Origin of the sequence: Hoeflea sp. (genome assembly GCF_039975035.1) — a bacterium.
Taxonomy (GTDB): Bacteria; Pseudomonadota; Alphaproteobacteria; order Rhizobiales; family Rhizobiaceae; genus Hoeflea.
The window spans coordinates 1-41,929 of sequence record NZ_JBDWHW010000080.1 but is presented as its reverse complement, the minus strand read 5'-3'; the positions used below and the strand labels follow the sequence as shown (position 1 = coordinate 41,929).

The following is a 41,929-nucleotide window of genomic DNA, read 5'->3' as shown; positions in this document are numbered from 1 at the left end:
GATCATATCGGCCAGAACATCGTCGCCCGGCATCCCAGCCGCCGAGTCTGTGCGGCCACCAGTGAATTCCGCCTGGATCACCTGACCCAACTCGCTCTGCGCTGGCTCCGGCGCCGCTGGCCCCGCATAGGCTTCCGACTCGGGCTCGACATCAAGCTCGGATGACGCCCACAAGTCCTGAAATTCGTTTTCTTCAATAAAATCCGCCTCGCCGGAATCAAGGGCGAGATCGTCTTCCTCTGCCAACCGCAAGGCTTCCGCAGGAAGGGTATCGGCCGGATGCTGGTCCACTGCGTCGCCGTCGATGGCCTGCGACCAGGGGTCTTCCGAATCGGTGGCAGCGGCATCGTCAAACCCAACGGGCTCCTGATCCGCGTTCGCATCCGCAGCCGCACCGCCGACAGCCTCATCGGCTTCGAGCAGGTCAAACGGATCGATGTCCGGGATTTGCGGCACATCGAGTTCGCGCATCAACTCGGCCTCAAGATCGAGTTCACCCGATTGCGATCCGTCATCGACAGTTACGTCGCGCTCGGCAGGACGCTCGTAACCGATGATCCGGGCAAGTTCGGCCAAAGGATCATCGATTTCGGCATCCGGATTCGGGGACCGGGTGTTGCTATCAAGTTGATCAGCCATACATCACTCACATACTCTCGCACATTCTACTGCCAGAGCATTGTGGGTAAAAGGTGACGTCTAGCGCATTTCTTCCGGTGCGTCAGTTCCCGTAATCATGAGACCTGACTTCAAAACAGATGCGACGGCGTACACCAAACCCAACCTGGCGATAGTTGATTGTCTGTTTTTATCGTTAACAAACCGCAAACCCGATTCATCGCGCCCTTTGTTCCAGTGTGCGTGCAATAGACTTGCGAGGTCATAGAGATAAAACGCGACCCGGTGCGGCTCCTGTCCCAACGCCGCAGCCTCGATCATCCGGGGATACTCGCCAAGCTTTGCGATCAGCGCCAGTTCGCTCTCGTGCGAAAGTTCGGAGAGGTCTGCCGATGCCAGCGCTTCCGGCGACAAATCAAGATCGGGGAATGCTTCCAGCGCCTGGCGCATCACCGAAGCGCACCGGGCATGGGCGTACTGGACGTAGAACACCGGATTGTCCTTGGAGTGTTCTGTCACCTTGGCAAAGTCAAAATCAAGCGATTCCGAACTCTTGCGGTAAAGCATCATGAACCGCACCGAATCAACGCCAACTTCATCCACGACGTCCCGCAGCGTGACGAAATCGCCCGACCGCTTCGACATACGCACAGGCTCGCCGTTGCGATAGATCTTGACCAGCTGGCACAACAGCACGGTCAGCTTCGCTTCACCCGCCGATACGGCCTTGGCAACAGCTTCCAGCCGCTTGATATAACCGCCGTGATCCGCTCCCAGAACATAGATCATCTCGGCAAAGCCGCGTTCAAACTTGTCGCGAAAATAGGCCACGTCAGCGGCGAAATACGTGTAGCTGCCATCCGACTTGATCAACGGACGGTCCATGTCATCGCCAACTTCGGTCGACCGGAACAGGGTTTGGTCGCGGTCCTCCCAATCCTCTGCTGCCTGCCCCTTCGGCGGCGGAAGCTTGCCCTTGTAGACATGGCCCTTGAAGGTCAGGTCGTTGATGGCGTTGCGGATCGCCCGTTCGCCATCTGCATGCAGACTGCGCTCGGAAAAGAACACGTCATGCTCCACGTTAAGCGCTTTCAGGTCAGCCCGGATCATCTCCATCATCGCATCGATGGTGCGGTCCTTGATAAGCGCCATCCGCTCATCTTCAGGCATTTGCCTGAGCGATGTGCCGTATTCGTTGGCAAGGTCCTTGCCCACGGGAACCAGATAATCGCCCGGATAAAGCCCGGCCGGAATCTCGCCGATGTCTTCACCCAATGCTTCCCGGTAACGCAGATAAACCGATTTTGACAGCACATCGATCTGCGAGCCGGCATCGTTGATGTAATATTCCTTGGTTACCTCATAGCCGGCAAACCCCATCAAATTTGCCAGGGCATCACCCACCACTGCACCGCGGCAATGGCCGACATGCATCGGCCCGGTTGGATTTGCCGACACATACTCGACATTGACCTTGCGTCCGCCGCCGACTGTCGAGCGGCCATAGTCCACGCCATCGCGTACAACGACTGCGACAAGTCGTTGCCAGAAGGGAGCGGTCAGCCGGAAATTGAGAAAGCCCGGCCCTGCAACACTGGTTTCAGCGACATCGGGATCATTATCGAACTGGGAAGCGATCAACTCGGCGAGAGCCCGCGGGTTCATCCCCAGCGGCTTGGCCAGAACCATCGCGGCATTGGTTGAAATATCGCCGTGCGCGGGATCGCGCGGCGGCTCGACGGCCAGTCGTTCGAAACCAACCGCGCCGCCTTTTTCTTGAACAATGTCAAGCGCTTCAATGGCTAGCTTGATTCTGGTCTCGAAGTCCTTGAACACATTCATGGTATAAGTCCGGATAGGCGGAGAAAAGGGGCGCTAAACAGGCGTTCGCGCGGGTTGACCGCTGCCTATCGCAATTCAGGTGTATGGTCAAACAAGCGTCGATGAGCCGCGATGGCGTAGGTGTCGGTCATTCCTGCGAGATAATCCCTCACTTTCCGAGCCCGCAGTTCCACCGGCAATTGCTCGATTCCGGCATGGGTGTGCTTGTCTCCCATCTCCGAAGGATCCGTCATGAAGGCCGAATAAAGATCCCGTACGATTTTCGTGGCGTTCGCCCGCACCCGCATCACATCCGGATGCCGGTAGAGATGGCGGTACAGGAACGTCTTGATATGCTGATCCGCAGTGGCAAATTCATCGGAAAAATGCGCCATCGTCCGCCCGGCATGACGGACATCGTCGGCGGATTGCGGTTTGATGTCCGTTATTTCTTCCTGGGCAACCCCGATGACATCCTCGACCATTTCAGTGATCTGCCGACGCATGACCTCATGGATCAGTCGCGGCTCCTCGAGCTTCGGATAGCGATGCCGCACGGACGAGAGCAACCGCGCGATCAGCGGCAATTCCTCGAGCATCTCCAGCGTGATCAGCCCGGAGCGCAGGCCATCGTCGATGTCATGGGTATTGTAGGCGATGTCATCGGCGATCGCGGCAACCTGCGCCTCAAGGCCGGAATGGGTTGCAAGCCACAGATCGTGACGCTTGTTGTAGTCAAGAATCGGCTCGGGCACCGGCCCGGCGGCACCACCGATCAGCGGCCCATTGTGCTTGACCAGTCCCTCGAGCGTTTCCCAGGACAGGTTGAGCCCGTCGAAATCGGCGTAGCGCTGCTCCAGCTTGGTCACGATCCGCAGAGACTGGGCATTGTGATCAAAACCGCCGGCATGCGCCAGCAGTTCCGCCAGCGCTTCTTCCCCGGTATGGCCAAACGGCGTGTGGCCGAAATCATGCACCAGAGCCACGCCTTCGGCCAGATCCTCGTCAAGCTTCAGCGCGCGCGCCAGCGCCCGGGCAATCTGCGCAACCTCGATGGTGTGCGTCAGCCGGGTTCGGTAATGATCGCCTTCATGGGCGACGAAAACCTGCGTCTTGTGCTTGAGTCGCCGGAACGCGGTGGTGTGAATGATCCGGTCGCGGTCGCGCTGAAACTCGGATCGGGTCGGACTGACGGGCTCGGCAAACAGCCGTCCGCGGCTCGCCCACGGGTTTGCCGCCCAAGGCGCGCGTTCGCCGGTCCCGAAACCAAGCTGTGTGATGTCGAATTCCATGCCTATCCCGTCCACAGGCGCTCAATCAGGTCCGACTCAGCGTGTCCAAGCATTGACGTCGGGCCAGCGCCTTCATACCTATAGTACGAATGATTTGAAACATGTCTCTGCCGGACCTTGACCCCGGCAAGGAGGTTGCATGACTGAAACAACACAGGTGACGCTGTCGGACTCCGCCGCGCGCCGGATCCGCGAGATCGTTTCGGCAGAGGCCGGAAAATCGGCGCTGCGGGTATCGGTTGAAGGCGGCGGCTGCTCGGGATTTTCCTACAAGTTCGATCTGGTCGATCAGCCGCAGGACGATGACATCGTGCTTGAGAAAGACGATGCCCGCGTCCTCATCGATCAGGTTTCGCTGGTTTACATGGCCGGTTCGGAAATAGACTTTGTCGACAATCTGATGGGCCAGGCCTTCCAGATCAGGAACCCCAATGCGGTCGCCTCCTGCGGTTGCGGGACCAGTTTCTCGGTCTGATCGCGCACTGCACGACCGCCTTATGAAGGATGCACGCCTTGAAAATCGCCACCTGGAACATCAACGGCGTCAAGGCGCGGATCGACAATCTGCAGACCTGGCTGAAGGAAAGCGAGCCGGACATCGCCTGCCTTCAGGAGATCAAGTCTGTTGACGAAGGGTTTCCCCGGCTGGAGCTGGAAGCGCTGGGCTATCATGTCGAAACCCATGGCCAAAAGGGTTTCAATGGCGTGGCAATCCTGTCCAGGCAGAGCCCCGACGAAGTCAATCGCGGCCTGCCCGGCGATGACGATGACGAGCAAGCCCGCTTCATCGAGGCGGTTTTTTCGGTTGATGGCGGGATCGTGCGGGTAGCCTCGCTCTACCTGCCCAACGGAAATCCGGTCGACACGCCGAAATTTCCCTACAAACTGTCCTGGATGGACCGGCTTGAAGCTTTCGCTGCTGATCGCCTTGCTCTGGAAGAACCTCTGGTTCTGGCCGGAGATTACAATGTCATTCCCGAACCGGTCGATTGTCATGACCCCAGGGTTTGGGAGGGCGACGCCCTGTTCCGTCCCGAAAGCCGCGCCGCATTCCGAATGCTGGAAAACCTCGGCTTCACGGATGCATTGCGGGCCGTCAACGATCAGCCCGAAACCTACACGTTCTGGGATTATCAGGCGGGCGCGTGGCCGAAGAACAATGGCATCCGCATCGATCACCTGATGCTCTCGCCCGAAGCCGCCAACAGACTGCAATCAGCCAGTGTCGAAAAGCATGTCCGCGGCTGGGAGCGTCCTTCAGATCACGTTCCCGTGGCCATTTCGCTTGCCGTTTAATGCAAGTCGCGTTCAAATGGATTCAGGTGACGCGCGCCAGCTCTTTGTTTCTGCATGTCGTTATCGCAAAACCGCAGGACACTTTTGCGCGACATGCATTAGGCTGCCGGAAAATACCTGTGTGTAAGACCGGCGCCGCCACAAGACTTGCCAAGTAACAACGACAAGCGCATCATTAGCCATGAAACATGCACGGTCATGGCTGTTGGCCATGAGCATCGGATTTTATGCGATGCCGGGCCTTTCCCTGTCACCAGCCTTTGCTGGACAGGAATGCGAATGCCTTGGCAATGGCAAGCGGATCAAGGAAGGCGGCGTTGTCTGCCTGCAGATTGGTTCGTCCCAGCGCTACCTCGCGCGTTGTGAACGCAATCTCAACAATACCTCCTGGAAGAAAATCTCCGACGGTTGTCCCACTGCGCAATTGTCGCCGTGGGCAACAAGGAGCTCAGCTCGGATCCCTGGCTGAGGGCTCTGTCCAGTGGGCAGTTCATCCAGCGCGGCAGTCACAGTGACGCTGCGGCTTCGCGCAACCACGGTTTCTTGCACGCACTTCTGAATTGTTCAGTTGAGGCCCTTTGCCAGCATATCCTGCGCCAGCGCGATGGCTGTGCGTCGGTCCGCTTCTCCGGCCAGGGAAAAGGCCCGTTCCTGCAATGCCTGGATCCAGGGCCTGTCCGACGAGGGAGACCGTTCCAGCGCAGTGGTCATGAAGGCGAGCCCGCGGACCACCTGCCCCTCCTCGAACACCACATTGCCAAGCACTGCGGACGCCGCCGGATGGCCGCTGGCGCGCGCCCGGTTGAGCCACTTCTTGGCTTGCTGGATATCATTGGCGCCGCCCTCGCCTTCCAGAATCATGCGTCCAAGCCGGTACTGGGCTTCAGGAACGCCAAATGCGGAAGCGGCCTGGAAGTAGAGTTGCCTGGCTGCCCCAAGATTGGCTTTCACAGGGCTGCCCGGAATTCCCTTCTGATAATAGGTCGCCAGCGACAACAGGGCGTTGACGAAATACCCGGTGTCCTGTGATCCGGGCTCCACACCCTGCCGGGCGATGTCATCATAGATCTTGAACGCCTCGTAGTCGTTTTCCACAACACCGTCGCCATAGGCATACATGTTGGCAAGCGCCCAGCGTGCTCCGGGATGACCTTTTTCGGCGGCATATTTGTAGGCTTCGACAGCCTCGTCCTTGCGGCCCTTCTTGTAGGCCGAAAACCCGAACTTGAAGAGATCGAACGGACCTGATTCGCGCGTCACGCCGGCATTGGGATCAAGCGCCCGCGCAGGCCCGCCAAATCCGATGGCAGCAGCTAGAACTGCGCAAAAAAGTCCGGTCCGGGTACGACTAGATGTCTGCATAACAGTGCTTTTCTTTCATTCCGCCCGGATGAGTGACAGCGCCATACCGCGCCGAACCCACCGTCTGGGCGTATTTCCATAGCGCGCCCGATGCATAATCGGTTTCCCGCGCCGTCCAGTTTTCCCTGCGCGCAGCCAGATCCTCATCGGACAGGCGCACATTCAATATGCCGTCGACAGCATCAATCTCGATGATGTCGCCATCCTGCAGCAGACCTATCGGCCCGCCTTCCGCTGCTTCCGGACCGACATGGCCGACACAAAAGCCGCGTGTTGCGCCGGAAAACCGGCCGTCGGTGATCAGCGCAACCTTGTCACCCATGCCCTGGCCATAAATCGCGGCGGTGGTCGACAGCATCTCGCGCATGCCAGGCCCCCCCTTGGGGCCTTCATAGCGGATCACCAGAACCTCGCCTTCATTATAATTCCCGTTTGTGACCGCATTGAAGCAGTCTTCTTCCGAATCGAAACACCGTGCCGGACCGGTGAATTTGAGTTTGGACATGCCCGCGACCTTCACGATCGCACCATCGGTGGCCAGGTTGCCTTTCAAACCGACAACGCCGCCGGTCACGGTGATTGGCTTGTTGGCCGGGTGCACCACATCCTGCTGATCATTCCAGCGGACATGCTCCATGTTCTCGGCCAGAGTACGACCAGTCACCGTCATGCAATCGCCATGCAGATACCCGTGCTCCAGCAGGGTCTTCATCAGAACGGGAATTCCGCCAGCCTCGAACATGTCCTTGGCAACATATTTGCCGCCCGGTTTCAGATTGGCGATGTAGGGAGTGCGTTCAAAAATCCTGGCGACATCAAACAGGTCGAATTCGATACCGCATTCATGCGCGATCGCCGGCAGGTGCAGAGCCGCATTGGTCGAACCGCCAGTGGCCGAAACCACCGCGGCCGCGTTTTCAAGCGCTTTGAGGGTGACGATGTCGCGCGGACGGATCTGCTTGGCAATCAGTTCCATGACCTTCTCGCCGGCCGCGTAGCAGAACTTGTCACGCATCTCATAGGGTGCGGGGGCACCGCAGGAATAAGGCAGCGCCAACCCGATGGCCTCTGCCACCGTCGCCATGGTGTTGGCGGTAAACTGAGCTCCGCAGGAGCCTGCAGACGGGCAAGCCGCCTGTTCGATCTCATAGAGATCCTCATCCGACATGTTTCCGACGGAATGCTGTCCAACGGCCTCGAACACATCCTGAACCGTGATCTGACGGCCGCGAAAACTGCCCGGAAGGATGGAGCCGCCATAGATGAAGATTGAGGGCACGTTGAGCCGGACCATCGACATCATCATGCCCGGCAGGGATTTGTCGCAACCGGCCAACCCGACGATGGCGTCGTAGCAGTGCCCGCGCATGGTCAGTTCCACCGAATCGGCGATGAGATCACGGCTGGCCAGCGAGGCTTTCATGCCCTGGTGACCCATGGCGATGCCGTCGGTCACAGTGATGGTGCAAAACTCACGCGGCGTGCCCTTGGCGGCTGCCACACCCTTCTTGACCACCTGCGCCTGCCGCATCAGCGAAATGTTGCAGGGCGCGGCTTCGTTCCAGCATGACGCCACGCCGACCAGCGGCTGGGCAATTTCCTCGCTCGAAAGCCCCATCGCATACAAAAACGCCCGGTGCGGCGCGCGCGCCGGCCCAACCGTGGTGTACCGGCTTGGAAGCTTGGATTTGTCGAACAAACTGGCGGTCATGTAATCCTCAGACGCGTCCTGATCCAAAATGGTCGAGTCGCCGGGCTGAATTGAAGACTTGCCCTGCGCCCCGTTTGTGGCGGGAAATGGGCACATTATGCCCCCCGATTTTCATAGCAGATGCTTTTGAAAAAAGTGTTGCGGAATCGTCACATTCCGTGATCACGATCTCCAGTCACTCCAAAAAGACCGGGTTTTCCAAAAAATTCATGAAGGACGGTTCTTGCCTCCCAAACAAAAACCCCGCCACGAGGGCGGGGTGAAAGTTCGACAAGTGTCTGCAATAAAGGCGCCAGCGGCTTTAGAATTTTACCTTAAGCGCACCGGACAAGGCGTAAACCACGTCATTGCCAAAACTATATGTCACATTGTTTGCTGCATCGCCGCCAGGGGCAGGCACCGAACTACCCGAAGTGAGCAAGCCAATCGCTCCACCAAGACGCAGCTCGACATTTTCATTGACCTCGTGAGCCAAACCGCCGGACACAGTCCAAGTATCAGTCTGGGTTCCGGTCGTCGTGGCTGTTCCGCGATCCCAAGTCAAGGCAAGAGACCCCGAAAGAGCATCGTTGAACTTGCGGCCAACGCCACCCGTGATTGTCCAACCGTCCCGATAGACTGGATCAAAAGACAAGGATGTCGGTGTGCCGGAGACCGGACTCACGCCGCCGTTTACGGGGATAATACCTAACCGGCTCCATTGCTGCCATTTAACACTGGCGAAAGCCAGTGTGCCGGGAGCGATACCTGATTGAATCTTGAACTCCACCGATTGCGGAATTTCAGTACTCATGGTGATCGGAACACGTTGTGTGCCTGGAATTATGGCACCAAAACCGGTGTTGTCTTGGGTGCCTGTGAGATCATAATCATATTTGGAATTGTACATGAGCGACGCGCGAAGCGCGATGTCCGGGATTTCAAACGCAACGCCCAATCGGTAGCCCACAGCATCGCCGCCCACTGTAAATGAACCAATGCCGGACGTGTTGGTCACACCAGTGCCGGGTATGGCAGTCTGACCCAATTTTGCAAAATCCAAAAACCGTTGACGCGACTGAAACCCGTCAAGCTCCTGATACGAAACGCCGCCGATGAAGCGGAAATAGGACTGGCCGACGCCAAGCTGCATTCCGGCGAAACGGTAGGAGCATGTCAGGCCGATGTCGCGGGTGTCGATGGAAAACGCCACAGTGGAAGCGGAATACGCATTTCCAGTTCCATAGTCGGCGGAAGCGCCAAATGGTTCGGTATATGTGCCGAGGCACGAAATATCGTCTGTAACGCCAACTTTCAAGCCAACCCGCGGAACGACATAATCGCTGTCCACATCAATGGACCCGGAAGTATCAGGACTGGGATTTCCACCCCCACCAATGATTCCGCCAACCACTGCTGTCTGAACGGCCTGAACCGTAGCGCCATTCACTGCGGGGTTAAGCGCTATATAGGCCTGAACTTCAGCCGCTGTCGCGATAGGACCGGCTGCCCCAACGACCGGAGCAAGCGCCTGTCCGACAGCCGCCTCAGTAGCCTCATTGGCCCCGCGAGTCACATTGTTGATAGTGCGCTGAGGAGATACGTAGGTTACGGAAAACTCAGTATCGACGCGTTTATCGCTGAACAACAAATCAACATTGACGCCGCCCCGGTCAAAGCCACCCGCCTGCGCTGCCGAAACAACTGCGACACTCGCGGCCAAGCCTGCAACGATTGATTTCAAATTTACGCGAATCATGAATCCCCTCCAGGACGTAAAAGCTTACGATTGACATGATTAGGTAATGAATTTGCGGAGTTTGTAAACAGAGTCAGGAATGAGGACGAATGATCAGCGGGCAGGATTTAACCGCAAAAGCATCAAAAATCCTCAATCCGGAAGCAAATGCGGTCGCTTTATGCACCCGCCCGGCGCTCTTGCCGTCAAAACCGGATCAAATCGGTAGCTCACCACGGTTTTGTTGCATTTCGGCCACATTTGCCCTGATTTTGTGCGAATTGCACAACGAAGACAGCAGCACACCCCCGCGAGTACAAACACAGCGCCCCGAACGTGTCAGCCTGCCTGGCTGACACGTTCGAGGGCCTGCTCAAGCTTGTCATTCTGACCCTGCAGTTCGACCAGCTTTTCCCGTTCGGCGGCGACAACCTCCGGCTTGGCGTTGGCGACGAACTTTTCGTTCGCCAGCTTGCCCTCGATTTTGCCGAGATCGGCTGCAACCTTCGACAGCGCCTTTTCCAGACGGAGTTTTTCCGCGGACAAATCGATCAGGTCACCCAGCGGCAGGCAGGCGGTCGCCTCGCCAACAACGATTTGAGCGGAACCGCCTGGTGCTGCGGTTTCGAGCACGATATCTGTCACTCGGGCCAGCCGTTTGATCGCCGGCTCGTGACGGACCAGCCGCTCACCGGTGGCAGGGCTGGATCCGACCATCACCAGAGGCGCCTTGGCCGAGGGCGGTACGTTCATTTCGGCGCGAACGGACCGCAATCCGGAAACCAGATCAATCAGCCAGTTGATCTCGTCGGCCGAGGCCTCATCCGCAAAAGACGGCTCCGGCCACGCTGCATGGCAGGCTAGCCCGGCGTCTGATCCGGCAAGGTGCTCCCACAATTCCTCGGTCATGAACGGCATGAACGGATGCAGCAGCTTGACCGATTCCGCCAGCACATAAGCCGCGCACGCCCGAGACTCGGCCTTGCCGGCTTCGTCTTCTCCCATGAAGACCGGCTTGAGCAATTCCAGGTACCAGTCGCAAACCTGATTCCAGACAAACCGGTAGAGCGCGCTTGAAGCCTCGTTGAATTTGTAGGCTTCGATCGCTGCCTTCACTTCAGTGGCAGTGCGGGTCAGTTCGGTGAGAATCCAGCGGTTGATGGTCAGTTTGACGCTGTCCGGATCGAATCCGGGATCCAGCACCGCACCATTCATGTCTGCAAACCGGGTGGCGTTCCACAGTTTGGTGCCGAAATTGCGGTAGCCTGCAATGCGCGAAGGATCGAGCTTCACGTCCCGCCCCTGCGCCGCCAGGATCGCCAGCGTGAAACGCAGCGCATCCGCGCCATATTCGTCAATCAACTCCAGCGGATCGATGACGTTGCCCTTGGATTTGGACATTTTGGCGCCATGCATGTCGCGAACCAGCGCATGCACATAGACCGTGTGAAACGGCTCTTCCTTCATGAAATGCAGGCCCATCATCATCATCCGGGCAACCCAGAAAAAGATGATGTCAAAACCGGTGACCAGCACATCGGTCTGATAGTAACGCGCCAGCTCCGGCGTCTTGTCGGGCCAGCCCAGCGTTGAGAACGGCCACAGTGCCGAGGAGAACCATGTGTCGAGCACATCCTCGTCCCGGGTCAGGATTTCGCCCGGCTTGAAGTTCTCGAGCTTTTCCTCCACCCAGGCCTTCCAGGGGCCTTCATGGGCGATGTAGTGCTGGATCGCCGCCTCGAGTGCTGCTTCCTCGTCCTTTTCAACGAATACCTGCCCGTCCGGTCCATACCAGGCCGGGATCTGGTGGCCCCACCACAACTGCCGCGAGATGCACCATGGCTGGATGTTTTCCATCCAGTCGAAATAGGTCTTTTCCCAGTTCTTCGGCACGAAATTGGTGCGGCCTTCACGCACGCTTTCGATCGCCGGCTTGGCCATTTCAGCCGCGTTGACATACCATTGGTCAGTCAGGAACGGTTCGATCGGCACGCCGCCCCGGTCGCCATGCGGCACCATATGTGTATGCGGCTCGATATGGTCGAGGAGCCCGATCTCCTCCATCTTGGTGACGATTTCCTTGCGGGCGGCGAAACGATCCATGCCGTCGAGTTCTTCGATCACCTCGATCAGCTTGCCCGCGACCGTGAGCCCTTCGAGAAAGTCCTCATTGTCCTTGAGCGTCATCCTGGCGTCGGTGGTCAGAATGTTGATGGCCTTGAGATGATGGCGTTTGCCGACCTCGAAATCATTGAAATCATGCGCCGGCGTGATTTTGACCGCGCCCGAACCTGCGGTCTGGTCGGCATAGTCGTCACCGACAATCCGGATGCGCCGTCCGACCAGCGGCAACACCGCGTGCTTGCCGATCAGGTCCTTGTAGCGAACGTCATCCGGATTGACCGCGATCGCGGTGTCGCCAAGCATGGTTTCCGGCCGCGTGGTGGCGACGATGATGTAATCGCGGGTCTCGTAGGTGTGGGTGTCGGTATCCTCATCATATGTGATGGGATGCTCGTAGGTCATGCCGTCGGCCAGAGGGTAGCGGAAATGCCAGAGATTGCCCTGGATTTCGATTTGCTCGACCTCGAGATCCGATATCGCTGTCAGCAGCTTCGGATCCCAGTTCACCAGGCGTTTGTCCTTGTAGATCAGCCCTTCCTTGTAAAGGCTGACAAAGACCTCAAGCACCGCACGTGACAAGCCTTCATCCATGGTGAAGCGCTCGCGAGACCAATCGCAGGATGCTCCGAGCCGCTTGAGCTGGTTGAAGATCATGCCGCCGGATTCATCTTTCCAGTCCCAGACGCGTTCGACGAATTTCTCGCGGCCCATAACGTGCCGGCTGGGTTCCTTGCGCTCGGCGAGTTGCCGCTCAACCACCATCTGGGTGGCGATTCCCGCATGGTCCATGCCAGGCTGCCACAAGACATCAAGGCCGCGCATGCGCTGAAACCGGACCAGGATATCCTGCAGCGTGTTGTTCAGTGCATGCCCCATATGCAGCGAGCCGGTCACATTCGGGGGTGGGATCACGATACAAAACGACTCCGCCCCTGGCTCCGCGCCTGCACCGGCGGCAAATGCATTTGCCTCCGCCCAACGTGCTGCGATTTTGGGCTCGACAACCAAGGCGTCGTAAGTTTTCTCTAGCATCGTCATGTGTCTCCGTGGTCCGGGATTGCTCCCGCTGTAGTGCCGATTGCAAGTCGAGGTCAACCCGGCACGGCAACTCCGGACGCCCGCGACCGGACAGCAGGCCGAACCCGACTATCGACGTAGAACGTGACCAAAATGGCGCGGACTATTTCTTGAAACTTTTGCGCGCCTTGGCAGTCGCCAGCTTCTTGCCGTTCTTGTCGAGCGCATCGACTGTGAATTGATAGGTGTGTTGCGATGGCGGGCACGGTCCTTTGTAGCGAAACGCACCATAAGGCAGCTTGTTCTTGCCGGAATAGCTCACCGTCCCTCCGCCATGCGGGTATCCGATCGCATTCAGGTCAACCATCTTGAACCTGAGTTTTGCTGTCCCGTCGGGAACGTCTGACAGTGATATCGGCGGAGATTTGGAATCAAAGCATTTCTTTGTCGGACCCCATTCGAAACTCATCGACATCGCCGATGCTGAACCGATCGTGCCTGCCAATATAAGTGCCGTGATGAGAAGGCGCATAGGAAACTCCACCGATTGCCGAAGACCAACGGGTATCAAGGCGAACAAGACATCCACCGGATCCTCGTACGTCCTGAAGTTGCGGCAGGCAATCGTTACCGGCGGTTTCCGCGCGACACCCGCTCGATTTCCTCTCGCACGAGCCGCTCGACAAGCGTCGGAAGATTGTCGTCAAGCCACTGGGTGAGCATCGGTCGCAGCATCTCTTCGGCGATCTCGTCGAAAGAGCGGCTTTGTCCGGCTGCTATGGCCGCGTCCAGCTCACCGAAAGCCGCAGCGACTTTTTCTCCCGTGTGCAAGGACACCAGTTGCCCGCCGCTCACCTGAGGGTCGGGGATGTGCGGCTTGTAAGCGCTCTGTCCGGATTGTCCGCTCTGCCCTGCTTCCGCCGGCGCAGTTTCGACGGCAACAGCCGATTCGACGGGGAGATCCGTTTCCGGCGATTCAGCAGCTTCCACGGGATCATCAGACAAAAGTGCGTCGCGAAGTTCAGCAGCCGCGGCATGGTCGATCTCGGCAGAGTCAGGCGCCTCGTCTGCCGGGGCTTGCTCGTCAGGTTGTGGTTCGGATTCCTTGGGAACGGAGCGTGCGAGCGCCGCAACCTCGGCCAACGTCACCGGCCGGGTTGCCGGTTCATCGTTTTCGACCTCGTACTGCGCTTCGTCCTGGGCGTCATCATCTCTATAGACGTCATCGCCGTCAAAATGATGTGCGTTGGCTTCGCCGTCACCGCCCTCACCGCCGTCCAATGCAGGCTCGTTGTTTTCAATGATCCTGCGAATGGAAGCCAGGATTTCTTCCATCGACGGTTCGCGCTGCGCGCCAGCCTGCCCCATGATTACGCTCCATTACTCTCGTCGCCGGGCTCATGCCAACCGGCGAATCACCTTGGCAGTCTACGGCATTGGCCATGATTTGAGAATCGCGCCGCTTCAAGGTTCTGTATTCATGCACAGGAATTCATGCATGCCGCTGTCTGGTGTATGGAGCCTGGCTAAAACCCGGGGGCGTGCGGCTAAATCGTTCCTCGAAGCAACGTCCGGTCAGCGTCCGTCGACAGTGCGCAGGCCGTACCAACGATCCTTGGTCGCCTCGTAATGTTTTTCGGGGCGATAATTGGCAACCTGCAGGCCGAGACGGTCGATCGTCAGTTTGCCGGTTGAGGCCAGCACCGAAAAGCTCGCGACAATGGCATTGCGCTCCGATTGGGAAATGGCTTCCTTGGCCTCAAGCACGGTCTGTTGGGCATTGAGCACATCCAGTGTTGTCCGCTGTCCGACCCGTCGTTCCTCGACAACCCCGTTAAGCGCGAGATTGGCTGCGGAAAGCTGCGCCTTGTTCGCCTCGATCGTGGCCAGCGATGCCTCCATCTGTGTCCAGGATGAAACCACCGATTGCTCGATCGAGCGGCGAGCGGAGTCAACCAGAATGCGCTGCTGGCCCAGTTTCTCCTTGGCCTGGCGAACCGAGGCCGATGCGGCGCCGCCCTGATAGAGCGGGATCGTCACCCTTGCCTGAACCTGGGCCGTGTCGATGCCTGCGTCGTCCTTGGCGACCGAACCACTGACCTTGACACCTGGAAGGAAGGTGCCTTCTTCTGCCTTGACCGCATAACCGGCGGCGTCAACGCCAAAAAGCGCCGCCAGCACTGCCGGATGCTCGGTCGTGCCCTGGGTCACCGCCGCATCCAGCGAACCGGGAAGCAACTTGCGCGGAAGCGAAACAGCCTGGAGCTTTTTGGGGACCGATCCGACAATCTGCGCATAAACGGCAACACTTGATTTGGCTTGCGCCACGGCCGCGGTCAAACTTGCCTTGGCGCCCGCCAGTTCGGCCTCGGCCAGGCTGACATCGGTCCGGGTGCTTTCCCCCACATCGAACCGGGCCCGCGCCGCGGACAACTGTTCCTGAAGAAAAGCAATATTCTGTTTGCGGTAGGTAACGATCTGATTGTCCCGGTTGACGTTGGCGTAGGCCTGAACCGTGGCAAGAAGGATATCAATTTCAGTCCCGCGCAGGTTTTCGCGGCCGGCGAAAACCGCGGCCTCCGCCGCACGCACATTGTTTCGTGTCTGGAAACCGTCAAAGAGCGTCTGGGTGATCGAAACACCGAGGCTGGCCGAATTGGTAACAAACCCGTTGGTGTTGGTCGATGTCGTCACCGCTTCCGCCGCGACGGTCGGGCGATACCCCGATTTTGCCAATGCGACCCCTTCATCGGTCGCCCGCAATCCCGCGCGCGCCGCGTTGAGATCGGGGTTGTTCTCATAGGCCTTGGCCATGGCCTGGTAGACTGATTCAGCCATAACCGGCTGGGGAAGCAAGGCAGCCGCCAGAATCAGAGCGACACAGGCAAACGTTTTTTTAGCAAAATTCACGAGTTCATACTCCAGCATGCGCTGGCACGGAGGGCCGATCAGCGCAGGACACGATCATGGTGTTGTAACCACTTATGATTGCTAGCAGCACCCGACGCAATGATACAAGACGATGCGGCAAGCACTAATCCCGCTCACGTTGCCATCGCGCAACAGCGCGGCAATTTGCAGCAGCCCTACCCCGCAGGATCAGACCATGATCAGAAAACGAATTCTTCAATCGCCCGGAAACCCGGCAATGGCTTGATCGAGATATTGAATGCCGGCCGCCCCGACACAACGCCGCCGTCCTTGACGAACAAATACGCCTGCGCCGACAACCCCGTTCCGATCGCGGAGACGAGCTTGCCACCTTCACGCAATTGATCAAACAAGGCGGCTGGCACGGCTTCCACCGCTCCATTGAAGAAGATCACGTCGTAGGGTGCCTCCGCTGCGTACCCCTTTTCAAGGTCGCCGGTGACCACCGCCACATTGTCGTACCCGGTGTCGCTCAACAGCGCGCTTGCGGCCTCGGCCAGCGCCGCGTCGCTTTCCACGGCCACCACGGAACCGGCCAGCAAGGACAAAATCGCCGCCGAATACCCCGACCCGCAGCCGATTTCGAGAACCACATGATCACGGGTGATCTGGGCCAGTTGCAACATCTTGGCCAATGGAGACGGCTCCATGACAAACCGGCCCACGCCGTCGCTGTCGGAAATCCGCAGATCCGAATCGATATAAGCCAAAGGCTTGAGCGGCGTTGGAACAAAATCCTCGCGCGCCACGGTCAAAAACGCTTTCAACACCGAATGTGATGTGACATCCGTCGTACGGATCTGGTTATCCACCATTTTCTGGCGCGCTTCTTGATAGTCGGTGCCCATCCGGTCTCTCCGATGCATCTCGTCTTGCGCTTCAATAGAGCGCCACACCGACACTTTCAAGCTGAACCGGGGATCGCATCCGTCGAATTCACTGTTTTCATCCATTCGGGTTTTTCGCCCAGTCTTCCCGAAAGCGGACCTGAGAGCGCACATGCCCCTTGCGTCGGCATGATTCTCCGTCTATTTGCCAGCCGTCCGGTCAATGATCGGCACGAGGCCTCGTGGCGGAGTGGTTACGCAGAGGACTGCAAATCCTTGCACCCCGGTTCGATTCCGGGCGAGGCCTCCATTTTCACTCAATCAGATTCGGCAGCCTGCTTTTCGGCCCGCTCTTTCGGGCGCGGTCGCTTTGTGCCACGGCGCTCCATTCGAACCACAAGCGACCTCCGCCACCGCCGCGCGGTCGGCAGATCCCGCGACAGTACCAGCAGTCCGAGCGGAATCATCCAGAACCCCAGTACCGGCAAGAAACCCAGCACTCCTCCCACGACAAGGCCGGCTCCCAGCGCGATTCGCGTTCGCGCACGCCGCGGAAGCGCGAAAAACCTCGATCCGATGCGAATCTCGCCACGGCCGGCATGAAACTGGAAAACAGCTTTTTTCAACAGGGCGTCCAGACTGGTCTTTGCCGTTAAACCGGCATGTTGCCGGGCCCAATAGATGGGTTTTAGGGTCGGTGAGAACAAGATTGACACAAATTCTTGAAAAACAGCTTGGCAAATCAGAGAGGCATTTGTTATAGGCCCCACACGCTGCTTAAGGCAGTGGTCCCCGGTAGCTCAGTGGTAGAGCAATCGACTGTTAATCGATCGGTCGCTGGTTCGAATCCGGCCCGGGGAGCCAAATTTCAAACAGACGTCCGGTTCAAAGCCCGCCCGACCTTGCGTATCAAGGTCAGGCGGGCTTTTTCGTTTGTGTGGATTTTGGAAAATCACTCACGGAATCGGGCAGAGTTCGTCTGCCTCGGGTTCACCTGTTTCACGCCGCATGAACCGCCAGACATCGGCGACTCATGTCAGTGGTCTTGTCCGGGGTGAGTCCGGCGGCTTTTCATGCGCACCGGCACGTCCCGCCACACACACGGCCAGACAGCTTTCTATACGGGTGCCGTCTGCTTCTGGCGCGAGTGGTCAGTTTCAACCGTCTGTGCCGTTTGCAAGGGCGCGAATGCCTCCCGCGGCGTTCCAGATCACAACCTGGTTGCGGCCGGCTTTCTTGGCTTCATACAGCGCATTGTCCGCGTCTTTGATCATTTGCTGAAACGGGCATTCGCCGTTACGGATATCAGCCACACCGGCACTGACTGTCACCGAGAAGGGATCGAAGCCTTCTGCTTCGAACCGTTGCATTGCCACGGCTTCCCTGACCCGTTCGGCAGCTGTCCGCGCCTTCCGAAGATCGGTATGCGGTAGCGCTGCAATGAACTCTTCGCCGCCCCAGCGGCCAAAGACATCGATATCGCGCAACGAGGACCGCACCAGTTCTGAAAACTGGCAGATGACCTGGTCACCCATATCATGGCCGTACGTGTCATTGATGGATTTGAAGTGATCAAGATCGAACATCACCAGCGAAAGCCCGGTCTCGTACCGGAAAGCCCTGGTCCATTCGCGTTCCAGGGATTCGAGAAACGCGCGCCGATTGAGCTGCCCTGTCAAAGGGTCTGCGCTGGCCAGCCGGGTAAGCTCGTCCTGAAGGTGGATCCGTTCGCTGATATCCCTGAGCATTGCCACCATGACCGGCCCATTCGCTGTCGTGACAGTCAGAATGGTTGCGCCAAGCTTCACCTCCGTACCATCGGCCCGCATTCCGTGAAGATGCGATTTGCGATCACCCATGTACCGGGCGGGGCTATTTGTTGTGTGGAATTCTCTGACTTTGCTCGCATGGCCTTTTCTGAACCGGTGCGGCAGCAGGGTATCGAGCGGCTTGCCCAGAATGTCGCCGCTCGAATAGCCGAACAGTTTCTCTGCCGCGGGGCTGAAAAGCACCAGCTTCTGGTCCAGATCAACCGCGACAACCGCGTCGGCGGACTCCATCACTATCTGTCGAAAAAACTCGCCCGAAATGCCGCTCTTTTCATCCTGAAAAGCATCCTTCATCAAAACAATCCTTGTCGAAAAACTCACATAAAATCATGTCGCAAAATCCGTAACATCTGATAATCCGAATTTGTTAATGCGTGGTTTCGCGGTCTTGAACGCAAGCTGACAAAGTTGTCCGGCCAAGGCGATCGTCCGACACCGTCACGATCCATTCACAAGCGTCCTCGTTCGGCGGTCCGGATCTTGCCTTTTGCAACGGTTCACAACGCGCTTTGAAATTCAGCACCTTTTTCCTCAACTCCTGATCCGCTTGACGCGTCTATCCGTATGAGCATGCAAAAGAACCCGGCGATTCAGCGGAAAATTATTTTAGCATGGAAAACGACACACCAATCTTTAGGGACGCAGCCATTGTCTGGATCCGCAACGATATGCGGATCGGCGACAATGCAGCTCTGACGGCGGCAAGCCGGCACACAGCCGTTGTTCCGGCTTTCATCCGCGAAAGCGGTTCCCCTGCCAGGCCACTGGGCGCGGCACGGAACTGGTGGCTGCATCACTCTCTTTCGCGTCTGTCTGAGAAGCTCGAAGGCCTCGGCGCGCCGCTCGTCCTGATGTCCGGCGACCCGTCGGTAATCATTCCCGGTCTGGCCAGGAAAATCGGCGCATCGGCAGTCTACTGGAACCGGCGTTATGATCCGTCGTGTCAAACCACCGATGCAGCGCTGAAAACCCGTCTGCAGGACAATGGAATCACCGCCGAGAGCTTTCCGGGGCAGCTTCTGCACGAACCGACGCGGCTCAGGACCGGCGCCGGCACCCATTACAAGGTCTACAGCCCGTTCTGGCGGGCCATCGAGCCAGGCATCGAAACCCGACCGCCGCTTCCGGCGCCGCAATCACTCAAGGGATTGGCGTCCGCTGTGGAATTGATGTCTGAAACGCTGGATGACTGGCAATTGCGACCCGTCGATCCCGACTGGTCGGGCGGAATGGCGGGCGCCTGGACGCCGGGCGAGGACGGTGCCCGGGACCGGCTGGCAGATTTTCTGGAAAACCGGATGCAGGGATATGCCGAACGCCGTGACATTCCCGGAGTGGACGCAACCTCGGGGCTGTCGCCGCATCTGGCAAACGGGGAGATCACGCCGTCTCAGATCATCGAAGCCCTGAACGGCACCGGGACGGACGCCGCCACGACCGACCGCAGCAAATTCCGCAAGGAGATCGGCTGGCGCGAATTCGCATGGCATTTGCTGGCCAATGAGCCCCACCTGCCGGAGAAGAACCACAGCGCCAAATTCGACGCGTTCCCGTGGATTGCCGATGAACGAGTGCTCAAGGCGTGGCAGAAGGGCCTGACCGGCTATCCGATCGTCGACGCGGGCATGCGCGAACTCTGGCAGACCGGCTGGATGCACAACCGCGTTCGCATGGTCACAGCATCCTTTCTCACCAAGCATCTGATGACCGACTGGCGCGAAGGCGAAGCCTGGTTCTGGGACACGCTGGTGGACGCCGATCCTGCCTCCAATGCAGCAAGCTGGCAATGGGTCGCGGGTTCCGGCGCCGACGCATCTCCCTATTTCAGGATTTTCAATCCGGTGCTGCAGGGTGAGAAATTCGATCCCGAGGGAGCTTATGTCCGCGAGTTCGTGCCCGAACTGGCCGAAATGCCCGCCAAATATATCCACAAGCCCTGGCAAGCGCCGCAAAGCGTGCTTGAGGCCGCCGGCGTCCGCCTTGGCCAAACCTACCCAAATCCGATCGTCGACCACCAGGGGGCGCGCCAGCGCGCACTCGCCGCATACCAAACAATCAAGGATGTCGCATGAACGTTCACCTGTTGCCGAAATCCGTCATGACCGGTCCCGAGCGGTTGAAAATCGCCGTCATCGGTTCAGGCATATCAGGAGCATCCGCCGCCTGGGCATTGCGTGAACGGCATGATGTCACCGTCTATGAGGCGGAAAAGCGCCCCGGAGGCCATACAGCCACGGTCGACATCGATTACCAAGGAACCCCGGTTTCCGTCGACACCGGCTTTATCGTCTACAACGAGCTGAATTACCCGAATCTGACGGCGCTGTTCGCCCATCTCGACGTCAAGACCCATGAGAGCGACATGAGTTTCGCGCTCTCGCTGGATCACGGCAAGCTGGAATGGGGCGGCGACAATCTCTCGACCCTGTTTGCACAGAAGCGCAACCTCCTGCGGCCGTCCTTCATTCTGATGTTGCGCGAAATCCTGCGGTTCAACAAGATCTGCCTCCGCGACCGCGCCGAGGGTCACCTCGCCGCGCGCTCGATTGGCGACTATCTGAACTGGCGTGGTTTTTCGCCGGGCTTCACCAACAATTACCTGGTTCCGATGGCGGCGGCGATCTGGTCGACGCCGGCCAAGCGCATGCTGGAGTTCCCGGCAACCCATTTTGTCAATTTCTTTGAAAACCATCGCCTGATTTATGCCGAACGCCCCGCCTGGCGGACAGTGACGGGCGGTAGCCGCAACTATCTCGAAAAACTGCTGGCTCCGCTTGGCGACAGGCTACGGCTTGAGAGCGGAGTTGTTTCGGTGCGCAGATCCGCCCAGGGTGTCGACATCCTCGACACCTCCGGCCAAATCCGGTCCTATGATCGTGTCATTCTCGCCTGCCACACCGATCAGGCGCTGAGGATACTTGACCGCCCGACCGACGAGGAACGCGACATCCTGAGCGCAATTCCCTACAGCCCCAACCGTGTGATCCTGCATCGCGACGAAAGACTTATGCCGGTGCGCAAGAAGGTCTGGGCGTCATGGAACTACCTGCGCTCCTCCGACCAGCGCAGCGACGCGAACGTCGCGGTATCCTACTGGATGAACCGGCTTCAGGGCATTGATTCCGCCAAGCCCCTGTTCGTCACGCTGAACCCGGACCGGGAACCGCGACCGGAACTGGTGTTCGGTGAATATGCTTATGACCATCCCCAGTTTGGAACGGACGCCATGCGCGTCCAGGCCAGATTGAAAACCATCCAGGGCGACAACAACACCTATTTCGCAGGCGCCTGGACCGGGTATGGCTTTCACGAGGATGGCTTGAGTTCCGGCATCGCAGCCGCGCAAGCGCTTGGCGCGACGCTGCCCTGGCGCACCGCATCGCTCACTCCCGCAGCAGCGGCGGCGTGAGCATGAGCACACCTGTCAAACACTCCGACGCCGAGAGCGATACCGCTCGGGCCGCAGCCTCGCTGTACGTGGGCGAAGTCATGCACCAGCGCATGAAACCGGTCGGCCACAGGTTCCGCTACAAGGTCTATTCGATGCTTGTCGATCTTGACCGCCTTGACGAGGCCAATCGTCTGTCGCCGTTGTTTTCGGTCAACCGGGCCAACCTGATGTCGTTTTATGAAGCCGATCATCTGCGCGGGACCAACGAAACATCGCTGCGCGCCCATATCGACCGGCTGTTGCAGGATGCGGGTCTGCCGAAGCCGGCTTTGCGCATCGAGCTTGCCTGTTATCCGCGCATCTTCGGACAGGTCTTCAACCCGTTGTCGGTCTACTACGCGTACGGAACCGACGACCGGCCCGTGGCCATGGTTTACGCGGTTCGCAACACATTCGGCGAAAGCCACACCTATGTCTGCAGGATCGAAGACGGTGACATCTCGCCGGCAGGCATTCGCCAGAGCCGGGCCAAGCTGTTTTACGTTTCGCCATTCATCGAACTGAACATGCGATACAATTTCCGCATGAACCTCCCCGCCGAGCGGATCAAGTGGAGAATCCTCGAAACAGACCAGGACGGACCGTTGCTCGCCGCCACCTATAACGGGGCGCGCCGCTCCATGAGCACAGCATCGATTTCGGCTTGCCTCTTGCAGTTTCCGCTTTTGACGTGGAAGATTGTCGGCGGCATCCACTATGAAGCTCTCAAATTGTGGCTCAAGGGGATGCGTTACGTGCCGCGCCCGGCGCCGCCTCCAGTTGCGAGCTTTCGCGATCAGGGAAAGTTCGAACGTCAGGTGGCAAAGCCGTGACGGACCAACACATGGCGAGACAGAGGAGGCTGCGCTGATGAAGACTGAAGCCGCCTGGAATGAACAGAGTTGCCCTGAAAGACTGTCGCCCGACAATATTTCGGCCTATCTGCGCGGATTGCCGGCAAAGGCCAAAATGATGTTGCGCGGACTCCTGCACCTGGGCCACGGGCAATTGTCAATCCGCATGCCGGATGGACGGACCGTGCGCGTCCAGGGCCACTCCGAAGGCCCCGAGGCGACTTTGATCCTGCACAACTGGAACCTGGCGCACCGCGCCCTCACCGGTGGCACCATCGGCGTGGCTGAATCCTACATGGACGGCGACTGGGAAAGCCCCGACGTCACAAGTTTTCTGGAATTGTTTCTGGTCAATGTCGAAGTCGGAAACACGCTGGCCGGCGGGGCGCGCGGGCTCATGCGGGTGGTGGAGCAGGTGCGCCACTGGCTTCGGTCCAACTCGCGCACCCAGGCCAGAAAGAACATCTCAGCGCATTACGACCTCGGCAACGAGTTCTATGCGAAATGGCTTGACGAGACGATGACCTATTCATCGGCGCTTTTCCAGGACGGCGCAAATGATCTCGCCAGCGCACAAACCGCCAAATACCGGGCTCTGGCCAATGCTGCCGGTCTGAAATCCGGCGATCAAGTGCTGGAAATCGGCTGCGGCTGGGGCGGATTTGCGGAATTCGCCGCCCGCGAAATCGGCTGCCGCGTCACCGGTCTGACGATTTCCAACGAGCAACTGGCCTTTGCCCGGGAGCGCATCGAGAAGGCCGGGCTGTCAGACAAGGTTGATCTGCGATTTCAGGACTATCGCGACGAGACCGGCCGGTATGACGGCGTTGTCTCGATCGAGATGTTCGAAGCGGTCGGGGAAAAATACTGGCCAACCTATTTCTCCAAGGTGCGCGAGTGTCTCAAGCCCGGCGGCAAGGCGGGTCTGCAGATCATCACCATCAAGCCCGAAGCCTATCAGGCCTACCGTTCCAATCCTGATTTCATCCAGCGTTACGTGTTTCCCGGCGGCATGCTGCCCACCGAGAACCATCTCAAGTCGCTGGGCGAGGCGGCGGGGCTCGAATTGACCGGTCATCGCGCTTTCGGACCGGATTACGGCCGGACGCTGGCAGAATGGCGAGAGCGGTTCTGGAAAGTCTGGCATGACGTCCAGCCGATGGGCTTCGATCTGCGCTTCAAGCGCCTGTGGGAATTCTACATGTACTACTGCGAAGCCGGCTTCCGCTCCGGTCACATCAACGTCCGCCAGGTGGTCTACAGTTAGGCGGCTAATCCGTTGCCCGTCGCAACAACAATATACCGGTGTCGGTGAACCACGACAGATCCGGGACCGCAACCACGGCACCATGGCAAGGATCTGCGGATGAAGGCTGGGGTCCCTCCCCGGATTGAAATCGTCTGAAGCCGCACATCAGCCAGTTTGAGGCGGCCGCTTCTTCCAGCCCGTCGCCGCATTCATCAGCGCGAAATAGGCCGGGTAAGGCAGCAATCGCAGCAGCTTGAGCACATAGGTAAAGCGGCGCGGAAACGTGATCTCGAAAGATCCGGATTTCAACCCTTCTCCAATACGTCGGGCGGCGTCTTCAGGCTGCAGCAATGCCGGCATCGTGAACGCATTTTCGGAAGTGGCCGGTGTGTCGACAAATCCCGGATTGATCACCTGAATGCGCACGCCGAACTTGTCGAGATCGAATTTCAGGCTTTCGGTCATATTGTTCAGCGCCGCCTTGGTCGCGCCATAAGCCGCGCTCGTCGGCATTCCGCCATAACCGGTGACCGAGGAGACAATTGCCAATTGCCCGCGTCCGCGTGCCTTCATCCGCTCGACCGCAGGAACCAGGCAATTGACCACACCCGAAAAGTTGACGGCAAAGCTCTTGTCGAAATCGGCGACCTGGAGCGTCTCGCCATACACCGGCAGATAGATCCCGGCGTTGAACACCGCAAGCGCCAGCCCCGGACCGTCGGCATCGACGCGACGGGCGATTTCGGCCATCACTGAAGTATCGGTGACATCGCCTGGGGCGGCGATGATTTTGCCATCGAGACCTTGCGAGGCCTGCTCAAGCTCAATCAGCGCGCTTTCGCCGCGCGCGGTTGCGTACACCGTGTACCCCTCACCCGCCAGCTTCAGCGCCAGCGCCCGGCCGATCCCGCTCGATGCACCGGTAATCCACACTGATCCGTCAGCAGGCTTGGCAAAATAGGCGGTCAAGATCACTCTCCAAAACAAAACATCCCAAGCTTGATACGCTCCCGACGTCCATTCGGTTGTGCTCGTGGTGAAATAAATCGCCGGCATCAGCCGATGATGTCGCCGATCAGCTGTCGGAAGGACCCGGTCAGTTTCAGCGGCGCATCCATCACCGCAAAGCCGATGCAGGGCTGTCCCTTGTCGGCAACAGGACGGTGATCGACAGAATCATCGGCCACGGAGATGTCCCCGCGCCCGTAATGTCCGTGCGCGTCACTGAAGGCGCCATCAAGCACCAGCGACAATTCGCTGCCTTCATGGGTATGCGCCGGAACCGTGCGGCCGGGCTTGATCCAGAACAGATTGACGTGACAGCCTTCGATATCACCGAGATCATATTCCTTGAACCCGGGCATCTTCGTGCGCCACGGCACATCCGCGGCGTCAAAGCCGACAAAATCGTAAAGCGCCTTCGGAAAAATCCGGTTTTTGCCAGACCTGACCGCGGTCGGCTGTTCCGGAGCGCTCGATGCCAACACCGCCGCCAGCATGGCATCGCGATCGGAAAGCGTCACCGGATCGATATCCATCAATTCCAGTCCGGCCATGGCTTCAAGATTACGGACCTTGACCAGGGCCTTCGGCTTCAGCTCCAGATGGCCCTCTACCAGCACCCGAGCGGGCGTTGGCAGGGTTCCGGCGACGTATCTGGCGAGCAGCGAGTCTAGTGTATCGATGTGTTCACGCACCATGCGTATCAAGCTTTCCAACATCTCGGCGTCTGTTTCGCGCTACCGGCGAAACCGCACGCTCCGGTCTGATCCAGTTGTTTGTGCTTACGACCGGGCATACAATCCGGATCACCGGAATAGCCCGGTTTCTCATTTTTGCCATTCCAAGGCAAATAATCTCTTATGCTGCGGCCTCGTGAAGAACCTGTTTCTTGCAACCGAGCCCTTGAGAAGCCACAACAGGCTGCCTAATCTTTGAGTGTCTGTGGGACCACAGCCAACAACAGGAATCATCATGCCATCCTTCAACTCCATTCTAGACGCCATTGGCAATACCCCGCTCATCAAACTCAAGGCGGCGTCGGAAGCCACGGGCTGCACCATTCTCGGCAAGGCCGAGTTCCTCAATCCCGGCCAGTCGGTCAAGGACCGGGCGGCGCTCGAAATCATTCGCGATGCCGAATCAAAAGGGTTGCTGCGCCCCGGCGGCACCATTGTTGAAGGCACCGCCGGCAATACCGGCATCGGCCTGGCGCTGGTCGCTCGCGCGCTCGGATACAACACTGTCATCGTCATTCCTGAAACCCAGAGCCAGGAAAAGAAGGATGCGTTGCGTCTGCTGGGCGCGGAACTGGTCGAAGTGCCTGCGGCGCCCTACCGCAACCCCAACAATTACGTACGTCTTTCGGGCAGGCTCGCCGAGCAGATTGCCAAAACGGATCCAAACGGCGCGATCTGGGCCAACCAGTTCGACAATGTCGCCAACCGCCAGGCGCATGTGAAAACCACCGCGCCGGAGATCTGGCGCGACACCGATGGCAAGGTCGACGGTTTCATTTGCGCGGTCGGTTCGGGCGGAACCCTGGCCGGGGTTGCCGAAGGCCTGCGGACCGCTTCCAACAGCGTCAAGATCGGCCTGGCCGATCCCGATGGCGCGGCGCTACACAGTTTTTACACAACCGGCGAAATGAAATCCTCCGGCGGATCTATCACCGAGGGCATCGGCCAGGGCCGGATCACCGCCAATCTCGAAGGCTTTACGCCCGACATGTCGTTCAACATTCCTGATTCCGAAGCCATCCCGCTGGTGTTCGATTTGCTTGAGCATGAAGGGTTTTGTCTGGGCGGATCCTCGGGGATCAATGTGGCGGGCGCCATCCGCATGGCCCGCGAGATGGGCCCGGGGCACACCATCGTCACCGTGCTTTGCGATTACGGCAACCGCTACCAGTCCAAGCTGTTCAACCCGGAGTTCCTGGCGTCCAAGGACCTGCCGGTGCCTGAATGGCTGAGCCGCAAGAGCGAAATTTCAGTCCCCTATATCAACGAATAAGTTTCACGAAAGTCCATTTTCCATGCGAGCCATGTTTCTCGAAGACGCTTATCTTTCCACTGCCGAAGCGCGTGTCACCGGGATTCGCGAAGATGGCGGCATCCAGATGGATCAGACCTGCTTTTACGCAACATCCGGGGGGCAGCCCGGCGACACCGGGTTTTTCGAGCGCGAGAATGGCGACAGGATCGAGATCTCCGGTACGGTGACGGGAGAGACCAAGGCCGACATCATCCACATCCCCGCCCCCGGTCAGGCAGTGCCCGCTATCGGAGAAAAGCTGGTGCTGCACATAAATTGGGACCGGCGCTACAAGCTTATGCGGATGCACACTGCCTGCCATCTGCTGTCCGTGGTTTGCCCCTACCCGATCACCGGTGCGGCGGTGAACGAGGACGACAGCCGGGTCGATTTCGACATGTCCGACACCATCGACAAGGCTGAAGTCACCGCCAGGCTGATGCAACTCGTCAACGCCAACCACCAGATCTTCAATCAGTGGATCTCCGAAGACGACCTCGAGACCAATCCCGGCCTGATCAAGTCCAAGAACGTTCGTCCTCCGAAAGGTCAGGGCGATATCCGTCTGGTCTGCATCGGTGAAAGCTCATCGGTCGACAGCCAGCCCTGCGGCGGCACCCATGTCGGCGAAACCGCTGAAGTCGGAGAAATCCACATCGGCAAGATCGAGAAGAAGGGCAAGGAAAACCGCCGCTTCCGCATCAGGTTCGGCCCGCTGCCGGGCTGATGGATACAACTGAACGAGGGGCAGGCCCTGTTGGTTTGATCCATACGACCGATATTTGCCAATAGATCCAATTCGTGTCGCGCATTTGAGAAAACGTTAACAGATTTCACACAAGGTGGAATTCATGCCAACGGGCTTGTCCGCCTTGCGGCTCGGGCTCCACAAGATTGACGTGGCCATTGTGCCGCGCCCGTCGACCAAGCAAAGTGAACCTATGCCGTCCATACTCGCCAATTCCTATCAGGTTTCCGCGATGGTCCCCAGTCTCATGCCGCTGCCGCGGACGGACACCGACGCCAAGCTCCCTGACGCCAAGACCTCCACGACCAGGACACAAACCGCGACGGCATCAGACACGGCGCGTGTCGCATCAGACCGTGTCACTGCCTTTCTGGCAATGGAGCAGACCGAATCGACCGGTCCTGCGCGCCCTGATGGCCCGCCACCTCCTCCGCCGACGAATGGCGGCGCCGGCCCCTCTGGCGGCGCGGGTAAGCAATCTGCTGCAATTGAGGAAGACGAAATCAGCTTGCTGTTGCTTGAAGACGCGGACACCGAAGAGACTGATGAAACCACCGATGACACCGAGTCACAGGCAATCACACTGCTGATTGACGACGCAACGGTATATCAGCCCTCTTCCTTGTATTGATTGGCAGATCCCCCGTCCTGACGAGGCCATATTGTTTCGTGGATTGGAAAACTACAGACAGGGAAAGGTTTGTCGGGCGGAGCCTTGGCGCCCGACACGGACGATTTTATCGGTGACAGCCTGCAATCCCACATTGCTGCCTCATGCCTGCATCACATAACATGCCGGACAACGCAATCCGGACCGCGCCTGTTTCCAATTCCAGGGATGTCACCATGATCACCTCGCCTGACAGAAGCTCCTTTGTCGTCTCCTTCGACTGGCTCAGGGACCGCATTGGCCAGCCAGGGCTCAAGATCGTGGACGCCTCCTGGTATCTGCCCAACCAGAACCGTGACGCGGCGCAAGACTATGCAATGTCTCGCATTCCCGGAGCGGTGTTCTTCGATCAGGATGAAATCGTCGACACCGCTTCAGGCTTGCCGCACACGATTGCCGGACCGGAGCAGTTTTCCCGCGCGGTCGGCAAACTGGGACTGACCGGAACCGACACCATCGTCGTCTATGACGGACCGGGCATGTTCACCGCGCCGCGTGTCTGGTGGTTGCTGCGCCTGTTTGGCGCCAGCAATGTCTTCGTTCTTGATGGCGGCTTTGACAGCTGGAAAGACCGGGGACTACCCACTGAAACCGGTACGCCCGAAACACCTGAAGCAGCCGTCTTTAACGCCACCCGCGATGGCAATGCGGTGACAGGCTTCGACGCAATGCGGTCGATCGTTGACAGCAAGTCATCGCAAATTGCCGACGCCCGCGGTCCGGGCCGGTTTGAAGGCACAGAGCCGGAACCGCGTGCGGGGATGCGTTCGGGCCATATGCCAGGCGCCCGCAACATTCCGTTCCAGGCCTTGTCGGAGGGTGGAAAACTCAAACCCGTCAACGAATTGCGCGAGATACTTGAATCCTCTGGACTGGATCTGAACAGGCCGGTTGTTACCACCTGTGGGTCCGGCGTCACCGCGGCAGTCATCACGCTGGCCCTGCAATCGATCGGACACCGCGACAACACGCTTTACGATGGCTCCTGGTCGGAATGGGGTGGCCGGAATGACACGCCGATTGTCACCGGATCAATCGACGACGGAGAAAACTGAGATGGTGAAGGCTGCCAAACCGAAATCGCTCAAGGCCACCGTCACCCATCTCGAGATGAAGCGGTATCCGCACACACTCAAGCCATTGCCGGTCAATCTTCACGCCAGCCTGATCAGGGCCACGAATATCCCGCTGCATTTTTACCGCTATCTGCATTGGCAGGTCGGGCGCGAATGGCACTGGGTCAATCGTCTGCGCATGAGCGAAGAGAAGTTGGCAGACATCATTCATGCCAAGACAACCCACATCTACGTGCTTGGCGTTGATGGCGCGCCGGCCGGCTTTTTCGAACTCGCTGAACTGGAGGAGGCGACCGTGGAGCTGTCCTATTTCGGCCTGATGGCGCATGCGCGGGCACGCGGACTTGGCGAATGGATGCTTGGCCAAGCCCTGTCGACAGCCTGGGTGACAACTCCGGCGCGCGTGATCGTATCCACCAACACGCTCGATCATCCGGCCGCGCTACCGCTCTATCAACGTGTCGGCTTCAATCCGGTCAGCCAGAACCAGGCAATCATCCGGCCACTGGCAGACGACGAGATCCTGGCCATCATGAAGGCCGGGGAACAGCCCGCCGGCTGAAATCGGGTGGCGGGGTTTCCATCCCGTGCATAAAGGTCATGACGCGACAACAAATGGAGCGCCGTGATGACCATCAAATTCGTTGCCCTCGACACCGAAATCGTCCGCGCGCTGCAACGTGGCGGAACAGATGCCAATGACCAGGTTCCGCAGCGGGCGATATCGGGTGGCGGAGCCATCCCCTGCCGCCATTGTCTCTCTCCTGTCGGCAAGGCAGAAGAATATCTGATATTGGCCCACCGCCCGTTCCCCTGCGCACAACCCTATGCCGAATCCGGTCCGATATTCCTGCATGCGCGCGAATGCGATCGCGCAGCCGATTCGCAGCTGGCCGCGCCGATGTTCCAGAACGGACGCGCCTATATCCTTCGCGGCTACAACAACAATGACTGGATCAATTACGATGCCGCCGAGGTGGTGACGCCCGACAGGATCGAGCAAACCGCCCGCCGTCTGCTTGACCGGAACGACGTCGCCTATGTTCACATGCGATCCTCGCAAATGAACTGCTATCAATGCCGCATCGAGCGCGCCTGATGCAAAATACCCGCCGGAACCGCCGGCGGGTATTTGAACAGCTTCGACCGGCTTCCAGGCCGGATCAGGCGGCTTTCAGTGCCTGGTCCACATCCGCGAGTTCGTAGCCGAGAGCATCAGCGACCGGGCGGCTGGTAATACGGCCCATGTGGACGTTCAGGCCGGCGCGAAGATGACGATCCTCGGCAATTGCCTTAAGGCCCTTGTCGGCCAGCAGCAGGCCGTACTGCAAGGTGGCGTTGTTAAGCGCGTGCGCCGATGTGATCGGCACTGCGCCGGGCATGTTGGCCACGCAATAATGGATCACGCCGTCGACTTCATAGGTCGGTTCGGCATGGGTGGTGGCGTGCGAGGTTTCAAAGCATCCACCCTGGTCGATGGCGACGTCGACGATGACCGATCCCTTCTTCATGCCCGACAGCATTTCACGGGTTACAAGCTTGGGTGCGGCTGCGCCCGGGATCAGCACGGCGCCAACCACCACGTCCGCCGAGAACACTTCCTCTTCCAGAGCCTCGATGGTCGAATAACGGGTGTGGACCCTGCCGCCAAAAATATCATCCAGCTGACGCAGGCGCGGGAGCGACCTGTCGAGAATGGTGACATCGGCGCCCAGACCAACCGCCATCCTGGCCGAGTTCAATCCGACCACGCCGCCGCCGATAACCGCAATCTTTGCAGGCAGGACACCGGGGACGCCGCCCAGGAGAATTCCGCGTCCACCATTGGCTTTCTGCAGCGAGGTGGCGCCGGCCTGAATTGCCAGCCGTCCGGCGACTTCCGACATCGGCGCCAGCAGCGGCAGACCGCCGCGATCATCGGTGACTGTTTCATAGGCAATCGCCGTGCAACCCGAAGCCAGCAGGCCCTTGGTCTGCTCGGGGTCCGGAGCCAGGTGAAGATAGGTATAGAGCAATTGGCCTTCACGCAGTTGCACCCATTCGGACGGCTGTGGCTCCTTGACCTTGACCACCATGTCGGAGCGCTCGAAGACTTCCCTGGCACTGCCCACGATCTTGGCGCCGGCGGCCTGGTAGGCCGCATCATCCGCGCCGATCCCCATGCCCGCCTTGGTCTCGATGATCACCTCATGGCCGTGCGCGACATATTCGCGAACGGCGCCGGGCGTCAGGCCGACCCGGTATTCATGGTTCTTTATTTCTCTGGGACAACCTACACGCATTGACGCTTCCTCCGAGCCACGGACTGACACCAGAGGCGCCAGATCCAATTTCAATGCAGCCAATTCCAACATTTCATGCGCGAAATGTCCTTGCGAAGTGAACTTGTCCGCACCTGCGCTTTCGAATATTATTGCGTGATATGTCGAAATATTCGGAGCTTCCTCGAATGCATGAACTCGACTCACTCGATATCGCCATTTTGCAGGAACTTCAAAAGGAGGGCAGAATCTCCAACGCAGCCCTTGCCGAACGGATCGGCCTGTCGGCCTCCGCCTGCTCGCGCCGGCTCGACATGCTGGAGAAAACCGGGGTCATCAAGGGATATCATGCGCGCGTATCGCACAAGGCACTCGACTATACGATGATCGCCATTGTCCATATCTCGTTGTCCGGTCAGTTCGCCAAAACGCTGGCGGAATTTGAATCCGCGGTAAAGCTCTGCCCCAATGTTCTGGTCTGCTACCTGATGAGCGGCGAGTATGACTACGTTCTGCGCATCGCCGCACGCGATCTCGAGGATTACGAGCGGATCCATCGCGACTGGCTGTCCGCCCTGCCCCATGTGGTCAAGATCAACTCGAGTTTCGCCCTTCGTGAAATCATCGATCGCCCCAATGTTGGGGTGAATTGATTAGTGGCAAATTTGGTCCGTCTAATCCGCTGGCCCTCTGACAGACTGTCTCCGAAACCGCGCTCAAGGAGTACGATGATGTCGGGATCCCAACCACGGAAGCTTGATGTCATCCGCAAGCACCAGGTTACGGCCAACATGTTGCGGATAACGCTGGGCAAGCCAACGGCTGCCGAAAGATCGACAGCCGTTGGTTTTCGTCAAATGTGGTGCTTGCGTCTTAGCGCCAGTAAGGCGGCTGGCCATAATGGGCGTAGAGACGCTCCTGCGCGCCCAGCGTCCAGTCGTAGTCGGACTCCTTGTTGTACTTCGGCGCGCCTTCAACCTGTTCCTTGGAGATATCGACACGATATCCACCCAGTTCCTCGTCATATTGCAACTTTTCCCAGGGCAGCGGGTAATGGTCGTCGCCGATGCCGAAAAAGCCACCGAAACTGAGCACGGCATAGGTCACCTTGCCGCCGACCTTTTCGATCATGACTTTCTCGATCGAGCCGATGTGTTTTCCGGACCGGTCATAAACTTCCGTGCCGGCAACCTTGTCGCTGCCAATGACCGAAGCGTTTTCCTTGGTAAGTGTGGACATGAGTTTCTCCTCTTGGGTGGCAAATGCCAGTGGGGGTGTCAGTCTGGCCAGCGATTGCAGAACCGTCTGCGGTATCCGCCAGCCATGGACAAACAACGCGTTACGGCCACCCGCGTTCCCTCTTTCATCGTGAATTTTTCAAGGCAGCGGGGCCGTTTTTCCGCCGCAATCCCTTTCGCAGAAATTCACATGGCGGGTACGTCTCTGGTTGAACGTTACTTCGCCGGTGTCGATCAGCGCGGCTGGAACCGGATCTGCGCAGTCTGCGTTTGTCAGATACAAAAACCTCAAACAAAAGGAGTTTGACCATGCCGGCAAAATCGAAAGCCCAGCAAAAAGCCGCAGGCGCGGCGCTGTCAGCCAAACGCGGCGAGACCGAGGTCTCGGATCTAAAGGGCGCGTCGCGCGAAATGTATGACAGCATGAGCGAGACCGAACTCGACGAACTGGCCTCGACCACGCGCGAGGACCTGCCAGACCGGGCTTCAGATGACTAGGTGACACCGCACCGCACCAGATCGCAAGGCGCCCGATCGGATCAGGGGGCATCGGATCCGAACAGTGTCCGTCGTCTGGATATCTGCGGCTGGGTCGAGAAAATATAGTCGCGGCCATGGGCAGACGGGTGCAGCGGCGTGATGTAATGTCGGGCGCTCTAACCCTGACAATTTCATCCTTGGGAAACACCATGAAGCTTATCAGACTGGCTGCTGCACTGGCCTTGACCGTATTCGCCGCCACACCCGCCGCCGTGGCGCAAACCGGCGCCCAGTGCGTCTTTACCATTCACAATGACACCAAAGACAACACGTTGATCAGCTTCTACACCAGTGATGATGATGGTGGCACCTGGAGTGACAACTGGCTGGCTGACCAAATGGCGCCCGGTCAAAGCGCCAAGGCCGAGTTCTCAGCAGACACTTGCGCCTGCGATCAGGTCTTCCAGGCCGGCTGGCTCGGAGAAGGCGACGGTGAGGTCCTTGATGATCCGCACACTATCGACATCTGCGATGCCAGCAATGTCTATCTGGGCGACGACGACGTTACGTTTGACTGAACGCGAAAACCTGATCGACTGAGCCGGATCCACGGCGCGGAATTATCGCTTCCGCGCCGTGGCTTGTTGGTCGCATCAAAACCGGTGTGAAAATACTGACCCGCCGCCAGCATTAGCGAAACAGCGCCGCACCCTGTTCGTCGATGATCTGCCGCGCCTTGCGCAAGGTCGCAGCCTCAACCTCTTCCTTGTTTGAAAATATGTCGGCGCGGATGAATTTATGTTCTTTGACCTCAGCGCCTTCGCCTTTGACGATGCGCCCCGCCACACGCCATTGACCGCCTTCCGCCATCGGTTCGGTATAGATCAGGCAATCCTTGTAGGAATCGGGCTCGCTGGCGGCCTGCGGCGGATTTGAGGTCGCGTTGCCGCCAAACAGATTGCGGATACTGTCCAAAATTCCTGCCATGACCTTATTCCTCGCTTTCGGTATAACCTGGTTTCCGGTCCCTGCCCGCCAATCCTGACATGACGCGACCAGTCAACTATTCGGTTGCACAAGCGTCATATCGGGATCACACTTGGCGTTTATTGTTGCCCGCCTGACATGGCGGATGGAACCTGCTGCCGATGCGGTATCCGCCTCGGGCGGGTCCGGGAGATTTCTTTTAGGTCAAAGGCAGGGAGAAAGTCCATGAAAGACCAACGCGTTCTTGACATGCTGCATCCGATTTCACGGCGTTCCCTGCTGGGCGGGTTTGCCGCCACGGGCGCATTCGCCATGGTGCATCCATTTACGGCCCGCGCTGCAACCAATCAGGCGCATCTGCGCATCATGGAAACCACCGACCTGCATGTGCATGTCTTCGCCTATGATTATTATGGCGACAAGCCCAATGACACGATGGGCCTGGCACGCACCGCCTCGATCATCGACCAGATCCGCTCCGAGGCGCGCAATTCGATCCTCGTCGACAATGGCGACTTTCTCCAGGGCAATCCGATGGGCGATTACATCGCCTATGAGCGCGGCATGAAAGAGGGTGACATGCACCCGATCATCGCCGCCATGAATGTGCTCGGCTATGACGGCGGCACCTTGGGCAACCACGAATTCAACTACGGCCTCGACTTCTTGTTCAAGGTCATTTCCGGCGCCAATTTCCCGCTTGTTTGCGCAAACCTGACCAAGGGCCCGCTCGCCGCCGATCCGCGCGACGACGATCTGTTCCTGAAACCCTACATGATCCTTGATCGCACCATCCAGGATGGCGCAGGCACCGACCATAAGATCCGGATTGGCCTGATCGGCTTTGTCCCGCCGCAGATCATGACCTGGGATTCCCGGCACCTCAGCGGCAATGCCGCCACCCGCGACATCGTCAAGGCGGCCGAAGCCTGGGTACCGCAAATGCGCGAGGAAGGTGCTGATGTCGTCATCGCCCTGTCGCATTCAGGCATAGGTCAGCAGGACTGGGCTGAAAACCTCGAAAATGCCTCCGTTCCGCTCGCCGCCGTTCCCGGCATCGACGCCATTGTCACCGGTCACAGCCATCTCGATTTCCCCGGTCCGAAATTCGAAGGCATGGCAGGGGTCGACAACGCCAAGGGAACGATTTCGGGCAAACCCGGCGTCATGGGTGGCTTTTGGGGCTCCCATCTCGGTCTGATCGACCTGATGCTCGAACGCGACGGCAACTCCTGGAAGATTATCGGTCACAGCTCCGAAGCCCGGCCGATTTATGAGCGCGTTGACAGGAAGGTTGTCGCCCTGGTGGCTGACAAGTCCGAAGTGATGGCAGCGGCCAAGGCCGAGCATGAGGCCACACTTGCCTATGTCCGCACCGCCGTCGGCAAGACATCCGCGCCGCTGCATTCCTATTTCGCCCTTGTCGCCGACGACCCCTCGGTCCAGATCGTCAGCCAGGCGCAAACCTGGTACATCACCGACATGCTCAGCCAGACGGAATGGAAAGAGCTTCCGGTACTCTCCGCCGCAGCTCCCTTCAAGGCCGGCGGCCGCGGCGGTGCCGACTACTATACTGATGTTCCTGCCGGCGACATCGCCATCAAGAATGTGGCCGATCTCTATCTCTATCCCAACACTGTCCAGGCGGTGGTGATCACCGGGGCGCAGGTCAAGGATTGGCTGGAAATGTCGGCCGGCATCTTCAACCAGATCGAACCGGGCGCAAAAGACGCGGACCTGATCAATGGCGATTTTCCGTCCTACAATTTCGACGTCATCGACGGCGTGACCTACCAGGTCGACCTTTCTCAGCCTGCCAAATACACCTCCAAGGGCGAGCTCCAGAACGCTGATGCCAGCCGGATTCAAAACCTCAGCTTCAATGGCCAGCCTGTTGATCCGGCGCAGCAATTCGTGGTCGCGACCAACAACTACCGTGGCGGCGGCGGCGGTAATTTCCCCGAGATCGGCCCCGACAAGGTCGTCTTCCAGGCCCCCGACACCAACCGCGACGTGATCGTGCGCTACATCGTCGAACAAGGCACGATCAACCCTTCCGCCGACGGAAACTGGAGCTTCGCTCCTGTCGAGGGGGCAACAGTGCTGTTCTCGACCGGCCCAAGGGCCAGGGAGTTCGTGGGCGGGATCAACGGCGTTTCGATTGAACCGGCCGGCGATGGCGCCGATGGCTTTGCATTGTTCCGCATCACCCTTTGAGCCAAAAGCTCAATCACCTTGCCCCGGTGTCCCGCAGACACCGGGATTCATCTGGCCTTAACCGCAACCGCCTTTTGGATCCGGTTTTAGCTTTTTGATTACGACCTTTTGCGACAATCGATGTCTTGTCAGCCAGGGGAGGCGAACGGACATGAAGGGATACAACGGTCGCGCTATCCAGCGCGACAGGACGCGGCTTCGCGCGAAAATCGAATGCATGGGTCAAAAATCCCATGGCGCAGTGCTTGACCTTTCGCAACACGGCATCTGCATGTATCTGTCGGTCGATATTCCGGTCGGGTTCGGCGACAAGATCACCGTGGAAACCGAAGAGATGGGGCTTCTGATCGGAACGGTTCGCTGGATCCGGCGTCCGCGGATCGGCGCCGAACTGGTGCTCACCTCAAACAATCGCGCCAAGGTCGAAAGCTACTACCGGTTCTTCAAGGACAATCCAGTAACGGCGTGAAGCCTTGGGCACATCAACGACAATCGGACAAGCTGCCGTGCAAACCGTCCTCCAGCCATTGCGCGCCGACCTTCCCTAACTTAAGCTTGCGTCAATTCACTCATCAATAATCGATGGGATCCCGGGCGGGAGGAGATGACCATGGCAAAGCGGACGTCAAGGACACGCAAGGTGCTGTATATCATTGCGTTTTTAATCATTGCCGCTGGAACCGTGTTTGCTTTCGGGCCGCGTCCGGTCGCCGATACCGGCATTGATTTTGTCGAGAGCTCCCTCCCCGAGGATCTCGACCGGTACATCGATCAATCGGAAGCCCGCTTTGACGATCTGCGTCCCGGCAACGAGCGCCAGATTGTCTGGGCCTACCCGGCATCGCGCGCCCGCACCCCGATTTCCATTGTCTATGTCCACGGCTTCTCCGCCAGTCCGGCTGAAATACGTCCATTGCCCGATCTTGTGGGCCGCCGTCTGGGGGCGAACATCTTTTATGCGCGCCTGAAAGGTCATGGCCGCAGCGGTGACGCCATGCTTGAAGGCTCGGTCCATGCCTGGGTCAATGATCTGGCCGAAGCCTTGGCGATTGGCCGCAGGCTGGGCGAGCGCGTCGTCATCATCGCCACCTCGACCGGTGCCTCCCTGACCACCTGGGCCGCCACCCGGCCAGACCTGATGCGCGATGTCATTGGCATGGTACAGATTTCACCAAACTACGGCGTTCAGGCTGCAGGGTCGAGCCTTCTGGCCATGCCATGGGCGGAGAAACTGGTGCCGTTGATTGCCGGAGAGCGGCGCTCGTTCGAACCGCAGAACGAAAAGCAAGCCAGGTTCTGGACCCATGAATATCCAAGCCTTGCGCTTTTGCCGATGGCCTCGCTTGTCAAGCTGGCCAATGCGGTTGATGCCAGCAGGATTACCGTTCCGTCGCTGTTCATTTACTCGCCGCAAGATCAGGTCATTCAACCCGATCTGGTCAAGGCCATGGCTGAAAAATGGGGCGGCGCCAAAGACATGGTCGAGGTCAGCGACAGCGACGATCCCAATCACCATGTGATCGCCGGCGATGCGTTGTCTCCCGGCACCACCGAAAGACTGGCCGGATACGCCGCTGACTGGATCTCAAAACTGTAGGATCCATGCTCCACAGGATTGAACCCGGCGTACTCCAGCGGATATGCCAGCGGCACAATTTTTCATGATCTGATTGCGAAATACGTCAGATAATCAGGTTCGACAGGATCTCATTGTCGGTGATGTCCTGATAATTCAACCCTGCCTGGTCGAATGCCTCGGTCAGGCGCAGGAAATTCTCCGGCGCCTTGGTTTCGATGCCGATCAGGATCGAGCCGAAATTGCGTGCTGATTTCTTGAGATACTCGAACCGCGCGATGTCATCATCCGGACCGAGCAAGTCGAGAAAATCCTTCAAGGCGCCCGGCCGCTGAGCCAGCCGCAGAACGAAGTACTTCTTGGTGCCGGCATAGCGCATCGCCCGTTCCTTGACGTCGGGAAGCCGCTCGAAATCGAAATTTCCGCCGGAGACGACCGCGATAACAGTCTTGCCGGCAAGCTTGTCCGGCCCCAGAGCCTCCAGAACCGTGAGCGACAAGGCGCCTGCGGGTTCAAGCACAATGCCTTCGGTGTTCAATATCGTGGTCATGGTCAGGCAAATGGCGTTCTCCGGCACGATCTGGACCTGGTCGGCCCGGAATCGCTTGAGAATTTCGAAATTGCGCACGCCGATTTCCGCCACGGCAGCGCCATCGACAAAATTGTCGATCTTGGCGAGCTTGACCCTGTGCCCGGCGGCAAGGCTTTGCCTCAGGCTCGGCGCACCCTCAGGTTCGCTCAGCAAAAACCGGTCATTGTCGATCAGGCCTTCGAAATAGCGCGCCAGGCCAGCCGACAGACCGCCGCCGCCAACGGGAAGCACGATCAGGTCGGGCGTTTCGCCATCGGGCAGTTGCGTGGCGATTTCGGCAGCCACTGTCGCCTGCCCTTCAATGATATCGTCATGATCGAAAGGCGGCGCCATCAGCGCATCCTGCTCCACGGCGAATTCCTGCGCCGCTGAATAGCAGGCGTCGAAAAAATCCCCGATCAGCCGAATTTCGATGAATTCACCGCCAAACATCCGGGTCTTGTCAATCTTCTGCTGCGGCGTCGTCACCGGCATGAAGACCACGCCCTTGCGCCCGAAATGCCTGCAGACATAGGCAAAGCCCTGCGCATGATTGCCGGCCGAGGCGCAGATAAACAACGATTGCTCCGGATTGGCATCCAAAGCCTTGCGAATGAAATTGACCGCTCCGCGGATCTTGTAGGATCGGACCGGCGACAAATCCTCCCGCTTGAGCCAGATCCGCGCGCCATAGCGCGCGGACAAATGGTCGTTGAGTTGCAACGGTGTGACGCCAAACAGCGCCCGCATCTCTTCGAGCGCCAGATCGGCACACACGCGAAATGCGTCAGGTGATTGTTTTTCGCTCATCGCGGGTCTATGCCACGGGAACCAGCCGGTTGCCAACCAGATCCTGCAGCAACCGGCACCCAAGAGGGCGCGGGCTTGCACGGCCAGACAATCAGATCAGCGGTTTTCATCGCCTCCATGGCGGGGCTGTATCTCTCTGCGGCCATGCTTGTACCGGCCATGGTGGATTTCTATTCCGGCAACCCCGACTGGCAGGTGTTCGCGGTGGCATCCTTCGCTGTCGGAGCCATCTGCCTCGCGTCAGCGGCTGCAAACCGCGGCGCCAATGCGCCGTTTTCGCGTCGTCTGGGTTTTCTGGTTGTCAATTTGCTGTGGATCACACTGTCGGTCACCGGCGCCATTCCGTTTTATCTGGCTTCGCTGGGTCTCGATATGGCCGACGCTTTGTTCGAATCCGTATCAGCCGTCACCACCACCGGTGCGACGGTGATCTCCGGCCTGGATGCAGCGCCGCCGGGCCTGCTGCTGTGGCGTTCCATTCTGCAATGGTTCGGCGGCATCGGCATTGTCGCCATGGGCCTTCTGGTGCTTCCGTTTCTTAAGGTCGGTGGCTTCACCGTCTTCAAGATTGAATCCTCCGACACCTCTGAAAAGCCGTTCGCCCGCTTTGCTGTGTTCGTCCGCGCATTCTTTGCGATTTATATCGGTCTGACCGTAATTTGCGCCATCTTGTACCGCGTTTTGGGCATGAGTGACTTTGATGCGGTCAACCACGCCATGACCACCCTGGCGACGGGCGGGTTTTCCACCCATGACGCCTCGTTCGGTGCATTCCAGTCCCCGGCCCTGATCTGGACAGGCACCATCTTCATGGCAATCGCCGGCCTGCCCTTTTCGGTCCTGATCCTGTTTGCCGTGCGCGGCCGGCTCGATGCCTTGGGTGACCCGCAAATCTTCGCCTATGGCGGCCTGCTGCTGGTTCTCACGATCATCATCGCGCTCAGCCTGCGGTTGTCACAAGACGAGAGCTTCGGCATTGCGCTTACCCATTCGGCTTTCAATGTTGTCTCGATCGTGACCACCACGGGATTTGCCAGTACCGATTACACGCTCTGGGGACCGCTGGCGGTTACGATCCTGTTCATGGCCACCTTCCTGGGTGGCTGTTCGGGATCGACATCCGGCGGCATCAAGGCCTACCGACTGGTGATCATTGCCAGTTCGATCCGCTCGGGTCTGTTGCGGCTGATTTATCCCAACAGCGTTCGCCCGGTCCGTTACGGCTCGGTGGCCGTCGAACCGGACATGCAACGCACGGTGTTTCTGTTCGTTTGCGCCTATGTCGGAATATGGGCGCTTGGCTCCATTGCCCTTGCCGCAACCGGTCTTGACGTGGAAACAGCGATTTCCGGCTCGATCACGGCGTTGGCGAATGTGGGTCCGGGCATAGGCTCAGTCATAGGTCCGGCAGGGAGCTTTGCGCCTCTCGGCGATCCCGCCAAACTGATTCTGATTTTCCTGATGTTGCTTGGCCGGCTTGAGATACTTGCTGTTCTGGTGCTGTTGATGCCTGCATTCTGGCGGGAATAGTCTCTGCGTTCAAGCATTACACTCTCCTACATTATCCATCGATTAACCAAACTCTGTTTTCCTCCAATGCGATGGAGGATAAGATCGAATGCACGCATTGCGAGTTTCATTGCCCGACAGTTCCGCTGACGCACCGGATGCTGAAAAGGCAACCGCCCCTGCCGGGCAGGCACGCGACCAGGCAAGCCTCGAACGGGCGCTGAACGTGATCGGCTCGCAGATTGGCGAGCTTTCGGTCAATATTGCCGATACCAGCGGCATGATTGGCGATGTATCGGGGTCAATGTCCCGGCAAGCCGACGAATTTCACTCCCTGACGCAGGATATCTCGATGATCGCGCGGTCGAACCAGACCGTCGCCGAGGCATCGCACGGCGCGATCACATCCGCCAAAACCACCCAGACGGGTCTCGACACCACCACGAAAAGCGTGAATGGAATTCTCGTCAATGCCGTTGCCGACATCAAGTCGATGGCATCCAGCGCCACCGAAATCACCAGTGTTCTGAATTCGGTCTCGACCCAGATCAGGGAGATTCACTCCTTCTCGGAAGCCATCCAGGGCATCGCCACCCAGACCCAGCTTCTCGCCGTCAACGCGGGAATCATGGCAGCTCACGCCGGCGAAGCCGGCCGCGGATTTGCCGTCATCGC

The 41,929-nt window shown here is 58.7% G+C and carries 40 protein-coding genes, 2 tRNA genes and 1 pseudogene; 24 read left to right on the top strand and 19 right to left on the bottom strand.

Annotated features, from left to right (window positions below; genetic code table 11):
* The 3 genes and pseudogenes from ABJN75_RS06865 to ABJN75_RS06855 form a co-directional block, all read right to left on the bottom strand.
* Window positions 1-639, bottom strand: a pseudogene (locus ABJN75_RS06865) (hypothetical protein); the annotation flags it as partial.
* A 60-nt stretch (window positions 640-699) separates the two neighbouring features.
* Window positions 700-2,460: an arginine--tRNA ligase gene (gene argS, locus ABJN75_RS06860; RefSeq protein WP_348438072.1), complete on the bottom strand. Its 1,761-nt coding sequence runs from the start codon at window positions 2,458-2,460 to the stop codon at window positions 700-702.
* Window positions 2,461-2,525: 65 nt separating this feature from the next.
* A complete protein-coding gene (locus ABJN75_RS06855; protein WP_348438070.1) occupies window positions 2,526-3,731 on the bottom strand; it encodes a deoxyguanosinetriphosphate triphosphohydrolase in 1,206 nt (401 codons plus the stop codon).
* Window positions 3,732-3,870: 139 nt separating this feature from the next.
* Here ABJN75_RS06855 and erpA point away from each other — a divergent pair, with 139 nt between their 5' ends.
* The 3 genes from erpA to ABJN75_RS06840 all read left to right on the top strand — a co-directional run bounded on the left by erpA (window position 3,871) and on the right by ABJN75_RS06840 (window position 5,496).
* Window positions 3,871-4,206, top strand: a complete 336-nt coding sequence (gene erpA, locus ABJN75_RS06850) for an iron-sulfur cluster insertion protein ErpA (protein WP_348438068.1) — start codon at window positions 3,871-3,873, stop codon at window positions 4,204-4,206.
* Between the two features lie 38 nt (window positions 4,207-4,244).
* A complete protein-coding gene (gene xth / locus ABJN75_RS06845) occupies window positions 4,245-5,027 on the top strand; it encodes an exodeoxyribonuclease III (protein ID WP_348438067.1) in 783 nt (260 codons plus the stop codon).
* 205 nt (window positions 5,028-5,232) lie between these two features.
* Window positions 5,233-5,496 carry a hypothetical protein gene (locus tag ABJN75_RS06840; RefSeq protein ID WP_348438065.1) on the top strand — a complete coding sequence of 88 codons (264 nt, stop codon included), beginning with the start codon at window positions 5,233-5,235 and terminating at the stop codon, window positions 5,494-5,496.
* 95 nt (window positions 5,497-5,591) lie between these two features.
* Here ABJN75_RS06840 and ABJN75_RS06835 read toward each other — a convergent pair whose 3' ends face one another.
* The 3 genes from ABJN75_RS06835 to ABJN75_RS06825 form a co-directional block, all read right to left on the bottom strand.
* Complete coding sequence (locus ABJN75_RS06835; protein WP_348438063.1) at window positions 5,592-6,389, bottom strand: tetratricopeptide repeat protein; 798 nt, start codon at window positions 6,387-6,389, stop codon at window positions 5,592-5,594.
* Window positions 6,376-8,100, bottom strand: coding sequence for a dihydroxy-acid dehydratase (ilvD, locus tag ABJN75_RS06830; protein WP_348438061.1), 1,725 nt, complete (start codon window positions 8,098-8,100; stop codon window positions 6,376-6,378). The genes ABJN75_RS06835 and ilvD overlap by 14 nt, the downstream gene beginning before the upstream one ends.
* A 301-nt stretch (window positions 8,101-8,401) precedes the next feature.
* On the bottom strand, window positions 8,402-9,838 hold the full coding sequence (locus tag ABJN75_RS06825; protein ID WP_348438059.1) for an outer membrane protein transport protein: 1,437 nt from the start codon (window positions 9,836-9,838) through the stop codon (window positions 8,402-8,404).
* Between the two features lie 89 nt (window positions 9,839-9,927).
* On the opposite strand from ABJN75_RS06825, the gene ABJN75_RS06820 reads away from it, so the two are divergent.
* Entirely contained in the window at window positions 9,928-10,173 is a 246-nt protein-coding gene (locus tag ABJN75_RS06820; RefSeq protein WP_348438057.1) for a hypothetical protein, read from the top strand.
* Here ABJN75_RS06820 and ABJN75_RS06815 read toward each other — a convergent pair.
* From ABJN75_RS06815 to ABJN75_RS06795, 5 genes are all read right to left on the bottom strand, one after another.
* On the bottom strand, window positions 10,157-12,973 hold the full coding sequence (locus ABJN75_RS06815) for a valine--tRNA ligase (RefSeq protein WP_348438056.1): 2,817 nt from the start codon (window positions 12,971-12,973) through the stop codon (window positions 10,157-10,159). The genes ABJN75_RS06820 and ABJN75_RS06815 overlap by 17 nt on opposite strands.
* 148 nt (window positions 12,974-13,121) lie before the next feature.
* Window positions 13,122-13,490 carry a YbhB/YbcL family Raf kinase inhibitor-like protein gene (locus tag ABJN75_RS06810; RefSeq protein ID WP_348438054.1) on the bottom strand — a complete coding sequence of 123 codons (369 nt, stop codon included), beginning with the start codon at window positions 13,488-13,490 and terminating at the stop codon, window positions 13,122-13,124.
* Between the two features lie 95 nt (window positions 13,491-13,585).
* Complete coding sequence (locus tag ABJN75_RS06805; RefSeq protein ID WP_348438052.1) at window positions 13,586-14,326, bottom strand: DUF2497 domain-containing protein; 741 nt, start codon at window positions 14,324-14,326, stop codon at window positions 13,586-13,588.
* A gap of 207 nt (window positions 14,327-14,533) precedes the next feature.
* The gene (locus tag ABJN75_RS06800) at window positions 14,534-15,868 is read right to left on the bottom strand and encodes a TolC family outer membrane protein (protein ID WP_348438050.1); all 1,335 of its coding nucleotides are present in this window, start codon (window positions 15,866-15,868) and stop codon (window positions 14,534-14,536) included.
* 200 nt (window positions 15,869-16,068) lie between these two features.
* The gene (locus ABJN75_RS06795) at window positions 16,069-16,737 is read right to left on the bottom strand and encodes a protein-L-isoaspartate O-methyltransferase (RefSeq protein WP_348438048.1); all 669 of its coding nucleotides are present in this window, start codon (window positions 16,735-16,737) and stop codon (window positions 16,069-16,071) included.
* 215 nt (window positions 16,738-16,952) lie between these two features.
* Here ABJN75_RS06795 and ABJN75_RS06790 point away from each other — a divergent pair.
* Window positions 16,953-17,026: transfer RNA gene (locus tag ABJN75_RS06790), tRNA-Cys, on the top strand.
* 7 nt (window positions 17,027-17,033) lie between these two features.
* On the opposite strand, the gene ABJN75_RS06785 is transcribed toward ABJN75_RS06790, so the two are convergent.
* Window positions 17,034-17,300: a PGPGW domain-containing protein gene (locus tag ABJN75_RS06785; protein ID WP_348438074.1), complete on the bottom strand. Its 267-nt coding sequence runs from the start codon at window positions 17,298-17,300 to the stop codon at window positions 17,034-17,036.
* A gap of 205 nt (window positions 17,301-17,505) precedes the next feature.
* Between ABJN75_RS06785 and ABJN75_RS06780 the strand changes: the two genes are divergently transcribed.
* Window positions 17,506-17,580: transfer RNA gene (locus ABJN75_RS06780), tRNA-Asn, on the top strand.
* Window positions 17,581-17,873: 293 nt separating this feature from the next.
* Here the strand turns inward: ABJN75_RS06780 and ABJN75_RS06775 are convergent.
* Complete coding sequence (locus ABJN75_RS06775; protein ID WP_348438046.1) at window positions 17,874-18,839, bottom strand: sensor domain-containing diguanylate cyclase; 966 nt, start codon at window positions 18,837-18,839, stop codon at window positions 17,874-17,876.
* A 317-nt stretch (window positions 18,840-19,156) separates the two neighbouring features.
* Here ABJN75_RS06775 and ABJN75_RS06770 point away from each other — a divergent pair, with 317 nt between their 5' ends.
* From ABJN75_RS06770 to ABJN75_RS06755, 4 genes are read left to right on the top strand one after another with little or no spacing between them, the layout of a single operon-like run.
* Window positions 19,157-20,617: a deoxyribodipyrimidine photo-lyase gene (locus ABJN75_RS06770; protein ID WP_348438044.1), complete on the top strand. Its 1,461-nt coding sequence runs from the start codon at window positions 19,157-19,159 to the stop codon at window positions 20,615-20,617.
* Window positions 20,614-21,954: an FAD-dependent oxidoreductase gene (locus ABJN75_RS06765; RefSeq protein WP_348438042.1), complete on the top strand. Its 1,341-nt coding sequence runs from the start codon at window positions 20,614-20,616 to the stop codon at window positions 21,952-21,954. The genes ABJN75_RS06770 and ABJN75_RS06765 overlap by 4 nt, the downstream gene beginning before the upstream one ends.
* A gap of 2 nt (window positions 21,955-21,956) precedes the next feature.
* Window positions 21,957-22,808 (top strand): DUF1365 domain-containing protein, encoded by an 852-nt coding sequence (locus ABJN75_RS06760; RefSeq protein WP_348438040.1) that lies wholly within the window; start codon window positions 21,957-21,959, stop codon window positions 22,806-22,808.
* 37 nt (window positions 22,809-22,845) lie between these two features.
* Window positions 22,846-24,096 carry a cyclopropane-fatty-acyl-phospholipid synthase family protein gene (locus ABJN75_RS06755; protein ID WP_348438038.1) on the top strand — a complete coding sequence of 417 codons (1,251 nt, stop codon included), beginning with the start codon at window positions 22,846-22,848 and terminating at the stop codon, window positions 24,094-24,096.
* A gap of 147 nt (window positions 24,097-24,243) precedes the next feature.
* Here ABJN75_RS06755 and ABJN75_RS06750 read toward each other — a convergent pair whose 3' ends face one another.
* Window positions 24,244-25,047, bottom strand: a complete 804-nt coding sequence (locus ABJN75_RS06750) for an SDR family NAD(P)-dependent oxidoreductase (protein ID WP_348438036.1) — start codon at window positions 25,045-25,047, stop codon at window positions 24,244-24,246.
* Window positions 25,048-25,133: 86 nt separating this feature from the next.
* Window positions 25,134-25,778, bottom strand: coding sequence for a ChrR family anti-sigma-E factor (locus ABJN75_RS06745; RefSeq protein WP_348438034.1), 645 nt, complete (start codon window positions 25,776-25,778; stop codon window positions 25,134-25,136).
* Between the two features lie 274 nt (window positions 25,779-26,052).
* Between ABJN75_RS06745 and ABJN75_RS06740 the strand changes: the two genes are divergently transcribed.
* The 6 genes from ABJN75_RS06740 to ABJN75_RS06715 all read left to right on the top strand — a co-directional run bounded on the left by ABJN75_RS06740 (window position 26,053) and on the right by ABJN75_RS06715 (window position 30,704).
* Entirely contained in the window at window positions 26,053-27,090 is a 1,038-nt protein-coding gene (locus ABJN75_RS06740) for a cysteine synthase A (RefSeq protein ID WP_348438032.1), read from the top strand.
* A gap of 22 nt (window positions 27,091-27,112) precedes the next feature.
* Window positions 27,113-27,838 carry an alanyl-tRNA editing protein gene (locus tag ABJN75_RS06735; protein ID WP_348438030.1) on the top strand — a complete coding sequence of 242 codons (726 nt, stop codon included), beginning with the start codon at window positions 27,113-27,115 and terminating at the stop codon, window positions 27,836-27,838.
* A 124-nt stretch (window positions 27,839-27,962) separates the two neighbouring features.
* Entirely contained in the window at window positions 27,963-28,490 is a 528-nt protein-coding gene (locus ABJN75_RS06730; RefSeq protein WP_348438029.1) for a hypothetical protein, read from the top strand.
* Window positions 28,491-28,705: 215 nt separating this feature from the next.
* Window positions 28,706-29,584 carry a 3-mercaptopyruvate sulfurtransferase gene (gene sseA / locus ABJN75_RS06725; RefSeq protein ID WP_348438027.1) on the top strand — a complete coding sequence of 293 codons (879 nt, stop codon included), beginning with the start codon at window positions 28,706-28,708 and terminating at the stop codon, window positions 29,582-29,584.
* 1 nt (window position 29,585) lies between these two features.
* Window positions 29,586-30,167, top strand: a complete 582-nt coding sequence (locus ABJN75_RS06720; protein WP_348438025.1) for a GNAT family N-acetyltransferase — start codon at window positions 29,586-29,588, stop codon at window positions 30,165-30,167.
* Between the two features lie 66 nt (window positions 30,168-30,233).
* Window positions 30,234-30,704, top strand: a complete 471-nt coding sequence (locus ABJN75_RS06715; RefSeq protein WP_348438023.1) for a DUF1203 domain-containing protein — start codon at window positions 30,234-30,236, stop codon at window positions 30,702-30,704.
* Window positions 30,705-30,768: 64 nt separating this feature from the next.
* Here the strand turns inward: ABJN75_RS06715 and ald are convergent, their stop codons facing one another.
* Entirely contained in the window at window positions 30,769-31,887 is a 1,119-nt protein-coding gene (ald, locus tag ABJN75_RS06710) for an alanine dehydrogenase (RefSeq protein WP_348438021.1), read from the bottom strand.
* Window positions 31,888-32,054: 167 nt separating this feature from the next.
* Between ald and ABJN75_RS06705 the strand changes: the two genes are divergently transcribed.
* A complete protein-coding gene (locus tag ABJN75_RS06705; RefSeq protein ID WP_348438019.1) occupies window positions 32,055-32,519 on the top strand; it encodes an Lrp/AsnC family transcriptional regulator in 465 nt (154 codons plus the stop codon).
* A gap of 220 nt (window positions 32,520-32,739) precedes the next feature.
* Here ABJN75_RS06705 and ABJN75_RS06700 read toward each other — a convergent pair whose 3' ends face one another.
* Entirely contained in the window at window positions 32,740-33,105 is a 366-nt protein-coding gene (locus ABJN75_RS06700) for a PRC-barrel domain-containing protein (protein WP_348438017.1), read from the bottom strand.
* Window positions 33,106-33,413: 308 nt separating this feature from the next.
* Between ABJN75_RS06700 and ABJN75_RS06695 the strand changes: the two genes are divergently transcribed.
* Complete coding sequence (locus ABJN75_RS06695; protein WP_348438014.1) at window positions 33,414-33,602, top strand: DUF3008 family protein; 189 nt, start codon at window positions 33,414-33,416, stop codon at window positions 33,600-33,602.
* A gap of 191 nt (window positions 33,603-33,793) precedes the next feature.
* Window positions 33,794-34,162: a hypothetical protein gene (locus ABJN75_RS06690; protein ID WP_348438012.1), complete on the top strand. Its 369-nt coding sequence runs from the start codon at window positions 33,794-33,796 to the stop codon at window positions 34,160-34,162.
* Between the two features lie 112 nt (window positions 34,163-34,274).
* On the opposite strand, the gene ABJN75_RS06685 is transcribed toward ABJN75_RS06690, so the two are convergent.
* Entirely contained in the window at window positions 34,275-34,571 is a 297-nt protein-coding gene (locus tag ABJN75_RS06685) for an HlyU family transcriptional regulator (protein WP_348438010.1), read from the bottom strand.
* Between the two features lie 225 nt (window positions 34,572-34,796).
* Here ABJN75_RS06685 and ABJN75_RS06680 point away from each other — a divergent pair, with 225 nt between their 5' ends.
* The 3 genes from ABJN75_RS06680 (at window position 34,797) to ABJN75_RS06670 (ending at window position 38,385) form a co-directional block, all read left to right on the top strand.
* The gene (locus ABJN75_RS06680; RefSeq protein ID WP_348438008.1) at window positions 34,797-36,788 is read left to right on the top strand and encodes a bifunctional 2',3'-cyclic-nucleotide 2'-phosphodiesterase/3'-nucleotidase; all 1,992 of its coding nucleotides are present in this window, start codon (window positions 34,797-34,799) and stop codon (window positions 36,786-36,788) included.
* Window positions 36,789-36,939: 151 nt separating this feature from the next.
* Window positions 36,940-37,257: a PilZ domain-containing protein gene (locus ABJN75_RS06675; protein ID WP_348438005.1), complete on the top strand. Its 318-nt coding sequence runs from the start codon at window positions 36,940-36,942 to the stop codon at window positions 37,255-37,257.
* A 141-nt stretch (window positions 37,258-37,398) separates the two neighbouring features.
* Window positions 37,399-38,385 carry an alpha/beta fold hydrolase gene (locus ABJN75_RS06670; RefSeq protein WP_348438003.1) on the top strand — a complete coding sequence of 329 codons (987 nt, stop codon included), beginning with the start codon at window positions 37,399-37,401 and terminating at the stop codon, window positions 38,383-38,385.
* 85 nt (window positions 38,386-38,470) lie between these two features.
* Here the strand turns inward: ABJN75_RS06670 and ilvA are convergent, their stop codons facing one another.
* Window positions 38,471-39,745, bottom strand: coding sequence for a threonine ammonia-lyase IlvA (gene ilvA / locus ABJN75_RS06665; protein WP_348438001.1), 1,275 nt, complete (start codon window positions 39,743-39,745; stop codon window positions 38,471-38,473).
* A 75-nt stretch (window positions 39,746-39,820) separates the two neighbouring features.
* Between ilvA and ABJN75_RS06660 the strand changes: the two genes are divergently transcribed.
* A complete protein-coding gene (locus ABJN75_RS06660) occupies window positions 39,821-41,275 on the top strand; it encodes a TrkH family potassium uptake protein (RefSeq protein WP_348437999.1) in 1,455 nt (484 codons plus the stop codon).
* Window positions 41,276-41,363: 88 nt separating this feature from the next.
* Window positions 41,364-41,929: methyl-accepting chemotaxis protein (locus ABJN75_RS06655; RefSeq protein WP_348437997.1), on the top strand; the 566-nt coding region annotated here is incomplete at its 3' end.

What these genes read in the sequence shown, in the direction of transcription:
- ald (WP_348438021.1), bottom strand. Translation starts at nt 31,887, where the DNA reads ATGCGTGTAGGTTGTCCCAGAGAAATAAAGAACCATGAATACCGGGTC.
- ABJN75_RS06795 (WP_348438048.1), bottom strand. Translation starts at nt 16,737, where the DNA reads ATGGGCACCGACTATCAAGAAGCGCGCCAGAAAATGGTGGATAACCAG.
- ABJN75_RS06855 (WP_348438070.1), bottom strand. Translation starts at nt 3,731, where the DNA reads ATGGAATTCGACATCACACAGCTTGGTTTCGGGACCGGCGAACGCGCG.
- ABJN75_RS06805 (WP_348438052.1), bottom strand. Translation starts at nt 14,326, where the DNA reads ATGGGGCAGGCTGGCGCGCAGCGCGAACCGTCGATGGAAGAAATCCTG.
- ABJN75_RS06760 (WP_348438040.1), top strand. Translation starts at nt 21,957, where the DNA reads ATGAGCACACCTGTCAAACACTCCGACGCCGAGAGCGATACCGCTCGG.
- ABJN75_RS06700 (WP_348438017.1), bottom strand. Translation starts at nt 33,105, where the DNA reads ATGTCCACACTTACCAAGGAAAACGCTTCGGTCATTGGCAGCGACAAG.
- ABJN75_RS06770 (WP_348438044.1), top strand. Translation starts at nt 19,157, where the DNA reads ATGGAAAACGACACACCAATCTTTAGGGACGCAGCCATTGTCTGGATC.
- ABJN75_RS06690 (WP_348438012.1), top strand. Translation starts at nt 33,794, where the DNA reads ATGAAGCTTATCAGACTGGCTGCTGCACTGGCCTTGACCGTATTCGCC.
- ABJN75_RS06835 (WP_348438063.1), bottom strand. Translation starts at nt 6,389, where the DNA reads ATGCAGACATCTAGTCGTACCCGGACCGGACTTTTTTGCGCAGTTCTA.
- ABJN75_RS06775 (WP_348438046.1), bottom strand. Translation starts at nt 18,839, where the DNA reads ATGAAGGATGCTTTTCAGGATGAAAAGAGCGGCATTTCGGGCGAGTTT.
- ilvD (WP_348438061.1), bottom strand. Translation starts at nt 8,100, where the DNA reads ATGACCGCCAGTTTGTTCGACAAATCCAAGCTTCCAAGCCGGTACACC.
- ABJN75_RS06695 (WP_348438014.1), top strand. Translation starts at nt 33,414, where the DNA reads ATGCCGGCAAAATCGAAAGCCCAGCAAAAAGCCGCAGGCGCGGCGCTG.
- ABJN75_RS06820 (WP_348438057.1), top strand. Translation starts at nt 9,928, where the DNA reads ATGATCAGCGGGCAGGATTTAACCGCAAAAGCATCAAAAATCCTCAAT.
- ABJN75_RS06670 (WP_348438003.1), top strand. Translation starts at nt 37,399, where the DNA reads ATGGCAAAGCGGACGTCAAGGACACGCAAGGTGCTGTATATCATTGCG.
- ABJN75_RS06720 (WP_348438025.1), top strand. Translation starts at nt 29,586, where the DNA reads ATGGTGAAGGCTGCCAAACCGAAATCGCTCAAGGCCACCGTCACCCAT.
- erpA (WP_348438068.1), top strand. Translation starts at nt 3,871, where the DNA reads ATGACTGAAACAACACAGGTGACGCTGTCGGACTCCGCCGCGCGCCGG.
- ABJN75_RS06825 (WP_348438059.1), bottom strand. Translation starts at nt 9,838, where the DNA reads ATGATTCGCGTAAATTTGAAATCAATCGTTGCAGGCTTGGCCGCGAGT.
- ABJN75_RS06735 (WP_348438030.1), top strand. Translation starts at nt 27,113, where the DNA reads ATGCGAGCCATGTTTCTCGAAGACGCTTATCTTTCCACTGCCGAAGCG.
- ABJN75_RS06765 (WP_348438042.1), top strand. Translation starts at nt 20,614, where the DNA reads ATGAACGTTCACCTGTTGCCGAAATCCGTCATGACCGGTCCCGAGCGG.
- ABJN75_RS06810 (WP_348438054.1), bottom strand. Translation starts at nt 13,490, where the DNA reads ATGCGCCTTCTCATCACGGCACTTATATTGGCAGGCACGATCGGTTCA.
- ilvA (WP_348438001.1), bottom strand. Translation starts at nt 39,745, where the DNA reads ATGAGCGAAAAACAATCACCTGACGCATTTCGCGTGTGTGCCGATCTG.
- ABJN75_RS06740 (WP_348438032.1), top strand. Translation starts at nt 26,053, where the DNA reads ATGCCATCCTTCAACTCCATTCTAGACGCCATTGGCAATACCCCGCTC.
- ABJN75_RS06745 (WP_348438034.1), bottom strand. Translation starts at nt 25,778, where the DNA reads ATGGTGCGTGAACACATCGATACACTAGACTCGCTGCTCGCCAGATAC.
- ABJN75_RS06685 (WP_348438010.1), bottom strand. Translation starts at nt 34,571, where the DNA reads ATGGCAGGAATTTTGGACAGTATCCGCAATCTGTTTGGCGGCAACGCG.
- ABJN75_RS06680 (WP_348438008.1), top strand. Translation starts at nt 34,797, where the DNA reads ATGAAAGACCAACGCGTTCTTGACATGCTGCATCCGATTTCACGGCGT.
- ABJN75_RS06755 (WP_348438038.1), top strand. Translation starts at nt 22,846, where the DNA reads ATGAAGACTGAAGCCGCCTGGAATGAACAGAGTTGCCCTGAAAGACTG.
- ABJN75_RS06715 (WP_348438023.1), top strand. Translation starts at nt 30,234, where the DNA reads ATGACCATCAAATTCGTTGCCCTCGACACCGAAATCGTCCGCGCGCTG.
- ABJN75_RS06730 (WP_348438029.1), top strand. Translation starts at nt 27,963, where the DNA reads ATGCCAACGGGCTTGTCCGCCTTGCGGCTCGGGCTCCACAAGATTGAC.
- ABJN75_RS06815 (WP_348438056.1), bottom strand. Translation starts at nt 12,973, where the DNA reads ATGCTAGAGAAAACTTACGACGCCTTGGTTGTCGAGCCCAAAATCGCA.
- ABJN75_RS06705 (WP_348438019.1), top strand. Translation starts at nt 32,055, where the DNA reads ATGCATGAACTCGACTCACTCGATATCGCCATTTTGCAGGAACTTCAA.
- sseA (WP_348438027.1), top strand. Translation starts at nt 28,706, where the DNA reads ATGATCACCTCGCCTGACAGAAGCTCCTTTGTCGTCTCCTTCGACTGG.
- argS (WP_348438072.1), bottom strand. Translation starts at nt 2,460, where the DNA reads ATGAATGTGTTCAAGGACTTCGAGACCAGAATCAAGCTAGCCATTGAA.
- ABJN75_RS06675 (WP_348438005.1), top strand. Translation starts at nt 36,940, where the DNA reads ATGAAGGGATACAACGGTCGCGCTATCCAGCGCGACAGGACGCGGCTT.